The sequence below is a fragment of the Enterobacter sp. UPMP2052 genome, assembly GCF_053709675.1.
This window is the reverse complement of sequence record NZ_JBSKJR010000012.1, coordinates 57,672-100,122: the sequence shown is the minus strand read 5'-3', so window position 1 is coordinate 100,122 and position 42,451 is coordinate 57,672. Positions and strand designations below refer to the sequence as shown.

Genomic DNA, 42,451 nt, shown 5'->3' with positions numbered 1-42,451 from the left:
CGGTAGCGCCCCTGGTCATCCAGGTACGCGTAAATGTCGTTCTTTTCCCGGCTCTCGACTCTTGCCGGAAGGGTCCCGTGGATTTCAGGACGCGGGATTTCAGTCGGGCGGAAGCACCAGCGTTCGGTGTAAGGCATCCCCCATACCGACACGTGCAGACGGGAATCGCGTGCGCCCCGGAATGTCACCAGGGTGAGAACGACGCCCTCTTTCAGGGCCGTAATGACATCCCCCTGCGGCTCCAGCACCTGCCCGGGGGTGAGACCAGAGGCATTGCTGAACAGGTGAATACGGGCCGATTTGTTCAGCTCCCGCTCGTGATGGATTCGCGCATAAAACGCCCCGGATTCGGTTTCCGGCTCCGGGCTGGTGTCATCACCCGCCTCGCGGTACGGGGCGGCGTAGCGGTAGTGCTCTCCGGTGGTGACCGCATCATTACGCACGCTAACCGCCGCATCCATTGGCGTGGTGGCGGTGCGGTAGTTGTAGTCCCGCGTCGCGACGGTCCCGGGAATCACCTTGTACCAGGTCCGCACATCCCAGACCGATTCCGCCGCGCCGTCGAACAGGCCCGACGGCTCGCGGTACGGCAGGCGCACATCAAACTGGTAGCTCACCTGGCTGTCGGCAAAAATAAACGTATCCAGCTCGCGGGTGTTATCCATCTCCGTGCGCCAGTAAATGCCCACCTCGGACAGAATGCGCTGGATAAACTCCAGGTCCGTTTCCCGCCACTGAGTGATAATTTCTCGCGCCGGATAGATGCGCGTCAGGCGAAACTCAAAATCAGGGCCTTCCAGCCCGTGTCTACGCAGCACCTGCTCCACCACCTCCGGCACCGACTGGTTCTGAAAAACACGACACTGGCGGGTGTGCTCCAGCAGGGCCAGGCGGGAACTAAGCCTGAGCCGGTAGAGGGACTGGTCGGCGGTGGTGGAGAGCCATTCCAGGCGGGTGACAACGCCGTGAACAGTTTTGCCGCTGCGCATCCGGAAAGAAGCATATTTCATCAGCACGTCTTCCGGGGGAATGTTCGCCTGCTGGGAGGTAAATTCGATGTCCCATTTAAACGGCTCGCTCAGTGCTTCCCTGCCGCGAAAGCGCAGGACGTCCGGTTTTACCGGACTGTCAGTAATATCCAGAAAATAGCGGGTCTGCCCGTCAAAAAGCGCCAGCCAGTTATCCATAACAAAGACCTGATTTAATTTAAGGTTAAACAGGATGGTTGCATGGAGAAATGTCACTGTAAATAGCCGAAACAGGTGTTGAATTCTGAAAGGTGTGGAATAACTTACATTACCATCACCTTCCGCAGCGCCTGCGCCAGTTGCACCCGCGTAAACGGCTTACGCAGTAATTAAAACATCCTGCCGTTACGGGGCACACGCTGGTCTAAGTCCGAATGTTAATCAGGCCGCTTTGCCTTGCATTGCGTCGCGGGTGTTCATCACCAGGTTGATGGTGGCGTTTTCCAGTTAGTTGACGTCTATCCATGTCACATCCACGGCCCGTTCGACACGTCAATTTTGACGATTGGCCGCTTTTCGTCAGGGTTCTGACGACACATCGCCCGTAGCGTCAGGCAATACCCACATCAAAAACATGGCATAGAAGCTGCATAGTCACTGCGAAAGAATTGACTAACGGGAGCAGACTGATGAAAAAAGTCGTCACGGTGTGTCCTTATTGTGCCTCAGGTTGCAAGATCCACCTGGTGGTCGATAACGGCAAAATCGTCCGGGCGGAGGCAGCACAGGGGAAAACCAACCAGGGGACGCTGTGCCTGAAAGGCTACTATGGCTGGGATTTTATTAACGATACCCAGATCCTTACCCCGCGCCTGAAAACCCCCATGATCCGCCGCGAGCGCGGTGGCAGGCTGGAATCCGTCTCCTGGGACGAGGCGCTGGACTACGTCGCCACGCGCCTGAGCGCCATCAAAGCCAAGTACGGTCCGGATGCCATTCAGACCACCGGCTCGTCGCGCGGGACAGGGAATGAAACCAACTATGTGATGCAAAAATTCGCACGCGCCGTTATTGGTACCAATAACGTCGACTGCTGCGCGCGCGTTTGACACGGCCCATCGGTTGCAGGTCTGCACCAGTCGGTCGGTAACGGCGCAATGAGTAATGCGATTAACGAAATAGATAACACCGATCTGGTGTTTATCTTTGGCTATAACCCGGCGGATTCTCACCCTATCGTCGCCAATCACGTGATTAACGCGAAGCGCAACGGGGCGAAAATCATCGTCTGCGATCCGCGTAAAATCGAAACTGCACGCATCGCGGATATGCACATCGCGCTGAAAAACGGCTCGAATATCGCGCTGCTGAATGCGATGGGGCACGTCATCATTGAGGAAAATCTCTACGACCAGGCGTTTGTCGCCAGCCGTACAGAGGGCTTTGAAGAGTACCGGAAAATTGTCGAAGGCTATACGCCAGAGTCGGTTGAAGCGATAACCGGCGTCAGCGCGCAGGAAATTCGCCAGGCCGCGCGGATGTACGCGGGGGCAAAAACCGCAGCTATCCTGTGGGGCATGGGCGTTACCCAGTTCTATCAGGGCGTGGAAACCGTGCGTTCGCTGACCAGCCTCGCGATGCTGACCGGCAACCTCGGCAAAGCGCACGTCGGCGTAAACCCGGTGCGTGGGCAGAACAACGTGCAGGGCGCGTGTGATATGGGAGCGCTGCCGGATACCTATCCGGGCTATCAGTACGTGAAAGACCCGGAAAACCGCGCGAAGTTTGCGAAGGCCTGGGGCGTGAAGAGCCTGCCTGAGCACACCGGCTATCGCATCAGCGAGCTGCCGCACCGCGCGGCGCACGGCGAAGTGCGCGCGGCCTATATTATGGGCGAAGATCCGCTCCAGACCGACGCCGAGCTGTCCGCAGTGCGCAAAGGGTTTGAGGATCTTGAGCTGGTGATTGTGCAGGACATCTTTATGACCAAAACGGCGGCCGCGGCGGATGTGATTTTACCGTCGACCTCCTGGGGCGAGCATGAAGGTGTCTACACCGCAGCGGATCGCGGCTTCCAGCGCTTCTTCAAAGCGGTAGAGCCAAAGTGGGACCTGAAAACGGACTGGCAGATCATCAGCGAAATTGCCACCCGCATGGGTTATCCAATGCACTACAACAACACGCAGGAGATCTGGGACGAGCTGCGAAATCTGTGTCCGGACTTCACCGGTGCCACCTATGAAAAAATGGGTGAGCTGGGGTACATCCAGTGGCCGTGCCGTGATGAGTCAGACGCCGATCAGGGCACGTCGTATCTCTTTGAAGAGAAGTTCGACACCCCGAACGGGCTGGCGCAGTTCTTCACCTGCGACTGGGTCGCGCCTGTCGATAAACTCACCGACGAGTATCCGATGGTGCTCTCCACGGTGCGTGAGGTGGGCCACTACTCCTGCCGTTCAATGACCGGCAACTGTGCTGCGCTCGCCGCGCTGGCAGATGAGCCCGGCTATGCGCAGATCAACACTGCCGACGCCGAGCGTCTGGGCATTGAAGATGAAGCGCTGGTGTGGGTAAGCTCGCGTAAGGGGCGGATCATTACCCGTGCGCAGGTCAGCGACAGGCCGAACAAAGGGGCGGTCTATATGACCTACCAGTGGTGGATCGGCGCCTGTAACGAACTGGTGACGGAGAACCTCAGCCCGATAACCAAAACACCGGAGTATAAATACTGCGCCGTGCGCGTAGATCCCATTGCCGATCAGCACGCCGCTGAACGCTATGTGATTGACGAATATACGAAGCTGAAAGCCCGGCTGCGCGAAAGCGCGATGGGGTGAAGCCGTTAATTAAACGGTGAATAAAGGGGATGATATATTCATCCCCTTTTTATTTTAAATACACTCATTATATTTAAATATATTTAACCCGGAAGGCGTCTCGCAAAATAATGTAATTTGCGCCAAAAAGAATTACATCTTTGCATTTCAATTCATAAGGATAAGATAGGCGGCGGGTGCTTAAGACTTTCTGTCTTGAGCATTGTTGAGGGACAGAAAGTGGAGAGCCCCGGGAAATTTGCATTTACCCGAGGCTACCCTCCCCAACTACCAACAAGTTGAGGGTAGCCTCTTATTCTTTTTTTGACAAGGAGTAAAAGGCATGACGCCATTAAAAGCTGCGTTAGGCATTGTTTCAATTATTTGCCTGACTATAGTGATATTCGCCTTTATTAATCGCGGCAAGTTATGCGAACTCACAATAAAGAGTGAACATCAGGAGGTGGCGGCGAAATTAGCCTGTATTTCAGGCTAACCTCATCGGGCGGAACAGCCGTTCCGCCCGGCTTGTAGGATGCTGAGGTCTTAATGCACCCGTTTTTTTCTTTTGTGACCGCGATTATACTGCGCGCTATGTACCTTACTGATAAGAATCCATGAAACCCATTTTACTGTTGTTGCTTGTATTTACCTCGCTTGCCCATGCCGATGAGATTGGCAGTCAGTACAGGCAGCAGGCCGAAGCGGGCGACGCGCGCGCCCAGTATTATCTGGCCGACACCTGGTTCAGTTCCGGCGACAGCACACAGGCGGCGCTGTGGGCTGAAAAAGCGGCAAAAGGCGGAGACGTCGACGCCATGGGGTTGCTGTCACAGATCCATTTTTCCCAGGGGGAATACGCTCAGGCCAAAGCCCTGGCGCAGCAGGCCACCATCGCGGGCAGTAAACGCGGTGCGATTATGCTGGCGCGTCTGCTGGTGAACATCCAGGCGGGTAAACCCGATTATCCGCAGGCGATTCAGCTTCTGGAGGGTGCTACCGGGGATATAGAAAGCGATTCGGCCGTTGATGCGCAAATGCTGCTGGGGCTGATTTATGCCAACGGCGTTGAGGTGGCGCAGGATGACGTTAAAGCCGCCTCCTGGTTTAAGCGCAGCTCCTCGCTGTCGCGGACGGGTTACGCTGAGTACTGGGCGGGAATGCTGTTCCAGCAGGGCGAAAAAGGCTTTATCACGCCAAACAAACAGAAGGCGCTGTACTGGTTAAACCTGAGCTGTACTGAAGGGTTTGATACGGGATGCGAGGAGTTTGATGCATTGAGCGGGGAGTAAATGCCGGGGGCGGCTTCGCCTTACCCGGCCAACAAATCCGTAGGCCCGGTAGCGCAGCGCCACCGGGCTTAGGATGTTACTGATCTGCCGTCTTATCAAATCGACCCAGCACATCGCGTTCATACGCCAGCGCTTTCTTACGGTCAAACTTGTGTTCCCACTTGGCGATCACCAGCACCGCCAGCGCATTACCCACCACGTTCAGCGCGGTACGCGCCATGTCGAGGATACGGTCGACGCCGGCAATAAACGCCAGGCCTTCCAGCGGAATACCGACGCTGCCCAGCGTCGCCAGCAGCACCACAAACGACACCCCCGGCACACCGGCGATACCTTTTGAGGTGACCATTAAGGTCAGCACCAGCACGATTTCCTGCCACAGGGAGAGGTCAATTCCGTACAGCTGCGCGATAAAGATTGCCGCAATACTTTGATAGAGCGTTGAGCCATCGAGGTTAAAGGAGTAACCGGTCGGCACCACAAAGCTGGTAATAGACGCCGGGGCACCGTAGGCCTCCATCTTCTCAATAATACGCGGCAGCACGCTTTCAGAGCTGGCCGTAGAGTACGCCAGAATCAGCTCGTCTTTCAGGATACGGATCAGGATCCAGATGCTCAGCCCGCACAGGCGCGCCACGAGGCCCAGCACCACCAGCGCGAAGAACAGGATCGCGAAGTGCACCAGAATCACCAGTTTCGCCAGCGGCCACAGTGAGGCGAAGCCAAAGTTCGCCACGGTCACGGCGATCAGCGCAAATACCCCGACCGGCGCGTAGCGCATCACCATGTGGGTCACTTTGAACATGGTTTCAGAGATAGAGCGGAAGACGGTCACCAGCGGTTCACGGTGGGTCGCAGGCAGGGAAGAAAGCCCCAGACCAAACAATACCGAGAAGAAGATGATCGGCAGCATCTCGCCCTTCGCCATAGACGCCACGATGTTGGTTGGCACCAGCGAAAGAATAGTGCCCATCAGCCCATGGGCATGGCTCTGCACATCAGCGGTTGTACTTTGGTATTTCGAAATATCCACCGTCGCCAGTTGCGACATATCAATCCCGGAGCCGGGCTGAAACACGTTCGCCAGGGTGATACCCAGAATAATGGCGACCGTCGTGATCACTTCGAAATAGATGATGGTTTTAGCGCCGATACGGCCCAGCTGCTTCGCATCACCCACGCCTGCAATACCGACCACCAGCGTCGAGATCACAATCGGGACGACAATCATCTTGATCAGATGAATAAATATGTCGCCTGCCGGGGAGAGCAGGTTCGCAATCAGCCACTCGCGGCTGTCGCTATGATAATGGAGGTAACTGCCCAGTAAGATGCCCAGCACAAGGGCCAGCAGGATCTGCCAGGCCAGGCTGACTTTCAAATTTTTCATAAAAACAGACTTCCTCAATGAAATCTCCACTCCATCAGAACTGCATGAAAATGGGGACATACTGAAAGGGTATGAATTGTGTTGCGTTGGTTTATGGGATTTTTTAACGCGCCGTATGAGTATCATTTGCACGGCATGCTGCGCAAGCCTTAAAGAACGAGGCTTTTCACTACAAAAAGGGTCTATGACGCGAATTTGTAATAATTCTTATAAATAACCTTTTGTTATAAAAACGCTTTTTTCCAACTAAATGTGAATAATCTTTCGCGTAAATTATTTCCCTTCAAAGTGTCATTCGCTCATTTTTCAACCTGGTCAGACAATGCGTGATCTGCCGCCCAAATCCTAAACAAAGCTTGTAAAGCCCCTACTCTTAACGTTTTTGCGACATATTATTAACATCTTACAAGGAGAAAAAAAGCCATGAGCCAAGTACACAAACACGACATTCCCGCAAACATTGCGGACCGTTGCCTGATAAGCCCCGAGCAGTACCACGAGAAGTATCAGCAATCCATCACCAGCCCGGATGCGTTCTGGGGTGAGCAGGGTCATATTCTTGACTGGATCACGCCCTATCAGAAGGTGAAAAACACCTCCTTCGCGCCGGATAACGTCTCCATTAAATGGTATGAAGACGGCACGCTAAACCTGGCGGCAAACTGCCTGGATCGCCACCTTGCCGAGCGCGGCAATGAAACGGCCATCATCTGGGAAGGCGACGACGCTTCTCAGAGTAAACACATTACCTATAATGAACTGCACCGCGACGTGTGCCGCTTTGCCAACGTGCTGCTGGACCAGGGCATCAAAAAAGGCGACGTTGTGGCGATTTATATGCCTATGGTCCCGGAAGCGGCCGTGGCGATGCTGGCCTGCGCGCGTATCGGCGCGATCCACTCCGTTATTTTCGGCGGCTTTTCGCCTGAAGCAGTGGCCGGGCGCATCATCGACTCCAGCTCTAAGCTTATGATCACCGCCGATGAAGGCGTACGCGCCGGGCGCGGCATTCCGCTGAAGAAAAACGTCGATGAGGCGCTGAAAAACCCGAACGTTAAAACCATCAGCAACGTTATCGTGTTTAAACGTACCGGCGGCAACATCGACTGGCACGAAGGACGCGACCTGTGGTGGAGCGACCTGATGGCGAACGCCAGCGACCAGCATCAGCCAGAAGAGATGAACGCGGAAGATCCGCTGTTTATCCTTTATACCTCCGGGTCGACCGGCAAGCCGAAGGGCGTGCTGCACACCACCGGGGGCTATCTGGTTTACGCGGCGACCACCTTCAAGTATGTGTTCGATTACCATCCGGGCGACATTTACTGGTGTACCGCCGACGTAGGCTGGGTCACCGGCCACAGCTACCTGCTGTACGGCCCGCTGGCCTGCGGGGCCACCACCCTGATGTTCGAGGGCGTGCCAAACTGGCCGACCCCGGCGCGCATGTGCCAGGTGGTCGACAAACATCAGGTTAACATTCTCTATACCGCCCCTACGGCGATCCGCGCCCTGATGGCGGAAGGGGATAAGGCGATTGAAGGCACCGACCGCTCTTCGCTGCGCATTCTGGGTTCCGTGGGCGAGCCGATTAACCCGGAAGCCTGGGAGTGGTACTGGAAGAAGATCGGCAACGAGAAATGCCCGGTGATGGATACCTGGTGGCAGACCGAAACCGGCGGGTTTATGATCACCCCGCTACCGGGAGCCACGCCGCTGAAAGCGGGGTCGGCAACGCGTCCGTTCTTCGGCGTGCAGCCGGCGCTGGTGGATAACGAAGGTAACCCGCTTGAGGGCGCCACCGAGGGCAACCTGGTGATCACCGATTCCTGGCCTGGCCAGGCCCGCACCCTGTTTGGCGATCATGAGCGCTTCGAGCAGACCTACTTCTCCACCTTTAAAAACATGTATTTCAGCGGCGACGGCGCACGGCGTGACGAAGACGGTTACTACTGGATCACCGGGCGCGTGGATGACGTGCTGAACGTCTCCGGCCACCGTCTGGGCACGGCAGAAATCGAATCCGCGCTGGTGTCCCATCCGAAAATTGCTGAAGCCGCAGTTGTCGGGATCCCGCACAACATTAAGGGCCAGGCGATTTATGCCTACGTCACGCTGAACCACGGCGAAGAACCGTCGCCAGAGCTGTATGCCGAGGTGCGCAACTGGGTGCGTAAAGAGATTGGCCCGCTTGCCACGCCGGATGTTCTGCACTGGACCGACTCGCTGCCGAAAACCCGCTCCGGCAAGATCATGCGCCGTATTCTGCGCAAAATTGCGGCGGGCGATACCAGCAACCTCGGCGATACCTCAACGCTTGCCGATCCTGGCGTGGTGGACAAACTGCTCGAAGAGAAGCAGGCCATCGCAATGCCTTCGTAATTTTCTCCCTCTCCCCGTGGGAGAGGGCGGGGGTGAGGGCATCAGACCGCTCCTTCCTTCACCCTCACCCTAACCCTCTCCCTCAGGGAGAGGGGACAAAAACAAACCAACCTTACCTTTGGAGACTCTGTGATGAATAACGATATTTGTCAGCAGATAGAGAACAGTGCGCACTACAGGGAGCTCGTCGAAAAACGGCAACGGTTTGCCTTCTTACTTTCCATCATCATGCTGATTATCTACGTCGGCTTTATCTTACTGATCGCCTTTGCCCCGCACTGGCTCGGCACGCCGCTGCACGCGGGCACCAGCGTCACGCGCGGCATTCCGATTGGTATCGGCGTGATTGTCATTTCGTTTGTCCTGACCGGCGTGTACGTCTGGCGCGCGAACGGGGAATTCGATCGTCTTAACAAGGCCGTTCTGCGCGAGGTAAAAGCATCATGAAGCGAGTCCTGACGGCGCTTGCCGCCACACTTCCCTTTGCAGCCCAGGCTGCGGATGCCCTGACCGGCGACGTGCAGCGCCAGCCGACCAACTGGCAGGCGATCATCATGTTCCTGATCTTCGTGCTGCTGACCCTGTACATCACCTACTGGGCGTCGAAGCGCGTGCGCTCGCGTAACGATTACTACACCGCGGGCGGCAACATTACCGGTTTTCAGAACGGGCTGGCGATTGCGGGTGACTTTATGTCTGCCGCGTCGTTCCTTGGCATTTCTGCCCTGGTTTACACCTCCGGCTATGACGGCCTGATTTACTCCCTCGGCTTCCTGGTGGGCTGGCCGATCATTCTGTTCCTGATTGCCGAGCGTTTGCGCAACCTCGGGCGCTACACCTTCGCCGACGTGGCATCGTATCGCCTGAAACAGGGGCCTATTCGCACCCTCTCCGCCTGCGGCTCGCTGGTGGTCGTGGCGCTGTACCTGATTGCGCAGATGGTTGGCGCAGGCAAACTGATTGAACTGCTGTTCGGCCTGAACTACCACGTTGCGGTGGTGCTGGTCGGCGTGCTGATGGTGATGTACGTTCTGTTTGGCGGCATGCTCGCCACGACATGGGTGCAGATCATCAAAGCAGTGCTGCTGCTGTTTGGCGCAAGCTTTATGGCCTTTATGGTGATGAAGCACGTCGGTTTCAGCTTCAATAACCTGTTCACCGAAGCGATGGCGGTGCACCCGAAAGGGGAAGCGATCATGAGCCCGGGCGGGCTGGTGAAAGACCCTATCTCTGCCCTTTCGCTCGGCCTCGGGTTGATGTTCGGTACGGCGGGCCTGCCGCACATCCTGATGCGCTTCTTCACGGTGGCAGACGCGCGTGAAGCGCGTAAGAGCGTCTTCTACGCCACCGGGTTTATGGGCTACTTCTATATCCTGACCTTTATCATCGGCTTTGGCGCCATCATGCTGGTGGGGGCGAATCCGGCGTTCAAGGACGCGGCGGGCGCGCTGATTGGCGGTAACAACATGGCGGCAGTGCATCTGGCCGACGCGGTGGGCGGTAACCTGTTCCTCGGCTTTATCTCCGCCGTGGCCTTTGCCACCATCCTGGCGGTGGTCGCCGGGCTGACGTTGGCCGGGGCATCGGCGGTTTCACACGATCTCTATGCCAACGTGATCCGCAAAGGGGCAAGCGAACGCGACGAGCTGAAAGTGTCCAAAATCACCGTGCTGGTACTGGGCGTGGTGGCGATCCTGCTGGGGATTTTGTTCGAGAAACAGAACATCGCCTTTATGGTGGGGCTGGCCTTCTCAATTGCGGCAAGCTGTAACTTCCCAATCATTCTGCTCTCCATGTACTGGTCGAAGCTGACCACCCGTGGGGCAATGATTGGCGGTTGGCTGGGGCTGCTGACGGCGGTGATTTTGATGATCCTCGGCCCGACGATTTGGGTGCAGATCCTCGGTCACGAAAGCGCCATCTTCCCGTATGAATACCCGGCGCTGTTCTCTATCGCCGTGGCGTTTATCGGTATCTGGTTGTTCTCGGCGACGGACAACTCACCGGAGGGCAACCTAGAACGCGAGAAATTCCGCACCCAGTTTATCCGCTCACAAACCGGCCTGGGTGTAGAACAGGGCCGCGCGCACTAAGCCTCCCTCCCCGGCCGCAGGGCCGGGGAGTTAAAACATCACCCACGCCACCAGCGGCGCGATCAGCACCATCACCACGCCCGAAAGCATCATCACCAGGCTTGCCACAACCCCCTCCTGCTGACCCAGCTCATACGACCGCGCCGTGCCTGCACCGTGCGACGCCGCACCAAACCCTGCCCCTTTGGCCATCCCTTCCCGGATGGAGAGACGCAAAAACAGCATATCGCCAACCGCCATGCCAAACACGCCCGTGACGACCACAAACAGCGCCACCAGATCCGGTTGGCCGCCAAGCGGTTTCGCCGCCGCCAGCGCAAACGGCGTGGTGACCGAGCGCACGGCCAGGCTACGCTGGATCTCATCGGAAAGGGTAAACAGCCGCGCCAGCCAGACGGAGCTGCACACTGCCACCACCGTGGCGGTCATCACCCCCGCGCTCAGCGACATCCAGTGGCGTTTGATGATCGCGAGGTTGTCGTACACCGGCACCGCAAAGGCGATGGTCGCCGGGCCGAGCAGCCACAGCAGCCAGTGGGATTCGCCGATGTAGTTCTGCCAGGAGATGTGCCCGAACACCAGCATCAGCACCAGCAGGATCGGCGTGAACACCAGCGGCATCAGCGGCAGCGCGTGAAAACGACGATACAGCCGCTTGTTAGCAAAATAGATAACCAGGGTAGCCACCAGGCACAAAACGCTGATCTGAAAATTAGTCATGCTTCTGCCTGCTGATTTCAAAGCGGTACACTTTATCCACCACCCACGCGGTAGCACCCAGCACCATCAGCGTGCTCAGGGCGATGACCGCAAAAATACGCCAGCCGTCGACCATCAGCAGCTGCGCGTAGTTCACCACCGCCACCACTGCCGGCACAAAGAACAGCAGCATTTCCGCCAGCAGCCAGCGCGCCCCGGCGCGCACCCAGTTCAGGGGAAGTATGCGGCAGAGAATGAGCGTCAGCATCAGCACCATCCCCACCAGATTGGCGGGCAGCGGCAGATGCAGCCAGCCGACAAGATATTCAGCAAAAACAAAGAGTCCGGCATAAAGCAGTACCTGAACCGGTACCTGGAGTCGATGTACAACGGCAGGCGTAACACGGCTTAACGCCACGGCCATGGGTGATATCCTCAAAAATGAGACGGAGCGCCAGTATAGTGGGCGCACGCCCCGGGCAGAAATGAATTAAAATCATCGAAGGTATAGTTCCGAGGAATAATCATGGACATAAGAACGCTGCGCTATTTTGTCGAAGTGGTTCGCCAGCAAAGTTTTACCCGCGCAGCGGAGAAGTTATTTGTCACCCAGCCCACCATCAGCAAGATGCTAAAAAACCTTGAAGATGAACTGAACTGTACCCTGCTTATCCGCGACGGGCGCAAGCTTCTGCTGACCGACACCGGGCGCGTGGTGTTTGAGCGCGGGCTGGCGATCCTCGCGGAGTTCCGCCAGCTGGAAGCGGAGCTGGGTGATATCAATCACCTGACGAAGGGGCTGCTGCGCCTGGGCATTCCGCCGATGGTCGGCATGATGATGGCCGGGCCCATCAGCCTGTTTCGCCAGCGCTACCCCGGCGTGGAGCTTAAAATTGCCGAGTTTGGCGGCCTGACGGTGCAGCAGGCCGTGACCAACGGCGAACTGGACGTGGCGATGACGGCGCTGCCGGTTGAGGAGGAGAGCGGTCTGGCGACGCTGCCCCTGTTCAGCCATCCGCTGTGCGTGCTGGTGCCACGTTCCGGTGAATGGCTGCACATCGACTCGGTGAAACCCGAGCAGCTCGGCGAGCATCCGCTTTTGATCTACAACGAAGATTTCGCGCTCAGCCGCCAGTTGATGGCGCTGTTTCAGCAGCATAACGTCAAGCCGCGCATCGCGGTGCGCAGCGGCCAGTGGGACTTTCTGGCGGCGATGGTGCAGGCGGGCGTGGGGATTGCGATCCTGCCGCAGCCCATTTGCGAACGGCTGGATAAAAACACCCTGCGCTGGATCCCGCTGGAGAGCGAGCTGCACTGGCAGCTGGGCATGATTTGGCGCGAAGGGGTCTATTTGTCGCACAGCGCACAGGCGTGGCTGAAATGCTGCGAGGGGTTTTGGATGCCACCTGAATAGCCGGGTGGCGGCTTCGCCTTACCCGGCCTACTCGTCCTGAAATGCTGCGAGGGGGTTGGATGCCGCCTGAATAGCCGGGTGGCGGCTTCGCCTTACCCGTATATGGACACCTCCCGTTATGCAAGCCACTAATCATGTTTTGTGTAACGGGAGTAAGATGCTTTCGTATATCCGGCCTTTCTTTCGGCACCGTCGTGCCTGGCCATGATGTTATCTGCACACCTGGTTCCATTCGGCCTAACGGCTTTGCTTCGCAGGGAGCCTTCGGGTAAACCGGAGTTTTCAGGGGTCGGTCTTACCTGTTACACATCTGTGCTTAATGACTCTGCAATCTCATGACAGGATTATTCTTCTCTCTCATTCTTAACGCTCCGTCCTACATCACGCGATACTCTTCTTCCCGACTCAGCACGGCCCACGCGATACGGGCATTTTTGTTCGCCATGGCGACCGTTGCGACATTCCTGTTACGTCTTTCTGCCACTGACTGCAGCCACTGGCTTCGACGGTCTTCCTTGTTACCGCAGGCATTCAGTACTGCACGCGCTCCGTGGATCAGCAGCGTTCGCAGGTAGCTGTCACCCCGCTTACTGATGTGACCCAGCCGGTTTTTTCCGCCGCTTGAGTGCTGCCTGGGAACCAGCCCCAGCCAGGCCGCCATTTCACGCCCGTTTTTAAACTGTCTTGCATCACCCACTGCTGCAACCAGCGCGCTGGCGGTTACCGGGCCAATCCCGCTGATCTCCTTAAGCCGCCTGATACGCTCATCTTCCTGCGCCAGCTGTTTAAGCCGCCGGTCGTAACGCGCCAGTCGGTCATCCAGTATCTGCAATTCCTCCGCTAACTCGCACAGCAGGCGGATAAAGCGGTTATCCCATTGTTCCTGCTGAGAAAGTATCTCCGGCAGGGCCCGTCTGAGCGCGGCAAGCCCGACAGGAAGCGCAAGGCCAAATTCGCCCAGCATGCCGCGTATCTCGTTGCTGAGCGCCGTTCTGTCGCGAAGCAGGCGGGCACGAACCCGGTGCTCTGCCTGCATGCTCTGCTGCGCCTCAGATTTAACGGCAACATAGCGCATACCGGGCCTGCTGACGGCCTCACAGATGGCTTCGGCATCATTGGCATCGTTTTTGTTGCCCTTCAGATAAGGCTTAACGAACTGGGGCGGGATAATACGGACAGAGTGCCCGAGTCGGGTCAGCTCTCTGGCCCAGTAATGCGAGGAGCCGCAGGCTTCGATACCAATAAGACAGGGCTCAAGCTGGGCGAAAAAGACAAGCATCTGTGAACGGCGCAGTGTTTTACGGAGAACAACGCGTTCATGGTGATCAACGCCATGAAGCTGAAAAACCAGCTTTGCGAGATCGAGGCCAATACGTTTAATATTCATGTGGACACCTCCCCCTGGGAACTGAAGTTAACACCTCAGTCTGGCACTAATGATGCCGTAAGGTGGGAGGTGTCCATCACATCGGCCTACTCGTCCTGAAATGCTGCGAGGGGGTTGGATGCCGCCTGAATAGCCGGGTGGCGGCTTCGCCTTACCCGGCCTACAGGACTTGTAGGCCCGGTAAGCGCAGCGCCACCGGGCAAAACGCTACTGATTCTCTACCAACAGCGCTTCCAGCAGATCCAGATCGTGCAGCAGCTTTTGCAGCGTCTCGTTGCTGATCTGGCGCGTGGCGCGCAGGTGATACAGCTCGGCGCGCTCGGAGCGCAGCGCCGCCAGGCGGAACCGGCGCTCCAGGTTCTCTTCCTGCAGCGAGCTTTCCACGTCGTTACGTCCGTCCGCGCGGCGGCGCAAATTACCGATCACGCGGGAACTCACCTCGGTCAGCAGCTGGTTATCAATATTCTCTTCGCTGTCTGCGGCAAGGCGCTCCTCCATCTTCTGGATCGCCACAATCGCCACTTCGGCGGTGGCCGCTCGGGCAATCCGCTCCTCTTTGTGCTGCTGGCCAGAGTCACCGACATCAATATGCTGGAGCAGCATCGGCAGCATGATCACCCCGACAAACAGCGAGAACAGGATCACGCCCGCCGCCAGGAAGACAAGCTCGTAACGCGCCGGGAAGACATCGCCCGTGGGCAGCAGCAGCGGAATGGAGAGCACACCGGCGAGGGTAATCGCCCCGCGCACGCCCGCAAAGGAGGCGATCAGCAGCTCGCGGGTGGACCACGAACCGAACTCCATCGGCTTTTTCTTCAGGAAGCGCATGCTGAAGTTCTTCATCGTCCACAGCCAGCCGAAACGCACCAGCATCAGCGCCAGGTAGATCAGCACGATATCGGTGAACAGCATCCAGGTTTCGACGTTAGGGTCAGCTTCTGCCGCCACCAGCGACGACTCCAGAATGCCCGGCAGCTGCAGGCCCAACAGCAGGAACACCATGCCGTTAAAGACAAATTCCAGCATCGCCCAGGTGCTGTTGGCGCGCAGACGCATCGCCAGCGGCGCGCGGCGCATCACGCCGGAGCGGGTGATGGTCATCCCCGCCGCGACCGCCGCCAGAATGCCCGACACGCCAATGTGTTCGGCAATCAGGTAAGAGGCAAACGGCAGCAGAAACAGCAGCACAATCTGGGTGGCCGGCTCATCGCCGCCCCAGCGGCTGAGGAAGCGCAGCGAACGGCCATACAGCCAGCTCACCACGAAGCCCGCCAGAATACCGCCGATCGCCACCTTAAAGAATTCCATGGTCGCGCCGCCCACGGTGAAGACCATCGTCCCCATCGCGACCGCCACGGCAAACTTCAGGGCGACCAGGCCAGAGGCATCGTTCATCAGCGCCTCGCCCTGCAAAATGCCCATGATTTTCTTCGGAATACGACCTTCGCCAACAATGCCGGACAGCGCCACGGCATCGGTTGGCGAGAGCACGGCCGCCAGCGCAAAGGCCGGAATAAGCGGAATGCCCGGCACGGTCCAGTAGATCAGGTAGCCAATCCCGACCACGGTGACCACCACCAGCGCCAGCGCCAGGCCGAAGATCTCTCGCCCGTGCTCAAGGAATTCGCGGGTCGGCGTTTTCCAGCCATCGGCGAACAGCAGCGGCGGAATAAACAGCACGAGGAACAGTTCGGGGTCGAACTCGACGTGCAGGCCAAACGTCGGCCACGCCAGCAGCGCGCCGATAGCAATTTGCATAAGTGGAAGCGGTAGCTGGAAGGGCAGTACGCGTGTGACCACCCCCGATAACGAAACCACCAGGATCATGATGAGTATTGTGAAAAAGATTTCCATGCGTTCCCTGTTTGCTGTGTTGCTTATGTACCTCAAAAGGCGTCGTGCCTTTCAGTCTATCCTCTCCAGAGTAACGCAAAAGGCAACGAGATGAGTTCTGAAAATAAAAACGGGCGGCCTGAGCCACCCGTTTTCGCAGGAAAAGACAAATCAGATGGCCCAGCCACCCGCGTAGAACGCCACCAGCGCGATGGCGATCACCACGGTGCCGATGTTCAGCTTGCGCCACTCGCCGGAGACCAGGCGACCAATGACCAGCGACGCGAAGCCGATCATGATACCGGTCACGATGTTGCAGGTCAGCACGATGAACACCGCGGTAATGAGGCCTGACATGGCATCCACGAAATCGGCAAAGTCGATTTTCGCCACGTTGCTCAGCATCAGCAGGCCGACGTACATCAGCGCCGGTGCGGTTGCGTAAGCAGGTACCAGGTAGGAGAGCGGAGAGAGGAACAGGATCAGCAGGAACAGCACGCCCACGGTGATCGCCGTCAGGCCGGTTTTACCGCCTGCCGCCGTGCCCGCTGCGGACTCAATGTACACCGCTGCCGGGGCCGCCCCTACCAGGCCGGAGAAGACGCTGCTCAAAGAGTCGGTCGTCAGCGCTTTGCCGCCATCAATAATCTGGCCGTCTTTATCCAGCAGGTTCGCCTGACCGGCGACCGCGCGGATGGTCCCGGTGGCATCAAACACCGCCGTCATCACCAGCGCCAGCACGCTTGGCAGGATCACCGGGTTCAGTGCGCCCACGATATCCAGGCTGCCAATCAGGGAGTTGCCGTTGTCATCGCTCAGCGACGGCATGGCAAAAATACCGGAGAAGTGCACGGTCGGGTCGAAGATCAGGCCAACAATGGACACACCGATAATGGTCAGCAGAATGCCGCCAGGCACTTTCAGTTTTTCCAGACCAATAATCACCGCCAGCCCCACCAGGGACATGATCACCGGGAAGCTGGCGAAGTTGCCCAGCGCAACCGGCAGGCCGTCCAGCGGGTTCTTGATCACCAGGCCAACGCCGTTTGCGGCAATCAGCAGCAGGAACAGGCCGATACCGATACCGGTGCCGTGCGCCACGCCCTGCGGCAGGTTGCGCAAAATCCAGCTACGAATACCGGTTGCGGAGATAATGGTAAACAGCACGCCCATCAGGAACACGGCGCCGAGGGCAACCGGTACGCTAATGTGTTGACCCAGCACCAGGCTGAACGCGGTAAAGGCGGTCAGCGATATGGCGCAGCCGATAGCCAGCGGCAGGTTCGCCCACAGGCCCATGACGATAGAGCCAACGCCCGCCACGAGGCAGGTGGCAACAAAGACAGCCGCAGGCGGGAAGCCCACCTTGCCCAGCATGCCCGGCACAACGATGACGGAGTAAACCATCGCCAGAAACGTGGTCAGTCCGGCAACGACTTCCTGACGCACGGTGCTGCCGCGCGCAGAAATTTTAAACATGGCGTCAAGCGAACCGCCGGTACGCGCAGATGGCGTAGACATAGAAAACATCCCCTGAGAATTTTTTTAGATCGCCTGCAAACGTGGTGGAGACTCCACTGCCAGCTAAACGTCAAATCCTTGTGCTACGTTTGCGACGAAAGGGGCGTCACAAAAAAAGCAAACGTTTAGCTCCGCGCTTACAAAACGGGTGGTCAATTTAAGGCAAACGATTATCTAGCCTAATCCCCGCCCTTTTCAACTGAACTTTCTCGTTTTGGACTAATTTTCGCGTATGTCGCCGAAGAAATAAGCAGAGGATGCGCAAACGTTACCGTGGATGCGCATTTTCGTAACAGTTACGCGTCACCGGGAAGGGTCAGCGGCCCGCCTTTTTCGAGGGTTCTCTGCCAGGCCGGGAGGTTCTCAACTTTCGCTTTCCACGCCCGGGTGTGCGGCAGGTTGTCAATGCCGCCTCGCGACAGCAGGGCAAAGATCGGGAAGCTCATCTGAATATCGGCCATGCTCAGCGTCTCCCCGGCAAACCAGCTGTGTTGCGCAAGATGGGATTCGATAAAGCGCGCGTGGGTTTCCAGCTGGCGGTTGAGATAGGCTTTTTGTACCCCCTGCCCCAGCGCTTTACCCAGCGTTCGCAGGCCAAACGGCACCGGCGGTTTGCCGAGGCTGTTGAAAACCAGCTTCATCAGGAGCAGCGGCATCAGCGAGCCTTCGGCATAATGCAGCCAGAAGCGGTACTGCACCTTGTCGGCGGCATCCTGCGGCTTGAGCCGGGAATCGGCATCGTAGGTTTCCTGCAGGTATTCGAGGATCGCGCCGGATTCCGCCAGAATCAGGCCGTTATCTTCCAGTACTGGCGATTTCCCCAGCGGGTGCACTTTTTTGAGCGACTCGGGTGCCAGCATCGTCTTTTCACGCTGGTAGTGAACAATCTCATAGGGCAGAGAAAGTTCTTCTAGCGCCCAGATGACCCGATGTGAACGCGACTGGTTAAGATGGTGGACCTTTAGCATCGTCTTCTCCTGTGAATGATCACTTTTAACTATAGAAAATCGAACAACATCGCGAAAAAATTTCGGCTAAAAAGCGTTCAGCTGCGCTGGCGAAATAGCCGGGCCTGGATAGAATTAAAGTGTCAGCACAAACCGGAACCTCACCCAACTTGCTCGACACGAGGGGTGCTGATGTCGGGGGAAACCCTCCTGTGAACCAGCGGGATAGAGAGAAAGACAAAGACCGGGAATAAACTAAAGCGCCCTCCTGTGGCGCTTTAGTTTTTTTATGCGTGCGGGAATTTGCCGGGTGGTGGCTGCGGGATTAAGGATTGCGGGCAAAACGCAGGCCGGGTAAGCGAAGCGCCACCCGGCGAACGCACGCATTCACTCCTCCTCCAGCAATCGCGCCCCTGTGCCCTGCTCGCCCAGCCTGTCGCCAGGGTTACGCAACGGGCAATCGCTGCGCGACAGACACCCGCAGCCAATGCACCCGTCCAGTTCATCGCGCAGGGCCACCAGGGTGTGGATGCGCCGGTCAAGCTCCTCCCGCCACTGGGATGACAGCTCCTTCCACTCTTTTGGGCTAAGGGAGTGGCCTTCTGGCAACACGCCAAAGGCATCGCCGATGGTCGCCAGGGGGATGCCGATGCGTTGCGCAATTTTGATAATCGCCACATAGCGCAGCACGTCGCGGGTGTAGCGCCGCTGGTTGCCCGCATTGCGGATGCTTTTAATTAACCCTTTGCTTTCATAGAAGTGGAGCGCCGATACCGCCACGCCGCTTCGCTTAGCCACTTCTCCGGGGGTTAACAGCGCTTTTATTCGCGGCAATCTCTTTTCCATAAAACCTCTTTACCTCAAGTTAACTTGAGGAATTATACTCCCCCGCAGAGAAAACGACGAATTAACCGAGATAGATGTATCTACAGAGGGGCAACCTTATGTCGCATCAGCAAATTATTCAGACACTTATTGAATGGATTGATGAACATATCGACCAACCGTTGAACATTGATGTGGTCGCAAAGAAGTCGGGCTATTCAAAATGGTACTTACAGAGAATGTTCCGCACCGTCATGCACCAGACGCTGGGTGAGTACATCCGCCAGCGCAGATTACTGCTGGCGGCGCAGGCGCTACGCTCTACGCAGCGGCCCATTTTTGATATCGCGATGGATCTGGGATACGTGTCGCAGCAGACCTTTTCCCGCGTCTTCCGCCGCGAATTTGACCGCACGCCGAGCGATTATCGCCACCAGCTGAACTAAGGCGTGTTAGCCCAGAGGTTGCTGCTGCCAGGAGATAAACTCCTGCGGCGGCATCGCTTTCGCGAAGTGCCATCCCTGACAATACTGCACGCCGCGCTTTAACAGCCAGCTCACCTGCTCTGCCGTCTCCACCCCTTCCGCAATGGTTTTCAGACGCAGGCTCTGCGCCATTTCGATGATGTGCTCGGCAATCAGGTGGCTGGTGCTGTTGGTGGCTAAGGTATCGATAAAGGATTTATCAATTTTCAGAATATCGACGTTCAGGGAATAGAGGTTGTGCAGGTTGGAATAGCCGGTGCCGAAATCATCGATTGCCACCTCATAGCCCGCCTGGCGGAAGGCCTGGATCACCGGCGTGGTTTTCGGCACATCGATAAACCCGCGCTCTGTCACCTCGATTTTGATCTGCTGCGCGCGCACGGCGAAGTATCTGGCCTTGTCAGAGATCATGGCGATCAGGCGCGAGGAGTGGAAGTCCGATGCCGAAAGGTTAATCGAGATATACAGCTGCGGATGGTTTGCCAGGTAGTGTCCGAGATCGCTAAAGACCTCTTCCACGACGTAGTCCGTGATGCGTTCGATCATCCCCTCTTTTTCAGCCAGCGGGATGAACTCTGCCGGGCTCATCACCTGCCCGTTAAATCCCGGCCAGCGCAGCAGCGCCTCTGCACCGACGCACTGATTATTTTTAATATCGATAATCGGCTGGTAGTGCACGCAAAGCTGGCGTTTATTCAGCGCCCGATGGAGCAATCGCCCCGGAGAGTTGAATTCACGGTGGGTACGCGACCAGACCAGCAGAATAATCAGGCTGCAGATCATGCCCAGCGGCAGCGTCAGGGTTGCCTGGTGATAAAGCGTTTCATAAAAGCGGGCAGTGGATGTCGACACAATCGCCGCTATAGGTCGTTTTTCAGATTTGACGATCGTATAGAAGCGGTCATCTTTTTGAAATGCCGATTCCTTATCGCCAATCACCGAATTTAATAATGAAATATCCGCTTTTGCGCTGACGGAAAATAATGCATTAGTGACCGTGTCATACATCCCCCACAACAATGAATGGTCGGATGACATCACTTCGCTGTAAAAAAGCGGATTGACCACCACCACATAATTTCCCCGCTGCATATACGTCATTTTATAGCCCGGAAAAAAGGGCGTATCGCGATAATAATAGATAGCGACGTCGGGTTTACGGATGAAATTGGCGGTGGGGATAGCGTAAGGCTGGTCTGGGGTTAATACGGTCGAACAGAGAAAATTTTGCCCCTCGGCATAAATTAAATCAGCGACGAAGAGGCGGGCGCGAACAACATTCAACATATATTGACGATGCGCAGGGGTACACCGCTCTCCCTGATATTTTTCGGCATCGTCCCGGGCTAAATCCACCTGTTGAATCACCAGCTCGGTTTTATCCAGCGCCAGTTCGGCAAAGGTGCGCAGCTGGCTGGTGGTCTCCGACACGGCTCTGAGCTGGGCAAACCATAGCGCAAGCATCACCGGCAGCATAACTACCATGATGATCCCTACCACCCTGAGCATCTTGCGCCGCGCGCTACGATTCATTTCCCGCCCTATATCCCTGCATGTTGTACGCCTGTAGTACTGAAGGCCGGATGCTTTGACAAACAGGTGATTACGTTGCATGAATCATGCGAAGTTAGCAACTGACTTTTCGTATTAAAAATCTTAAAAATCGTTATGACGATAATATTTTCCCGTAAGCCAAACTGAAGGAATTCGTTCCGTTTCAATTAAGGAAAATAATTATCCACCAAAAGCAGGACGTTTAAGATAACACAGCCGGGGATCGTTGATTAAAACAACTGACGTCAGCATGAAAAAAGTACAGCCTGAACATAAATGTCGCGTTATTTGCGCACACGGCGTTAATGCGTTGCGTTATAAATAATCTGACGCCACCACGGTTTTTCCTCTTCCCGTACGTTTGGCATCATATAATGCTTTATCGGCTCGCGTGAGTAACGCCGACGAGTCGCGTTGTCCCTGGCACACCTCGACCACGCCCGCGCTAAAGGAGAGCACCAGGCTTTTATTGCCCACCTGCAGAGGTTTGCTGCTAAGCATCGTCCGTAACCGGGCGGACAACCGCGTGGCCGCCTCCCCGTTGCCCCTTGCCAACAGAAGTAAAAATTCCTCACCGCCCACGCGCCCCAGCAGTGAATCCGCCGGGCTAAGCGCGCGAATGCAGTCGCAGAAATGGCGCAGCGCCGCATCGCCCACCTGATGTCCCCACCCATCGTTAATCTGCTTGAAATAATCCAGGTCGAACATCAGCACGCAGAAATGGCTGCGAGGATCGTGACGGGAGTTCACCGCCAGCGCCATTTTCAGCTGGTGCAAAATGGCGGAACGGTTAAGGCAGCCGGTGAGATCGTCAGTGGTCGCCTTCACGGCCAGCCGCTGCTCGGCTTTTTTACGTTCGGTGATGTCGAGGCCAATATTGAGAATGGAGTTGTCCGGCAGCAGGATATTCGACCAGAGGATGGTGAGCGGCGTGCCGTCCTTGCGTACCGGATGCCATTCATACATGTCTTTTAGCGGCGAGTGATGAACCGACTCTCTGACCCGCCGTCGCTCGTCCGGATCGGGATAAAACAACGTTAGCGGGTCCGCATGGGCCGCAATCTCCGCCCTGCTCCAGCCGAACACCTTTTCACACTCGGCGTTCCACAAGACGCAGCGGTTATGCCTGTCGAACGCGTTCATTAACACCGGGGCACGTTCAAACAGGGTTTTATATTGTGTGACGACCCGCTGCATTTCCTGCGCCGTTTTTTCACGGGCAAGCATCTCTTCAAAGTAGTCTTTTAATTTTTCGACCAGCAGCGCCACAATATTTTTCAGGATCGGCAAAGCAGACAGTTTTTCATCGAACGCCAGAAAGAAATACCCGCTGCACTGCCCGTGCCGGGTTGAGAGTTTGCAGAGCACCCCGCTCTGCAATTGCGCACAGCCCGGATGCTGCGGGGCAAAGTGCGCCCGACCAATGTTTTCTTTCCAGTAGATAACGCGCCAGGCGCGATGATGGCGTTGCAGCAATGTGCTGGCAAGAAAATCCGCCACTTCAAAGGGGTGGCAGGTGACCTCACCTGCGCTCACCACCCGCTGCACCCCTTCCCCGTCAACGCTGACCCAGGCGAGCGTCGAGCCCAGCGCGCCGTTGATGGTTTTCAGCATCTCCGCCAGGGAACACTGTGCGTTAAGTTGAGGGATCAGTTTTGCCAGAGCGTGCAGCGCCTGCATGCTGTCATTAACAATCTTGTTTCTTTTTTCTTTCATCTTTTTTTCGCAGGTCATTAATGAAATAGCAACCACAGCAAATCAGATAAGAAAAAGAATAAACCGAATGGTCAAATAAGGGCTGAGTGTAAATGAAAAGGTACAAAATAATAAAAAAGCCAAATAAATCATCAATCTGACGTATTTGCCGCTGGTACATTTATTTATCCACTCAAGCATAATCCATAGGTCTGATACTGTAAACGTTATACACCTTACGGATTATTGCCGCGCTTTGCCTATCCTGATGAATTTATTATAAAGAGGAGGAGAAAAGGCCTGCTGCGCCTGCGAAGATATATTTTCACTGGTTATAAATACCCGCTTTTTACCCACCTGAGGCTGGCGAATAAATCTACAAACGTGATATAGTTCACACATATTATGTAACGCAAGACACTGTTTCAGTGTAGTTCGTCTGTTTTGAGGATGGGTTTTATGGCAACCATTACAACCAGCATGGTTCTCCTGCGCTGGCCCTTGTGCAGTGCGGTATTGATGTTTTTAGCCAGCACGCTGAATATTCAGTTTCGTAAATCTGACTACGCCGGTCTCGCGGTGATCAGCACCCTGCTGGGCGTCGGCGCGGCCTGCTGGTTCGCTACGGGACTGCTTGGCATCACCCTGCTGGATATCGCCGCCATATGGGAAAACGTCAAAGTGGTGATGGTAGAAGCCATGAGCCATACCCCACCCGACTGGCCGGTCGTCATTACCTGATCCGCGTTTCCCTTTGCCCCCATCCCTGACGATGTTCAGACAAAGGGACCTCGCCTCAGAAGATCCCTTTCTGGCGGATCTTCTGCATTTTCTCTACCGGTGCGTCAACCTTGCTCACTTCAACGTTATCGCGTTCGGGCGCTGGCGCGCTGGCGGTCTTTGCCGCCATGCGTAGCTGCTGCAGTGCGAGTTTGTGCTGTTCCATCAGAGGCTTAAGCGCGGCGACCTCCTCACGAATTTTTTGCAGTTCCATCAGCTGTGCGGATGGCTCCTCCTGCTTTTCCGGCGCGGGCTGAAGCTCGCCCAGCAGCGCACTGAGCGTGAGATTTTCGCGCCCCAGCGACTCCGCCACATGGTGGCAGAGCGCCGGATCTAACAGAAACAGCTGCAAACCGGCCAGGTAGACGTCACGATGAAAACCGCGGATAGCCATGTTGGCATCGTCAACGCTGTCTGCCTGGTGTACCGACTGATGCCATTTTTGCAGCTGCTGCATCGCACGCCGATCCGCGTGCGACTGTTCCGGCGTCAGGTGAAGGGAGAGGTTAACGCGGCGGATCTGCCCCTTATGCATCCTCGCCCACCTCGGCCATTAACGGTTCATCGATGGTCTGCGCGCCCGCGTCCGAGTGATAGAGGCAAATTTCGCGCGACAGCGCGCTTTGCGGGTTGTCGATAGTGACCACGCGGTCGCCAAGCGTGGCGTACGCTTCCCGAATCGCGCCTTCAATCAGATGCGCACCGCCACCCACCAGGTAAACGCGGTTCGGGTTTTTGGCAAATTTCTTCGCCTCATACGCCACCTGATCGCCCAGCTCCTGAATCTTGATGTCGATTTTTTCGAGGATCTCGTCGATACGCGATTCGTCGTTAATGACGCTTTTCACGAAGTCGAGGTCGTGACGGCGCTTGATCAGCTCATTCGCCACCAGGTAACTTGAGTCGCTGTCGGCGGCGGCGAGCAGCTTGCGCGTCGCGTCCGTGACCATCGCCACGCCAATTTCATTGTTACCGTAAATGGCGGAAACATCATCAAACTCCCCCACGACGATGCCCATATCCAGGGTGGTGCCACCGCAGTCCACCACCAGCGATTTTGTGAATTCGTTAACGCTGGAATTCAGCAGATGCGACAGCGCGGCTGGCAGGCTTTCCGGCATTACCTGAACGTCGACGATACGGAACAACTCGCCCTTGTTGAGCGTAATATCGCGCATCAGGTTCTGACGCTTCGCCTCAATGCGATCTTCATTGCGCTGGCAGTCGTCCGGGTTATAGAACTGGGTGATCGGCAGCGTCACAATCACTTCAACGTCACACGGGGTCACGCCGGTTTGCAGCAGCGCGTGGTGTACCGCCAGCAGGTTCAGATCGTCGTACTGATAGTCGATATGGGTGGTCGACAGCGCCTTATCCGAGGTGGCGTCGTAGGTGTATTTGGTGGTGCCGATGGTGTAGTTATGCACCGCCTGGCCGCGCAGCAGCGCCGCGCTCTTCCAGTCTTTACGGAAGGAGTTGGGCGAGACCACGGTTTTCAGCGTGCCATTCTCAATCCAGCTGATTTTGACGTTGGTGGAGCCATCATCAATGGCAAATTTTTTACGCGTCTGGTTCATACAAGTCTCTCAGTCAATCTTTATACAGGAGGGCCATCCCTGGCGGCGCATACCTTGAGGGGGTATTCAGCGTCAGGCCGTTACAGGACGGCCTCTTCAGTTAATATCCGGCGGGCACCGAGGTAGTGGTCCTGCCAGAAGCTGTCGGAAAGCTGGCTCACGCGGATATTCAGACCGGTGCGCGGCGCTTCGATAAATTGTCCGTCGCCCAGGTAAACGCCGACGTGATCGGCCCCCGGGCGCTGGCTAATGTTGAAAAAGACCAGGTCGCCGCGACGCAGTTTCTCTTGTTTGATCGGGCGCAGCGTGCGGTCCTGGAACATCCCGTTGGCCGTGCGCGGCAGGGTGCGGCTCAGTACCGGGTTAAAGGCGTAGAACACCAGACCGCTACAGTGGCGGCGATACTCATTGAAAGTTTTTGCGAAAAAACCAGTGGGTACAGTCGATAACGTCACCGCTGGCGGGATCGGGGATCTCAGGTAAAAAGGCAAAGCTGGGCTGTAACCCCAGCCAGCAGTGAGACTGCATCTGCATGGGCCAGCAGGCGTCGAGGCTGACGCCATGCTCGTGCGCCTGTTGGTAAAAATCACGCAGCGTCGGGATATAGCTGCCGTTAACGGCATAGGCACAGCCGCAACCGGCGCTCAGCACACGCGCTACGCCGGGCAACGCTTTCAGGAGCGAGATGTCGTTATATCGCGCCCCCAGCAACACCACCTGCCAGTCGATATGCGGCAAACGGCTCAGCAGTTGATTGACCGTTTTCAGCGAGTTCTCTTTGCGCACATACTTCAGGCGAGCATCAAGCAGCACCACGCTGCGCCACTGCTCACGTTGCGCCACGTCCAGCACCTGGATGTGCGCCTCCAGCTCGCTATGGCCGGGGTCGCGGGCAAACGGCACCAGATGGTGGTTATCAAGCCCCAGCGAGGAGAGCGCCTGCAGCTGCGCCGCAAGAACCTCGGGCTGCGCCGGGTCATACATCACCGCTACCTTGTCAAACGCGGCCCAGTCCACCGAGGTGCTCAGCGGTGCCTGGCTCAGACGCCGGTAGTGGCTCAGCAGGTTGCGATCGGTGACAAAATCCTCCAGCGTCAGGTCCACCGGCGTGGAGGAGCCAAGCACAAAATCTTTGTCGTAGGTGTTGGCGCTGTGGGAGATACACAAAATTGCGTCGCGCGGATCGATCTGCTGTATCGGCGCGGTGAAATTGTTCAGAAACGCCTGCTCTTCCGCGAGGGTGGCCGTGTCTTCATAACGGTGATTTTTAAGGAAGTTGCGGTGATAGCCGAACGTGCCGTTGAGCGCATGGCGCTCACCAAAAGCGTGCGTGCGGTAAATTTTATCGAGATGGCTGTACCAGATATAGATGGTGTCGCTACCGGAAAACAGCGCGTTGTTATGCTGCATCGCCGCCACCTGCGTGCTGATTTTGGTCGGCGGATAATAGTCATCATCGTCAAAACAGAGGATGTACTCGCCGCTCGCCATCTCGTTCAGCATGTTGCGCTTCTTACCGAGATCGAGCCGCTCCGGGCTGTGCACGTAGCGCACGTTACCCACCGCAGGGTCGACCATCATGGCGATCAGGTCTTCGTTACTCTGTTCCGAATCATCAAGAATAATCAGCTCGCGCTTGTCGGCCGGGTAGTCCTGATACTGGAAGATATAGAGCAGATAGGGCAAAAACGCCCGGCGATTCCAGGTCGGACAGACGACGCTCACAAACGGGGTCGCGTAGGTCTTTTTCTGCTGCTGGCGTTTCAGCAGCGTCTGCATCAGGTTACTCATTTATCGGTGTCGCTGTGCCTGTTGTTGACGCAGCCAGCACTGGGCGGAGACCGCGTCCGTGGTTTTCTGATCGCGGCGCTCCTGCGCCAGACGATGCTCTTTCCGACGCGATTCCAGCACCACTTCGAGGCTTTTTTCGCGGCGAGACTCCGCCAGCAGATTGCCCTGAAGTTTTTGCGCCTCGACGTGCGCCAGCGCCTGCTCCTGCTTCTGCCAGTCGATCACGCGCTGAATATGGCGCTTATAGCCGGACTGATTGCACAGCAGCGTTGCGCTGCCCTGCATCTCCTGCACGCTGTTGTTCGCCAGGTGGGTCAGGGCGTCAATATTCTTCTCCAGCCGCTGGCACAGCTGCTGCTGGGAGGCCAGACGAGCGCTGAGATCGTTCACCGCGCGGTTGCGCAGCAGGTGTAGCTGTTCAAGGGTAGTAATCAGTTTGCTCATCGCGAATTATCCTGCCTGGGCCAGCGCGTTAAGGTCGGCAATGGTGTTGCCGAGCGGGGCCGCGTTCTGCACTTCCTGCTGCAGGAAACGGGTTATCGCCGGCGAGAGGTTGACCGCTCTGTCGGCCACGGGATCGGCTCCCGCCACGTAGCCACCCAACGGGATCAGCGGCTTAATGCTCTGGTATTCGGCGTAAAGCTGCTTGAGGGTGCGGGCGGCGCGTTGATGATCCTGTTCCGTCACCTGGCTCATACAGCGGCTGATGGACTGGCCGATATCAATCGCCGGATAGTGCCCGGCCTCTGCCAGATGGCGCGAGAGGACGATATGGCCGTCGAGCACGGCGCGCGCGCAGTCAACAATCGGGTCCTGCTGATCGTCACCTTCTGCCAGCACGGTGTAGATAGCGGTCATGGAGCCCAGGCTTTCACTGTTGCCCGCGCTTTCAACCAGCTTCGGGATCAGGCCAAACGCCGACGGCGGATAGCCTTTGGTGGCAGGCGGTTCGCCCAGCGAGAGCGCGATCTCACGCTGCGCCATGGCATAGCGGGTAAGGGAATCGACCAGCAGCAGTACGTCCTTGCCTTTGTCGCGGTAGTAGCTGGCGATGGTATGGCACAGCTCGGTGGCTTTAATGCGCATCAGCGGCGACTCATCCGCCGGGGCGGCGACAATCACCGATTTACGGCGTCCCGCCTCGCCCAGCGAGTGGTCGATAAACTCTTTGACCTCGCGTCCACGCTCGCCGATCAGCCCAACCACCACCACTTCGGCCTGGGTGTAGCGGGTGATCATCCCGAGCAGCACGCTTTTCCCCACGCCGCTGCCCGCCATCAGCCCCACACGCTGGCCTTTGCCAATGGTCAGCAGGCCGTTGATCGCCCGCACGCCAACGTCGAGCGGCTCCGCAACCGGCTGGCGTTTTAGCGGATGAACCTGCGGGAGCTGCTGCGGCAGCACGGTATCGCCGGTCAGCTTGCCTTTGTCGTCGATCGGTTCGCCAAGGCCGTTGACCACGCGCCCGAGCCACTGGTCGCCAATCAGCACGCCGTGCTGTTTGTCCATCGGAAAGACGCGCGCGCCCGCCATCAGTCCGGCAGGCTGTTTGAAGGGCATCAGAAAGGTGACGTCGCGGTCAAACCCGACCACCTGGGCGTCAATCAGCTCGCCCTCGCCCCCTTCCACCTGGCACAGCTGGCCCACGGCCAGACGGCAGCCGACGCACTCCAGCAAAATGCCCGCCACGCGCACCAGCCTTCCGGCCACGCGGGCGAGGTTAATGTTTTCAAGCGAGCGCAGAACCTGCTCGAAATCGTGATCACTCATCGTGCGATTCCGGCAGCAGGTTAGCTTTCAGAGCGTCCATACACTGATCGAGGCGGTGCTGGCAGCCCACGTCCATCTCGGTGGTATTGGTGATCACCCGGCACTCGCCGGGCGGCAGGTCGGGGTCTGCGGTCAGCCCCCAGTGCGCCGCTTTGTCCGGCTCCGCTTCGCTGATGCGGCGATGCTCGTCGCTGTTCAGCAGCACTTTGACCTGCTCCGGCTGCTGTGGCAGCGCGGCAAGCGCCTCCTCCACGAGGGTGAGGATTTGCGTCGGATGCAGGGTCAGCTCGCAGCGGATCACCTGGCGGGTCACTTTTTCCACCAGCTGCAATAATTCTTCCCGGCGACGCTGTTCGTAATTCGCCATGAAGGTTTCCATCGAGGCGATAATACTGTCCAGCGGGTGCGCGGCTTCGAGGAACTGCTGGCGCGCCTGCGTTTTGCCTTCGGAGCGGCCCTTGCGCACGCCCTCGTCAAAACCGAGGCGTAATCCTTCCTGATACCCTTCCTCTTTGCCCTCTTCCAGCCCCTGCGCGAAACCGCTGTTCAGCCCTTCCTGAAAGCCCTGCTGCAGTTGGGATTGCAGGGCGGCATCGTCCGGGACGTGGCGCATCTCGTCGGGGAGACTCTGGGCCACGCGACGTTTGCGCAGCGGCGGAAATTTGTGCAGACGCGGTTTAATCACCGCCTGTCGGCTGTTGGTCAGGGCGCTCAGCGGTAAGCTTTGTTTTTTGTACATGGGTTACTCCATGGTCTGCTCGGTGAACAGCTGAACCTGAATTTCGCCCTCTTCCGCCAGTTGGCGCACCGTCGCCATGATCTCTTTACGCACGTGTTCGATACGGCTCACCGGTACCGGTCCCAGACGGGTGGTGGTGGATTGCAGCAGCGTCACCTGGCGTTTCGGCATCACGTTGAAGATGGCCTGACGCAGCACCGGCTCGGTGCCCTTAAGCGCAATCGCCCACTCTTCAATGGCAATTTCTTCCATCAGGCGTTGCAGCGTCGCCGGGGTTTGACGACTGAGGATGAAGAACTCGTACATCTCCTCTTCCAGCTCATCCACCACGTCGGCATCGCGCTCGCGCAGTTGGTCGAGCAGTTGCTGCTGGTTGCCGGAAATGCGGTTGACGATGTTGGCCGCGTGTTTGATGCCAACCACTTTTGAACCGTGCTCGGAAAGCACCGCCACGCCGCGCTCGATGAGCCGGTCCAGCTCGTCAATCACGTCGCGATTAACGTCGTCCAGGCGCGCCACGCGCCAGACAATCTCATCCTGACGCTCCGGCGACAGCGCGCTCAGCACGCCCGCCGCCACGTCCGGGGGCAGAAACGCGAGGAACACGGCCTGAAGCTGGAGGTGTTCCTGCTCGATCAGCGCCGCCAGCTGCGGGACATCCACCCACTGCAGGCGCGCCATACGGTGGCGGATTTCATCGCCGTAAATGCCGTTGATCACGCTGCTGGCAATCTCGCCGCCCAGCGCTTTTTCGAGGATCCCGCGCAGGTAGCTGCGCGACGCGCCGTTGATGCCGCTCTGCTCGCGGTAGTCATCAAAGAAGTTGTTCATCGCGTGGCGGGCGTGATCGACTTTTACGCCGTGCAGACGCGCCATGGTGTCGCTCAGCAGAATGACCTCATCGCGGTTCATCTTCTGCATCACTTTCGCCGCCGCTTCTTCGCCCACGCTGAGCAACAAAATGGCGGCCTGTTCCAGTCGGCTGCGTCCTGTTTTGACGCTGCCCTTACTGCTGTTACGTATTGTCAGTTCGCTCATTGCTGTTGATCCATTGTTTCAGTACTTCAGCCATACGTTCCGTTTCGTTTTCCGCCAGCATTTGCAGGTACTCCACCTTGGTTTCAAGGCCAGAGCTTTGCGGCGGCAGTTCGGTGTCCTGATTGAACGCCGGGCCAGGCAGGCCGGTCAGACCGGATTCGGTGGTTACCATGTCGTTCTCAATCGCCTCGGTCTGGGCGCTTCCTTCAATCGCCGCCAGCTCGACAGGTTCACGTCGACCGTAGCGCTGCGCCAGCGGACGCAGGCCGAACAGCAGCGCGAGCAGGATCAGCATGCCGATGCCGCCGTTTTGCCCCCAGTACTGAATGTTCGGGTCCTGCCACCACTTCGGCTCCGGGAAGCCGTCTGGCGTTCTGTCGATAAAGGCCAGCCGGTCCAGCGTCAGGGAATCACCGCGGTCTTTTTCAATGCCCGCCGCGTCTTCCACCAGCCGGGTTAAGGCGGTGAGTTGTTCCGGCGTCATGCTGGCGAGCGGCTTAGCCGCCTGGTTTAACGCCACCGCCACGCGCAGTTTCTCCAGCTTGTAGCCGGGATGGCGGATATGACGAATGTCGCGGTCGAAGGCATATTTACGCTGCTCCTGCGAACGGCTGGAGAGCGAGCTGGGCGTGCGGTTTTGCGTCTCGGTTTGTGCCGTCTGCGCGTTAGCCGCCATCGGCGGGGTAGCGGGCGCAGGCTGGTTTACCGGGCGGTTGCTGAGCGAACCGGGGATACCCATCGCCAGCTCGTTAGTGGTGTTCTCGCGCGAGATATTTTCATCGCTGACCTGGGGCTCTTTACCCAGGCGCTCCTGCGTCTCTTCGACGCTGCTCATGTCAACGGTCGGCGTCACGCTGATGCGGAAATTCTCGTTGCCAAACAGCGGGGACAACAGCGCGGCAATATTGTTGGTGGTTTCGTTTTTGATGCGCTCAATGACGTCACGCCCCTGACGAATGCTCGCCATGCTGGTGCCGCCCTGCTGGCCATTTTCCGAGAGTAAATTGCCCGCCTGATCCACCACGCGCACGCTGCCCGGCTGCATACCCGGCACGCTCCCCGCCACCAGCTGGACAATGGCCGCCACCTGCTGTTCATCAAGATGCTTGCCGTAGCGCAGCTGGAGCATCACCGAGGCGCTGCTCTGGGGTTTGTTGGTCATCACAAACGAGCTGGACTCGCTCAGCCCCAGGTGGACGCGCGCATTCTCGACCGGATCCAGCGCCATAATGCTGCGGGCCAGTTCTCCCTCCAGGCTGCGCTTGTAGCGAACGTTTTGCACAAACTGGCTGCTGCCGAGCATCTCGTCTTTGTCCATCAGCTCGTAGCCGTCCGGCATCACGGCGGTAATGCCTTTTGCCGCCAGCGCCATACGCGCGCGCGGGAGTTTATCTTCCGGAACGAGGATCTGGCCGTTGTCAGGATTGATGCGATACGCAATGGACTCTGCGCCCAGCACCTCAACCACCTGCGCCACCGGGAGTTTTTCATCGCTGCCGTACAGTGCGACATAGCCCTGATTGCTGCGCCAGAGAGAGAAAACGATCGCCGCCACCAGCAGCACACCACCCGCCGCCATAAGCCATTGCGGTTTGATGCGCCCGGTCGGCAGCGGGAGGGCAGAAAATGTATCTTTTAACTTTGTCAGCACGAGGGAAACCTTACAGCGGAGTATTCATCACTTCGTCGAGCGCAGTGGTGAGCTTGTTACGAACCTGCATCATGGCGGAGAAGGCCACGCTGGCTTTTTGCGATTCAATCATCGCCCCGGCCAGATCGTCACTCTGACCCAGCTCAATGGCTTTTTGCTTTGCCCCTGCGGCGTGCTGCATGGCATCAACGTTGTCGATAGCGTTATTCAGAACCTGCGAAAAAGAGAGATCGCGTGCGCTGTTCACGCCTGGGAAATCGGCACCTGGCGCAATAAACGTCGACGCGCCGATCCCCCCCGAGGAGGCCACGGCGGCGGTGTTGTGCAGTCTGTCCAGCATCGCCTGCTGGCGGGCCTGCATACCGAGAGCGGTAATGTTGTCCATGGTGTTAGTCTCTTGCACGCATCAGGAATAGCACTCGATATTGATACCTTCTTCGCGCATTGAGGCGAGTCGGTAGCGCAGTGCGCGCGGGGTGATGCCTAAAAACGCGGCGGTTTTCGACTTATTGCCGTTGTGGCGTTTCAGCAGTTCGATGATGTACTGGTACTCCGCCATACGCCCGTGCAGCTTAACGTTGCCGATGGCCGACGGTGCAGCCTGCGCTTCGCGGTAGGCGGGCATCAAATCGACGCCGGACGTTGCCGTCATCGTGGCCGGAACGGGCAGGCCAAAATCATTAGCGGTGATCACTTCACCGTTACTCAGGATCATGCCGCGCTGAATCACGTTCTCCAGCTCGCGCACGTTGCCCGGCCAGTCATAGGTCAGCAGCGCCTGACGGGCCTCTTCGCTCAAGCGAATATTGCCTTTATGAAACGCTTTATATTTGGCGATAAAACGCATCGCCATCGGAATAATATCCAGACGGCGCTCGCGCAGCGGCGTGATATGAATCGGCACCACGGAAATACGGTAGAACAGATCCTGACGGAAACGTCCTTCAGCAATTTCCTGCTGCAAATCTTTATTGGTAGACGCCACCAGACGAATATCCAGAGGGATTTTTTTATGGCTTCCCAGACGTTCGACTTCCTGCTCCTGCAATACGCGTAATAATTTCGCCTGCAGGGCTAATGGCATATCACCAATTTCATCCAGCAGCAGCGTTCCGCCGTTGGCCTGTTCAAATTTACCCGCCACGCTGGTAACCGCACCGGTAAATGCACCTTTTTCGTAGCCGAATAAAATGGCTTCGAGCATACTTTCCGGAATCGCCGCGCAATTGACGCCAACGTAAGGCGCATCTGCCCCTAAGGCATTTTCATGAATGTAGCGGGAAACGCACTCTTTGCCTGTACCCGTCTCGCCTGTAATGAGTACCGACACATTATATTTAGCAACACGACGGGCTAATGAAAATACATTTATGCTTTCTGGCGCACGGGCAACAAATCCATTTTCATTATGGGCTTCATGTTCAATAACAATACTCATAACAACTCACCAACATTTAAGCTAATTGTTAACCTGGAGCGAATACGGGCCCGCTGCACCTTTTCAGGTACATTATAGAAAGACGCCTATTCAATATGGATAACAGCGAATTAACCGGGTATTTTTCAATACGGGAATTCATGACTGGAGCGCATTATAACTCACCGTTAGGAATTGTCTTGTTTTTAATGGGTATTAAAATCTTAATCCTTAAAAATCATTAAGTTACAGGAGTTATTAATGCACATTAATCGAGCTAAAATAACGAATTAATAATCCATGGCATCTTGATTATGACAGACGAACAGCGTCTAATTCATATCCCTAATAAAGCCACCCGACAATATGGCTTTATAGTGACGCAGACCGACTCACTCACAAAGCGACACGGTTAAACAAAACTTAAATATTTTTATGCCGCTAAGCAATGTGTAAAGACATCTGCTTTATGCTTACGGCGATCGTTATCCGGAAGATCTATGCAAGCAGCTCCTCAGCGAATCAGAATCTACCAACGTCAGGCGCTCCCCGATATGGTAAAGCTCGACGTGAGCAAGCTTGGACGTCCGTGGCATAAATTGCCCAAGATGATGAACGACAGTTTTGATATCTTCGATGCGCGTTTAAGCATTTATTTTCTGAAAAAATTGCGTGTCAACGTCGCGCTGCAGTCGATGACCTTTGCCATCGACCAGACATATAAAAATACGCAGCTCTTTTCAACGCCGTTTGGATCAATGGCCTTTAGTATTGAACGCACGCTGCTGTTGCAAATACTTCACGATTATTACGGACTGGGAAAAGAGAGCCGTAATAAATCGCTGGACGTTCATCAGCCGGTGACAAAAACCGAAGATCGCCTGAAAAATAAAATTGGGCTGGATCTCACGCGATTATTAATCGACAAAGAGACGTTCGGCCAGGACGTTGAGATTAAAAGTGATAACACCACCGTCATTAATCAGTGGTCCTGGTGCGTCACCTTTACCCTCGAAGGCTATGAGCAGGGCAGCTTTACCCTGCTGTTTGATAACGCGCATGTCGATCACCTGCTGGCAAAACTGCGCTCGCCTGACGCCGATCAGGCCACCAGCCGACAAGCGCCGCCGACGCCCGCCCAAATCGAAAGGATCTTTTACGGTCTGCCGCTGAAGCTTCACGGCCATGTGACCAGCCTCAACCTCACCGTGGCCCAGCTGGCTCGGATAAAGCCGGGGGATATTATCCCGGTCAATATTAACGAAAACATTCCTGTGTATATCGGCAAAGAACAGATTTTTGACGCCAAAATCGCTGAAGATCGCGGCAAGTTATTACTCTGTGAATTTAACGACAGAACCATTGAGAAGCATTATGAGTGATCTGCAACAAGACCTGAGCCAGTCCCTGGATTTTGGCGACCTGAATCTCGGCGAGATGCCGCGTGAAGAGACCGTTGAGGGCAATATCCGCATGGACATCCAGGCGGAACCGGAATCGCCGGCAGGCATTGACGATCTGCGCAAAATGGCGCTGTTCAGCCGTATTCCCGTCACGCTGACGCTGGAAGTGGCCTCCGTTGAGGTGTCGCTGGCAGAGCTGATGACCGTCGGTCACGACTCGGTGATTGAGCTGGATAAAATGGCGGGCGAGCCGCTGGATATTAAAGTCAACGGCATCCTGTTTGGTAAAGCGGAAGCGGTTGTGCTGAACGATAAGTACGGCCTGCGCATTCTCGAATTCAACAGCAAAGAGCTGGGCGAGTTAACAAGATGACGTTGCACCTGCGCACCGCCCTGCCGTGGCTGCTGTTGGGCGGTTTACTGGTCTCTCCGCAACTGCTGGCGGCGAACGGCGATATCACCCTGTTCAGTTCGTCCACTACCGCTGGCGGCCAGGATTACAACGTCAAAATTGAAATCCTGATCCTGATGACATTGCTGGGTCTGCTCCCGGTGATGCTGATGATGATGACCTGCTTTACGCGCTTTATCATCGTGCTGGCGATCCTGCGCCAGGCGCTCGGCCTGCAACAAAGTCCACCCAATAAAATCCTGACCGGGATTGCGCTGGCGCTCACGCTGCTGGTGATGCGCCCGGTGTGGACCACCATTTATCAGGACGCCATCGTGCCGTTTCAGAATGACGAGATCACCATGAAGCAGGCGTTCGGCAAGGCGGAAGCGCCGCTGAAAAACTTTATGCTGGCACAAACCAGCAATAAAGCCATGTCGCAGATGATGACGATTGCGGGCGTGACGGGCGATCCGAAAGAGCAGGATTTAACGGTGGTGACCCCGGCGTATCTATTGAGCGAGCTGAAAACCGCGTTCCAGATAGGCTTTATGATCTACATTCCTTTCCTGGTCATTGACCTGATTGTCGCCAGTATCCTGATGGCAATGGGGATGATGATGCTTTCGCCGCTGATTGTTTCGCTGCCGTTCAAGCTGATGCTGTTTGTCCTGTGCGACGGCTGGACGCTGATTGTCGGTACGCTTACCTCCAGCGTGCAGGGGCTTTAGCAATGGTCACGATGGACATTGCCGGGGACATCATGGCAACCGGCATTAAGCTGGTGCTGATTATCTCCGCCGTAGCGATTATTCCCAGCCTGATTGTCGGCCTGTGCGTCAGTATCTTTCAGGCGACCACGCAAATTAACGAACAAACGCTGAGCTTCCTGCCGCGCCTTCTGGTCACGCTGGCGGTGCTGATTATTGGCGGTAAATGGATGCTTACCCAACTGGTGGATTTCACCGTCAATATTTTTCAGCAGGCGGCGGCGCTGGTGGGATAGCGGGCAATGGGCATTGATATCTCTACGCTGATCAACCCGCTGCTGGCGCTGGTTTTTCCGTTTTTCCGCATTCTGGCGTTTCTGCACTTCTGCCCGGTGCTGGACAACCGCGCCTTCAGCCGACGTATCAAAACCGTGCTGGCACTGGCGCTGGCGGCAATCATCACCCCGATGCTGCCGGAAAAAGTGCTGAGCACCGAGTTGATGTCGATGCGCACTGTCCTGCTCATCGGTGAACAGCTGCTGTGGGGCATGCTGTTTGGCATGGCGATGCAGCTGGTCTTCGTTGCGCTGCAAACGGCGGGACATATTCTTTCAATGAATATGGGTCTCGGCATGGCGATGATGAACGACCCGGTGAACGGCAGCTCAACCACGGTGATTTCGCAGATGATCTACACCTTCTGCGGCCTGCTGTTTTTCGTGATGGACGGGCACCTGCTGGTGGTCACTATTCTCTACAAAGGCTTTGTCTGGTGGCCCATCGGCCAGGCCATCAATAAACCCACCCTGCTGCTGATTGTACAGAGCTTGGGCTGGATTATGTCGTCGGCCACGCTTATCGCGATCCCGACCACCTTTGTAATGCTGATTGTGCAGGGCGGCTTCGGGCTGCTTAACCGCGTCTCGCCCACGCTCAACCTGTTCTCGCTGGGCTTTCCAATCAGCATGCTGTTTGGCCTGCTCTGTATTTCGATGATGATGACCAATATTCCCGACCACTATCTCAACCTGACCACCGAAATCCTGGCCAGGCTCGAAGCCGTGAGGACGCACTGATGGCGGCCGGTGGCGATAAAAGTGAAAAACCCACAGCGCAAAAGCTGCGCAAAGCGCGCGAAAAGGGTGATCTCCCGCGTTCCAAAGATCTCACCATGGCCGTGGGCCTGCTGGCGTCGTTCATCACCATGGGCACCTTTTTTCCCTATTACAAAACGCTGGTCGAGGAGTCTTTTACCTCGGTCGGCATGATGGCGGGACGGCTGGATGACCAGGGGGCGTTGAGCCAGTTTTTGATGTTGAACGTGTGGGTGATTATCCGCTTTATCATCACCCTGGCACCGATCCCCCTCGCCTGCATCGTGGCAAGCCTGGTCCCGGGCGGCTGGGTGTTCACCGTTTCAAAGCTCAAGCCCGACTTTAAAAAACTCAGCCCCATCAGCGGCGTGAAGCGCATGTTCTCCAGCAGCCACTACGTTGACGTCGGCAAGATGATGCTCAAGTGCGGCATTATTCTGGCGGTGCTTTACACCATGGTGCACAGCTCGCTCAACCCGCTGCTGCACCTGCAGCGGCTGAGCCTGAGTCAGGCGATTCATCAGGGATTTGGCATTCTGCATCACGTGCTGGTCTATTTCATTGCGGTGATTGTGATCTTCGCCCTGCTCGACGTGCCGCTGGCGAAGTTCATGTTCACCAAAAAAATGCGCATGACCAAGCAAGAGGTGAAAGAAGAGTACAAGAACAACGACGGTAACCCGCAGATCAAAGGCCGTATTCGCCAGCTTCAGCGCCAGATGGCGATGGGGCAGATCAACCGTACCGTGCCGGAGGCAGACGTGATTATCACGAACCCGACGCACTACGCCGTTGCGCTCAAATACGACCCGAAAAAAGCCGAAGCGCCCTACATCGTGGCAAAAGGCATGGACGATATTGCGCTCCATATCCGGGACGTGGCCCGCCATCACCAGATTGAAGTGGTCGAATTCCCACCGCTGGCGCGTGCGGTTTACCACACCACCCGCGTAAACCAGCAAATTCCGGCCCAGCTTTTTCGCGCGATTGCGCATGTGCTGACCTACGTCATGCAGATTAAATCCTGGCGTACCGGCCAGCTTGAACAAAAACCCCGCCTGAACAGGCAGATCAACATTCCAAAAGAGGTCTTAAAAGCCAATGGCGAACAGTAAGTTACAGCAGGCGCTTGCCATACTCAGTAAAGGGCGAATAGGCGTTCCGGTACTGCTTCTGTGCGTGCTGGCAATGGTCATGCTGCCATTGTCCCCGCTGATGCTGGATATCTTATTTACCTTCAACATTGTGCTGGCGGTAGTGGTGCTGCTGGTGGCGGTCAATATGCAGCGCCCGCTGGATTTTGCCGTCTTCCCGACGCTGCTGCTGATCACCACGCTGATGCGACTTACCCTGAACGTCGCCTCTACCCGCGTGGTGTTGCTGCATGGTCATGAGGGCGAAGGCGCGGCCGGTAAGGTTATCGAAGCCTTTGGTCAGGTGGTGATTGGCGGCGACTTCGTGGTCGGGTTCGTGGTCTTTATCATCCTGATGATCATCAACTTTGTGGTGGTCACCAAAGGGGCGGAACGTATTTCTGAAGTGTCGGCCCGCTTTACGCTGGATGCCCTGCCGGGTAAACAGATGGCGATCGACGCCGACCTTAACGCCGGGCTGATTAACCAAAACCAGGCGCGAGACCGCCGTAAAGAGGTGTCGAAAGAGGCCGACTTTTACGGTGCGATGGACGGTGCCTCGAAGTTTGTGCGTGGTGACGCCATCGCCGGGATCATGGTGCTGGTCATCAACGTCATCGGCGGGATTTGCATCGGTATCTTCAAATACAATCTCGATGCCAGCCATGCTTTCCAGCAATACGTTCTGCTGACCATCGGTGACGGCCTGGCCGCGCAGATCCCGTCCCTGCTGCTCGCCACCGCCGCCGCGATTATCGTGACCCGCGTCAGCGACGGCGACGACGTCAGCGATGAGATTAAAACGCAGCTGCTGGCGAAACCGCAGGTGCTGTATACCGCCGCCTTCGTCATGTTCATCCTGGCGATTGTTCCCGGCATGCCGCACATCGCGTTCCTGTGCTTCACCGCCCTTTTGCTGTTTGCCGCCTGGCGACAGAGCAAGGTCGTGAAGCCCGCCGCCGAAGAGACCGACTACGACGCCATTAGCGACGCGCTGGCAACGGACGCGACGCCTGCGATTAACTGGGAAAGTATTCCGCTCGTCGAGCCGATTGGGCTGAATCTGGGCTATAAGCTGGTGACGCTGATCGATACGGCGAAAGGAAGCCCGCTATCGCAGCGTATTCGCGGCGTCCGTCAGGTGGTGTCTGAACAGTGTGGCGTGCTGCTGCCGGAGATCCGCATCCGGGAGAACTTCCGCCTGAAGCCCGCCCAGTACGCGATCTACATCAACGGCATCCGCACGGCGCTCGGCGAAGTATATGCCGAGAAGCTGATGGCCATTCCAGGCGCAGAGCTGTACGGCGAAATTGACGGCGTGCTGGATACCGATCCGGCCTACGGCATGGCGATCGTCTGGATCGATCCTGACCAGAAGGCCAAAGCGCTGAACCTGGGCTATCAGGTAGTGGATTGCGCCAGCGTGGTGGCAACGCACGTCAACAAGGTGGCGCGTGAGCATCTGCCGGAGCTGTTTAATTATGACGATATCACCCACCTGCACGCGCGTCTGGCGCTGCAGGCGCCGAAGCTGGCGGAAGATCTCTCGAATGCGCTCAACTTTAGCCTGCTGCTGCGCATTTACCGGCAGCTACTGCTGGAGCAGGTGTCCCTGAAGGATATTGTCACCATTGCCTCTACGCTACTGGAAAGCTCAGCCGTGACCAAGGATCCGATCCTGCTTACCGCCGACGTGCGTTACGCGCTGCGCCGCGCCATCCTCCACGCCATTAACGGCGATCGGCAAAAGCTGGCGGCTTATACCATTGATAACGCGCTGGAGAATATTTTGCTGGCAGCGCTGAACCAGTCTCAGCAAACCGGCAAGGTGGCGCTGGACAGTTTTGCCGTTGATCCGAACATCCTGACGCAGCTGCAAAACACGATGCCTGTGATTCAGGAGCAGATGAAAGCGAAGGGTCTGCCGCCGCTGCTGCTGGTGACGCCTCAGCTGCGGCCGCTGATTTCACGTTACGGGCGTCTGTTTGCCAGCAACCTGCACGTGCTGTCGTACAACGAAGTGCCGGACGACAGCGATCTCACCATCGTCGGCACGCTGGCGTAACTATTCGTCGAGAAAACGCACCTTCCAGGCGGCCAGCGTACGCGGCATTTTACGCTGGTCGCTGCCGTCGGTGCTGTAGTAGCGCAGCTCCAGCCCGCCAACTTTCACCGGAGAGATCCGGCCTGCCCAAATCTCGCCTTTTGGCGTGTACATGATGATAGCCGTGCGGCTGTTCGCGGCACCCTGAACCCACATTGAGAGCACGCGCGCGCCGATATTATCGATATCGTTCTGGTAGATATAGACGTTGGCACTGTCGACGAAGTTTTGATAATCCTCCCCCACCAGGGCGCGGAATTTCTCATCCAACGCGCTATCCGGGAAGATACCGAGAGAGAGCAAGGTGGCTTTTGGCCGGGGATCGGTTTCGGAAAGCTTATACGCGCCGTCCAGGAACACCCCGGTGGGCATGGATAAACGGCATCCCCAGTCGGAATTACTGTATACCTGCAACGAGCCGTCCTTTCTGGGGATCAGCAAGAGCTTGCAGTTGCTGGTGTCCACCACGCGTTCAACGGCCAGCATGCCGTACAGCCGCCTTGCTTCGGCGGTAAATTCGTCTTCATTGATGCCTGCCCAGGCGCGAATATCCAGGGTGACGCTCCACTGGGCGTTTCGGCTGAACTGGATCACGCCGCCGCTCATATTGGGCGCCAGCATGTTCCACCATTTTCCTTCCCATTTGAAATTACGGTCGGTGTCGGAGATCGCACTGATGCCGGCATAGTAAGCACGTTCTATGCAGGTGTCTGAGGTACATTTCTCCAGCAGCTTTTCCCACTCGTCATATTTTTTATCGATGTCTGCTACCCCCTCCTCCAGAATCGCCTGGTTATAGATCAGGGAGAGGGTGCTATTCAGCCAGTGGAGATTGTCATTATTGCAAATGGTATTCTCCAGCGGCGTGACCGCGCGCTGGCAGTTTATCGCCATCGCGCCGCCGCTAAACAATAATGTCAGTAAAAACAGTAAGCTAAAGCAGCGGTGTTTCATTTTTGTTCAACTTTCATTCAAAAGGGCGGCTATTGTGGCGAAGGAGAGGCTTTATTGCAATATAAACCATTCACCGTAGTTATATGAATGGACAATGCAGCAATTCTGTTAAGTTATGTACAAATTTTGTCGCATTTTTAATACGGAATGTATTAACTCTGGAAAAATGAGCGATGAAAATAGACAGCAGTAATCTGACCATGGCGACGGTTGCCGCCTATGGCTCCCAAACGGATCCCACCCGGCGTCCTCTGGGGATTAAACGCGCCAGCGGGAATATTTGCCCACAAAGTGGTTTATGGCAAATCGATCATTCTGCCGTAACGAATGTTGTAAATGTTAAAAAGGGAGAAACATTACCCTGGCAAAATGGTTATCCCGTTAACTGGACGCTCATTGAATACGATTTAAGAAACGAATAATTAACATCTGTTATTCTGCAGGAAATAGATTTTCCTTATTGCAGGAAAGGGTATTTCCTGCCCTTTTGGCATAAAACCCACATTAATTTCATAACGAACGCATTGCATTCGCTTTAGCCTCTCCCTCGCCCCGCTAAATCATGCAACTTGCTGATTATATTAATACTAACCAAAAA

At 56.5% G+C, this 42,451-nt stretch carries 39 protein-coding genes and 1 pseudogene; 17 read left to right on the top strand and 23 right to left on the bottom strand.

The window, feature by feature from the left end:
* A partial coding sequence (locus ACWKX3_RS20985; protein WP_454542378.1) for a type VI secretion system Vgr family protein occupies nucleotides 1-1,187 on the bottom strand: 1,187 nt, incomplete at its 3' end.
* Nucleotides 1,188-1,657: 470 nt separating this feature from the next.
* Here ACWKX3_RS20985 and fdhF point away from each other — a divergent pair.
* The 3 genes from fdhF to ACWKX3_RS20970 all read left to right on the top strand — a co-directional run bounded on the left by fdhF (nucleotide 1,658) and on the right by ACWKX3_RS20970 (nucleotide 5,076).
* Nucleotides 1,658-3,805: a formate dehydrogenase subunit alpha gene (fdhF, locus tag ACWKX3_RS20980; RefSeq protein WP_282484807.1), complete on the top strand. Its 2,148-nt coding sequence runs from the start codon at nucleotides 1,658-1,660 to the stop codon at nucleotides 3,803-3,805.
* Nucleotides 3,806-4,127: 322 nt separating this feature from the next.
* Nucleotides 4,128-4,280: a Hok/Gef family protein gene (locus ACWKX3_RS20975; protein WP_006177364.1), complete on the top strand. Its 153-nt coding sequence runs from the start codon at nucleotides 4,128-4,130 to the stop codon at nucleotides 4,278-4,280.
* A gap of 121 nt (nucleotides 4,281-4,401) precedes the next feature.
* Nucleotides 4,402-5,076 (top strand): tetratricopeptide repeat protein, encoded by a 675-nt coding sequence (locus ACWKX3_RS20970; RefSeq protein WP_454542377.1) that lies wholly within the window; start codon nucleotides 4,402-4,404, stop codon nucleotides 5,074-5,076.
* A gap of 76 nt (nucleotides 5,077-5,152) precedes the next feature.
* On the opposite strand, the gene gltP is transcribed toward ACWKX3_RS20970, so the two are convergent.
* Nucleotides 5,153-6,466 (bottom strand): glutamate/aspartate:proton symporter GltP, encoded by a 1,314-nt coding sequence (gene gltP, locus ACWKX3_RS20965; RefSeq protein WP_006177367.1) that lies wholly within the window; start codon nucleotides 6,464-6,466, stop codon nucleotides 5,153-5,155.
* Between the two features lie 423 nt (nucleotides 6,467-6,889).
* Here gltP and acs point away from each other — a divergent pair, with 423 nt between their 5' ends.
* The 3 genes from acs (at nucleotide 6,890) to actP (ending at nucleotide 10,941) form a co-directional block, all read left to right on the top strand.
* On the top strand, nucleotides 6,890-8,848 hold the full coding sequence (gene acs, locus ACWKX3_RS20960) for an acetate--CoA ligase (protein ID WP_454542376.1): 1,959 nt from the start codon (nucleotides 6,890-6,892) through the stop codon (nucleotides 8,846-8,848).
* A gap of 132 nt (nucleotides 8,849-8,980) precedes the next feature.
* A complete protein-coding gene (locus tag ACWKX3_RS20955; RefSeq protein ID WP_006177369.1) occupies nucleotides 8,981-9,295 on the top strand; it encodes a DUF485 domain-containing protein in 315 nt (104 codons plus the stop codon).
* On the top strand, nucleotides 9,292-10,941 hold the full coding sequence (actP, locus tag ACWKX3_RS20950) for a cation/acetate symporter ActP (RefSeq protein ID WP_454542375.1): 1,650 nt from the start codon (nucleotides 9,292-9,294) through the stop codon (nucleotides 10,939-10,941). Before ACWKX3_RS20955 ends, actP begins: the two co-directional genes overlap by 4 nt.
* Before the next feature lie 30 nt (nucleotides 10,942-10,971).
* Here actP and ACWKX3_RS20945 read toward each other — a convergent pair whose 3' ends face one another.
* Both ACWKX3_RS20945 and ACWKX3_RS20940 read right to left on the bottom strand, forming a co-directional pair.
* A complete protein-coding gene (locus ACWKX3_RS20945) occupies nucleotides 10,972-11,661 on the bottom strand; it encodes an LrgB family protein (RefSeq protein ID WP_006177372.1) in 690 nt (229 codons plus the stop codon).
* Complete coding sequence (locus tag ACWKX3_RS20940; RefSeq protein WP_454542374.1) at nucleotides 11,654-12,064, bottom strand: CidA/LrgA family protein; 411 nt, start codon at nucleotides 12,062-12,064, stop codon at nucleotides 11,654-11,656. The genes ACWKX3_RS20945 and ACWKX3_RS20940 overlap by 8 nt, the downstream gene beginning before the upstream one ends.
* Before the next feature lie 102 nt (nucleotides 12,065-12,166).
* Here ACWKX3_RS20940 and ACWKX3_RS20935 point away from each other — a divergent pair, with 102 nt between their 5' ends.
* Nucleotides 12,167-13,054 carry a LysR family transcriptional regulator gene (locus ACWKX3_RS20935; RefSeq protein WP_006177375.1) on the top strand — a complete coding sequence of 296 codons (888 nt, stop codon included), beginning with the start codon at nucleotides 12,167-12,169 and terminating at the stop codon, nucleotides 13,052-13,054.
* A 376-nt stretch (nucleotides 13,055-13,430) separates the two neighbouring features.
* Here ACWKX3_RS20935 and ACWKX3_RS20930 read toward each other — a convergent pair whose 3' ends face one another.
* The 5 genes from ACWKX3_RS20930 to soxR form a co-directional block, all read right to left on the bottom strand.
* Entirely contained in the window at nucleotides 13,431-14,441 is a 1,011-nt protein-coding gene (locus ACWKX3_RS20930) for an IS110 family transposase (RefSeq protein ID WP_454542373.1), read from the bottom strand.
* Between the two features lie 207 nt (nucleotides 14,442-14,648).
* Nucleotides 14,649-16,295 carry a Na+/H+ antiporter gene (locus ACWKX3_RS20925; RefSeq protein WP_006177379.1) on the bottom strand — a complete coding sequence of 549 codons (1,647 nt, stop codon included), beginning with the start codon at nucleotides 16,293-16,295 and terminating at the stop codon, nucleotides 14,649-14,651.
* A 150-nt stretch (nucleotides 16,296-16,445) separates the two neighbouring features.
* A complete protein-coding gene (gene ghxP, locus ACWKX3_RS20920) occupies nucleotides 16,446-17,795 on the bottom strand; it encodes a guanine/hypoxanthine transporter GhxP (RefSeq protein WP_454542372.1) in 1,350 nt (449 codons plus the stop codon).
* Nucleotides 17,796-18,091: 296 nt separating this feature from the next.
* Nucleotides 18,092-18,763, bottom strand: coding sequence for a glutathione S-transferase family protein (locus ACWKX3_RS20915; RefSeq protein ID WP_101736853.1), 672 nt, complete (start codon nucleotides 18,761-18,763; stop codon nucleotides 18,092-18,094).
* A 366-nt stretch (nucleotides 18,764-19,129) separates the two neighbouring features.
* Nucleotides 19,130-19,588, bottom strand: a complete 459-nt coding sequence (soxR, locus tag ACWKX3_RS20910; protein WP_006177388.1) for a redox-sensitive transcriptional activator SoxR — start codon at nucleotides 19,586-19,588, stop codon at nucleotides 19,130-19,132.
* A gap of 98 nt (nucleotides 19,589-19,686) precedes the next feature.
* Here soxR and soxS point away from each other — a divergent pair, with 98 nt between their 5' ends.
* The gene (soxS, locus tag ACWKX3_RS20905; protein WP_013095071.1) at nucleotides 19,687-20,013 is read left to right on the top strand and encodes a superoxide response transcriptional regulator SoxS; all 327 of its coding nucleotides are present in this window, start codon (nucleotides 19,687-19,689) and stop codon (nucleotides 20,011-20,013) included.
* Between the two features lie 6 nt (nucleotides 20,014-20,019).
* On the opposite strand, the gene ACWKX3_RS20900 is transcribed toward soxS, so the two are convergent.
* Nucleotides 20,020-21,585, bottom strand: coding sequence for an EAL domain-containing protein (locus ACWKX3_RS20900; RefSeq protein WP_137273353.1), 1,566 nt, complete (start codon nucleotides 21,583-21,585; stop codon nucleotides 20,020-20,022).
* Nucleotides 21,586-21,921: 336 nt separating this feature from the next.
* The gene (locus ACWKX3_RS20895) at nucleotides 21,922-23,322 is read right to left on the bottom strand and encodes a GGDEF domain-containing protein (protein ID WP_454542371.1); all 1,401 of its coding nucleotides are present in this window, start codon (nucleotides 23,320-23,322) and stop codon (nucleotides 21,922-21,924) included.
* Between the two features lie 438 nt (nucleotides 23,323-23,760).
* Here ACWKX3_RS20895 and ACWKX3_RS20890 point away from each other — a divergent pair, with 438 nt between their 5' ends.
* Complete coding sequence (locus ACWKX3_RS20890; RefSeq protein WP_042321134.1) at nucleotides 23,761-24,042, top strand: YjcB family protein; 282 nt, start codon at nucleotides 23,761-23,763, stop codon at nucleotides 24,040-24,042.
* Between the two features lie 55 nt (nucleotides 24,043-24,097).
* Here the strand turns inward: ACWKX3_RS20890 and ACWKX3_RS20885 are convergent, their stop codons facing one another.
* From ACWKX3_RS20885 to ACWKX3_RS20835, 11 genes and pseudogenes are all read right to left on the bottom strand, one after another.
* Nucleotides 24,098-24,616, bottom strand: coding sequence for a hypothetical protein (locus ACWKX3_RS20885; RefSeq protein WP_101736850.1), 519 nt, complete (start codon nucleotides 24,614-24,616; stop codon nucleotides 24,098-24,100).
* The gene (parM, locus tag ACWKX3_RS20880) at nucleotides 24,609-25,658 is read right to left on the bottom strand and encodes a plasmid segregation protein ParM domain-containing protein (RefSeq protein WP_006177402.1); all 1,050 of its coding nucleotides are present in this window, start codon (nucleotides 25,656-25,658) and stop codon (nucleotides 24,609-24,611) included. The genes ACWKX3_RS20885 and parM overlap by 8 nt, the downstream gene beginning before the upstream one ends.
* An 80-nt stretch (nucleotides 25,659-25,738) precedes the next feature.
* A pseudogene (locus ACWKX3_RS20875) lies at nucleotides 25,739-26,050 on the bottom strand (C40 family peptidase); the annotation flags it as partial.
* A 13-nt stretch (nucleotides 26,051-26,063) separates the two neighbouring features.
* Nucleotides 26,064-27,449, bottom strand: a complete 1,386-nt coding sequence (locus ACWKX3_RS20870) for a glycosyltransferase family 2 protein (RefSeq protein ID WP_058610805.1) — start codon at nucleotides 27,447-27,449, stop codon at nucleotides 26,064-26,066.
* The gene (gene fliJ / locus ACWKX3_RS20865; RefSeq protein ID WP_006177446.1) at nucleotides 27,450-27,893 is read right to left on the bottom strand and encodes a flagellar export protein FliJ; all 444 of its coding nucleotides are present in this window, start codon (nucleotides 27,891-27,893) and stop codon (nucleotides 27,450-27,452) included.
* 6 nt (nucleotides 27,894-27,899) lie between these two features.
* Nucleotides 27,900-29,219 (bottom strand): flagellar protein export ATPase FliI, encoded by a 1,320-nt coding sequence (gene fliI, locus ACWKX3_RS20860; RefSeq protein WP_006177447.1) that lies wholly within the window; start codon nucleotides 29,217-29,219, stop codon nucleotides 27,900-27,902.
* A complete protein-coding gene (gene fliH / locus ACWKX3_RS20855; RefSeq protein ID WP_006177448.1) occupies nucleotides 29,212-29,958 on the bottom strand; it encodes a flagellar assembly protein FliH in 747 nt (248 codons plus the stop codon). Before fliH ends, fliI begins: the two co-directional genes overlap by 8 nt.
* Nucleotides 29,959-29,961: 3 nt before the next feature.
* Nucleotides 29,962-30,996, bottom strand: coding sequence for a flagellar motor switch protein FliG (locus ACWKX3_RS20850; RefSeq protein ID WP_006177449.1), 1,035 nt, complete (start codon nucleotides 30,994-30,996; stop codon nucleotides 29,962-29,964).
* Nucleotides 30,974-32,647 (bottom strand): flagellar basal-body MS-ring/collar protein FliF, encoded by a 1,674-nt coding sequence (fliF, locus tag ACWKX3_RS20845; protein WP_088209314.1) that lies wholly within the window; start codon nucleotides 32,645-32,647, stop codon nucleotides 30,974-30,976. Before fliF ends, ACWKX3_RS20850 begins: the two co-directional genes overlap by 23 nt.
* Before the next feature lie 10 nt (nucleotides 32,648-32,657).
* Nucleotides 32,658-33,032 (bottom strand): flagellar hook-basal body complex protein FliE, encoded by a 375-nt coding sequence (gene fliE / locus ACWKX3_RS20840; protein ID WP_006177451.1) that lies wholly within the window; start codon nucleotides 33,030-33,032, stop codon nucleotides 32,658-32,660.
* A 21-nt stretch (nucleotides 33,033-33,053) separates the two neighbouring features.
* Nucleotides 33,054-34,085 (bottom strand): sigma-54 interaction domain-containing protein, encoded by a 1,032-nt coding sequence (locus ACWKX3_RS20835; RefSeq protein ID WP_006177452.1) that lies wholly within the window; start codon nucleotides 34,083-34,085, stop codon nucleotides 33,054-33,056.
* Between the two features lie 479 nt (nucleotides 34,086-34,564).
* Here ACWKX3_RS20835 and ACWKX3_RS20830 point away from each other — a divergent pair, with 479 nt between their 5' ends.
* Genes ACWKX3_RS20830 through ACWKX3_RS20800 form a run of 7 tightly spaced genes read left to right on the top strand, consistent with a single transcriptional unit; the run spans nucleotide 34,565 to nucleotide 40,860 of the window.
* The gene (locus tag ACWKX3_RS20830; protein WP_088209312.1) at nucleotides 34,565-35,446 is read left to right on the top strand and encodes a FliM/FliN family flagellar motor switch protein; all 882 of its coding nucleotides are present in this window, start codon (nucleotides 34,565-34,567) and stop codon (nucleotides 35,444-35,446) included.
* Entirely contained in the window at nucleotides 35,439-35,840 is a 402-nt protein-coding gene (locus ACWKX3_RS20825; RefSeq protein ID WP_006177455.1) for a FliM/FliN family flagellar motor switch protein, read from the top strand. Before ACWKX3_RS20830 ends, ACWKX3_RS20825 begins: the two co-directional genes overlap by 8 nt.
* Complete coding sequence (gene fliP, locus ACWKX3_RS20820) at nucleotides 35,837-36,589, top strand: flagellar type III secretion system pore protein FliP (RefSeq protein ID WP_006177456.1); 753 nt, start codon at nucleotides 35,837-35,839, stop codon at nucleotides 36,587-36,589. The genes ACWKX3_RS20825 and fliP overlap by 4 nt, the downstream gene beginning before the upstream one ends.
* 2 nt (nucleotides 36,590-36,591) lie before the next feature.
* Nucleotides 36,592-36,864 carry a flagellar biosynthesis protein FliQ gene (gene fliQ / locus ACWKX3_RS20815; RefSeq protein WP_006177457.1) on the top strand — a complete coding sequence of 91 codons (273 nt, stop codon included), beginning with the start codon at nucleotides 36,592-36,594 and terminating at the stop codon, nucleotides 36,862-36,864.
* Between the two features lie 6 nt (nucleotides 36,865-36,870).
* The gene (gene fliR, locus ACWKX3_RS20810) at nucleotides 36,871-37,644 is read left to right on the top strand and encodes a flagellar biosynthetic protein FliR (RefSeq protein WP_454542370.1); all 774 of its coding nucleotides are present in this window, start codon (nucleotides 36,871-36,873) and stop codon (nucleotides 37,642-37,644) included.
* Complete coding sequence (flhB, locus tag ACWKX3_RS20805) at nucleotides 37,641-38,777, top strand: flagellar biosynthesis protein FlhB (RefSeq protein ID WP_454542380.1); 1,137 nt, start codon at nucleotides 37,641-37,643, stop codon at nucleotides 38,775-38,777. The genes fliR and flhB overlap by 4 nt, the downstream gene beginning before the upstream one ends.
* The gene (locus ACWKX3_RS20800) at nucleotides 38,764-40,860 is read left to right on the top strand and encodes a flagellar biosynthesis protein FlhA (protein ID WP_102891682.1); all 2,097 of its coding nucleotides are present in this window, start codon (nucleotides 38,764-38,766) and stop codon (nucleotides 40,858-40,860) included. Before flhB ends, ACWKX3_RS20800 begins: the two co-directional genes overlap by 14 nt.
* Here ACWKX3_RS20800 and ACWKX3_RS20795 read toward each other — a convergent pair whose 3' ends face one another.
* The gene (locus ACWKX3_RS20795) at nucleotides 40,861-41,853 is read right to left on the bottom strand and encodes a hypothetical protein (protein WP_454542369.1); all 993 of its coding nucleotides are present in this window, start codon (nucleotides 41,851-41,853) and stop codon (nucleotides 40,861-40,863) included.
* A 173-nt stretch (nucleotides 41,854-42,026) separates the two neighbouring features.
* Here ACWKX3_RS20795 and ACWKX3_RS20790 point away from each other — a divergent pair, with 173 nt between their 5' ends.
* Entirely contained in the window at nucleotides 42,027-42,275 is a 249-nt protein-coding gene (locus ACWKX3_RS20790; RefSeq protein WP_137273370.1) for a hypothetical protein, read from the top strand.
* Nucleotides 42,276-42,451 lie beyond the last annotated feature (176 nt).

Bases quoted from the DNA above. Each gene is read 5' to 3' on its own strand.
- ACWKX3_RS20975 (WP_006177364.1), top strand. From the start codon at position 4,128: ATGACGCCATTAAAAGCTGCGTTAGGCATTGTTTCAATTATTTGCCTG.
- ACWKX3_RS20970 (WP_454542377.1), top strand. From the start codon at position 4,402: ATGAAACCCATTTTACTGTTGTTGCTTGTATTTACCTCGCTTGCCCAT.
- gltP (WP_006177367.1), bottom strand. From the start codon at position 6,466: ATGAAAAATTTGAAAGTCAGCCTGGCCTGGCAGATCCTGCTGGCCCTT.
- acs (WP_454542376.1), top strand. From the start codon at position 6,890: ATGAGCCAAGTACACAAACACGACATTCCCGCAAACATTGCGGACCGT.
- ACWKX3_RS20955 (WP_006177369.1), top strand. From the start codon at position 8,981: ATGAATAACGATATTTGTCAGCAGATAGAGAACAGTGCGCACTACAGG.
- actP (WP_454542375.1), top strand. From the start codon at position 9,292: ATGAAGCGAGTCCTGACGGCGCTTGCCGCCACACTTCCCTTTGCAGCC.
- ACWKX3_RS20945 (WP_006177372.1), bottom strand. From the start codon at position 11,661: ATGACTAATTTTCAGATCAGCGTTTTGTGCCTGGTGGCTACCCTGGTT.
- ACWKX3_RS20940 (WP_454542374.1), bottom strand. From the start codon at position 12,064: ATGGCCGTGGCGTTAAGCCGTGTTACGCCTGCCGTTGTACATCGACTC.
- ACWKX3_RS20935 (WP_006177375.1), top strand. From the start codon at position 12,167: ATGGACATAAGAACGCTGCGCTATTTTGTCGAAGTGGTTCGCCAGCAA.
- ACWKX3_RS20930 (WP_454542373.1), bottom strand. From the start codon at position 14,441: ATGAATATTAAACGTATTGGCCTCGATCTCGCAAAGCTGGTTTTTCAG.
- ACWKX3_RS20925 (WP_006177379.1), bottom strand. From the start codon at position 16,295: ATGGAAATCTTTTTCACAATACTCATCATGATCCTGGTGGTTTCGTTA.
- ghxP (WP_454542372.1), bottom strand. From the start codon at position 17,795: ATGTCTACGCCATCTGCGCGTACCGGCGGTTCGCTTGACGCCATGTTT.
- ACWKX3_RS20915 (WP_101736853.1), bottom strand. From the start codon at position 18,763: ATGCTAAAGGTCCACCATCTTAACCAGTCGCGTTCACATCGGGTCATC.
- soxR (WP_006177388.1), bottom strand. From the start codon at position 19,588: ATGGAAAAGAGATTGCCGCGAATAAAAGCGCTGTTAACCCCCGGAGAA.
- soxS (WP_013095071.1), top strand. From the start codon at position 19,687: ATGTCGCATCAGCAAATTATTCAGACACTTATTGAATGGATTGATGAA.
- ACWKX3_RS20900 (WP_137273353.1), bottom strand. From the start codon at position 21,585: ATGAATCGTAGCGCGCGGCGCAAGATGCTCAGGGTGGTAGGGATCATC.
- ACWKX3_RS20895 (WP_454542371.1), bottom strand. From the start codon at position 23,322: ATGAAAGAAAAAAGAAACAAGATTGTTAATGACAGCATGCAGGCGCTG.
- ACWKX3_RS20890 (WP_042321134.1), top strand. From the start codon at position 23,761: ATGGCAACCATTACAACCAGCATGGTTCTCCTGCGCTGGCCCTTGTGC.
- ACWKX3_RS20885 (WP_101736850.1), bottom strand. From the start codon at position 24,616: ATGCATAAGGGGCAGATCCGCCGCGTTAACCTCTCCCTTCACCTGACG.
- parM (WP_006177402.1), bottom strand. From the start codon at position 25,658: ATGAACCAGACGCGTAAAAAATTTGCCATTGATGATGGCTCCACCAAC.
- ACWKX3_RS20870 (WP_058610805.1), bottom strand. From the start codon at position 27,449: ATGAGTAACCTGATGCAGACGCTGCTGAAACGCCAGCAGCAGAAAAAG.
- fliJ (WP_006177446.1), bottom strand. From the start codon at position 27,893: ATGAGCAAACTGATTACTACCCTTGAACAGCTACACCTGCTGCGCAAC.
- fliI (WP_006177447.1), bottom strand. From the start codon at position 29,219: ATGAGTGATCACGATTTCGAGCAGGTTCTGCGCTCGCTTGAAAACATT.
- fliH (WP_006177448.1), bottom strand. From the start codon at position 29,958: ATGTACAAAAAACAAAGCTTACCGCTGAGCGCCCTGACCAACAGCCGA.
- ACWKX3_RS20850 (WP_006177449.1), bottom strand. From the start codon at position 30,996: ATGAGCGAACTGACAATACGTAACAGCAGTAAGGGCAGCGTCAAAACA.
- fliE (WP_006177451.1), bottom strand. From the start codon at position 33,032: ATGGACAACATTACCGCTCTCGGTATGCAGGCCCGCCAGCAGGCGATG.
- ACWKX3_RS20835 (WP_006177452.1), bottom strand. From the start codon at position 34,085: ATGAGTATTGTTATTGAACATGAAGCCCATAATGAAAATGGATTTGTT.
- ACWKX3_RS20830 (WP_088209312.1), top strand. From the start codon at position 34,565: ATGCAAGCAGCTCCTCAGCGAATCAGAATCTACCAACGTCAGGCGCTC.
- ACWKX3_RS20825 (WP_006177455.1), top strand. From the start codon at position 35,439: ATGAGTGATCTGCAACAAGACCTGAGCCAGTCCCTGGATTTTGGCGAC.
- fliP (WP_006177456.1), top strand. From the start codon at position 35,837: ATGACGTTGCACCTGCGCACCGCCCTGCCGTGGCTGCTGTTGGGCGGT.
- fliQ (WP_006177457.1), top strand. From the start codon at position 36,592: ATGGTCACGATGGACATTGCCGGGGACATCATGGCAACCGGCATTAAG.
- fliR (WP_454542370.1), top strand. From the start codon at position 36,871: ATGGGCATTGATATCTCTACGCTGATCAACCCGCTGCTGGCGCTGGTT.
- ACWKX3_RS20800 (WP_102891682.1), top strand. From the start codon at position 38,764: ATGGCGAACAGTAAGTTACAGCAGGCGCTTGCCATACTCAGTAAAGGG.
- ACWKX3_RS20795 (WP_454542369.1), bottom strand. From the start codon at position 41,853: ATGAAACACCGCTGCTTTAGCTTACTGTTTTTACTGACATTATTGTTT.
- ACWKX3_RS20790 (WP_137273370.1), top strand. From the start codon at position 42,027: ATGAAAATAGACAGCAGTAATCTGACCATGGCGACGGTTGCCGCCTAT.